A 47432-nucleotide genomic window follows, 5' to 3' on the forward strand; every position below is an offset into this window, starting at 1 on the left:
GCAAGACGCTGCTGGTGCGCGCTCTGGCGAGTTGCCTGGGTTGTGAATTCGCCCGCATTCAGTTCACGCCTGACCTGATGCCCAGCGACGTGACCGGTCATGCGGTCTACGACCTGCCGACCGAACAGTTCAAACTGCGCAAAGGCCCGATTTTCACCAACCTGCTGCTGGCCGATGAGATCAACCGCGCCCCGGCCAAGACCCAGGCGGCGCTGCTTGAAGCCATGCAGGAGCGGCAGGTCACGCTGGAGGGCCGCGCCTTGCCCATTGCGCAACCGTTCATGGTGCTGGCGACGCAGAACCCCATCGAACAGGAAGGCACGTATCCGTTGCCCGAGGCCGAGCTGGACCGCTTCATGCTCAAGCTGCGCATGGATTATCCGCAGGCGCAGGAAGAACTGGACATGGTCCGTCAGGTCACGCGCTCGACCCGGGCCGACATGCTCGATGTACGGCCGCTCAAGGTGATCATGCAGGCCCGCGAAGTGCAGGCACTGCAACGCATTGCCAGCGATCTGCCACTGGACGAACAGGTGCTGGATTACGCCGTGAGACTGGCCCGCAGTACCCGTACCTGGCCGGGGCTAAGCCTGGGCGCAGGTCCACGGGCCTCCATCGCGCTGGTGCGTGGCGGTCGGGCCAGGGCGTTGCTGCGCGGCGGCGAGTTCGTCATCCCGGATGACATCAAGGGCTGCGCACTGGCGGTGCTGCGTCACCGTGTGAGGCTGTCGCCAGAGCTGGACATTGAAGGGCTATCGGTGGATCAGGTGCTCAGGCAGATCCTCGATCAGGTTCCGGCGCCCCGCCTTTGAAACAGGTATTGAGGCCGTCGCCCCTGCTACTGAAGTGGCTGGGTGCGCTTGCAGGCGCCGCCGTACTGCTGGGGGTACTCAGTGCGCTGGGCATCGACTATCCAAAGCAGCTCGACACCCTTTATTGGGGCGCATTGCTGGCGCTCGCGAGCGTGAGTGTCTTCGACGGATTTCGCCTGACACGCCAGCCCTCCCCTCGCTTGCATCGTCATCTGCCGGGTAGTTTGGCCCTGAGTCGCTGGAACGAGATACGACTGGACATCGAACACGACGGCGGTGCGGCGCTGGCAGTGCGCGTCATGGATCACCTGCCCTCAGGGCTGGAGTCCGAGAATCTGCCGCAATCCATCGAAGTGCCTCGACGGACAAAGGCCACACTTGGCTATCGGATACGGCCCATCAAGCGAGGCCATTTCACCTTTGAACGTTGCGAACTGGCGCTGCGCAGCGGATTGCGTCTGTGGTCCACCCGACGTCGCCTCGACCTGCCGGGCAGCACCCGCGTTTACCCGGACTTTGCCCGGCTGTACGACGGTCAGTTGCTGGCGGTGGACAACTGGCTGAGCCAGATCGGTGTGCGGCAGTCGCAGCGCCGTGGCCTGGGACTGGAATTCAACCAGCTGCGCGAATTTCGCGAAGGCGACAGCCTGCGGCAGATTGATTGGAAAGCCACTGCCCGCCAGCGCTCACCCATTGCGCGGGAATACCAGGACGAGCGAGACCAGCAGATCGTGTTCATGCTGGACTGCGGACGACGCATGCGCAGCCAGGACGGCGACCTGTCCCATTTCGATCACGCACTCAATGCCTGCCTGCTGCTCGGTTACGTTGCGCTGCGTCAGGGCGATGCCATCGGCCTGATGACCTTTGCCGGTGACAAAGACCGCTATCTGTCGCCGGTCAAGGGGCACGGTCAGTTGAACCTGTTGCTCAATACCGTCTACGACCTGCAGACCACCCAGCGCCCCGCCGACTACAGCGCCGCCGCCCGCCATCTGCTGGCCCGACAGAAGCGGCGCTCGCTGGTGGTTCTGATCACCAACCTGCGCGATGAAGACGACGATGAGCTGCTGTCGGCGGTCAATCAGCTGGGGCGCAGGCATCGTGTGCTGGTTGCAAGCCTGCGCGAGGAAGTGCTCGACAGTCTGCGTCAGGCCCCCGTCGAGACCTATGACGAAGCGCTGAGCTACTGCGGAACGGTGAGTTTTCTGAACGCGCGCACAACGCTGCACGACCGGATGGTCGCGCATGGCATCAACGTGGTGGACGTGCGCCCAGGAGAACTGGGCGCACAATTGGTGACTCGTTATCTTGGCTGGAAGAAAGCGGGAACGCTCTGACCCGCTCTTCCGACTGCTGACCTGTCAGGCCGAAGCCTCGAGGGTCGGGTAGAAACAGAAATACTGCCGCAGAATACGAACCAACTCGAGATAGTCCGTGGACATCTCGGAAAGCTCGAAGCCAGAGTCATAGCAGCCGGGTGTCTCGTCTTCATGACACCACATGCACGTCGCGCTGACGTCGATGGGCTTGAGCCCCTCACTACGGGGCATCTTCACACGCAAATCAAACCTGGCACCGACCAGCAGAGGAATGCTGCTGATCAGCATCAGCCCCTCTTCTGAAACGTTACCCAGACAGCCGAGTGGTCGGTCGGTGTGTCTATTGAAAACCTGAAGATATTCCTGCAATTGGTGTCGTTCGATTTTTCGCTCTTTTAGCATGGCAGGCCGCCTTCAGAGACCAGTGAGCATGGTCACGTAGAACTTTGATCCTGCGGCGTTCAACAATGGCAGTGCCGCAGGAACTCCTTAGACCAGAGCCTTATGGCTCTTTCATTCCCTTGACAGTCAGCCTAGCGCAAATCTTTGTAACATCCACCCGTATACGACACCAATCACCCGATCGGGTGTAATTATTTTGAGGCAGGAATCGCTCTGGCGGGTTGCGCCGCCGGGTAGTGGCCCAATTGCGCCAGTGTGTCGAGCCGGGCCTTCGCGCGGTACGCATATTCACTGGCTGGATACTGGTTCATCAGAAACTGATAGGTCGATGCCGCATCGACGTAAAGCTTCTGACGCTCCAGGCACTGCCCGCGCAACATCGAGACCTCCGGCTGGACGTAACGCCGCTCGCGACTCTGACGTTCAACCTTGGACAGGTCGAGCATCACGCGATCACAGTCGCCTTCCTGATAAGCACGGTAGGCATGATCCAGATTGGAGTTCATTGCCCAACGGGTGCAACCGCTGACCGCAGCCAGTAATACAACAATCGTTACAATACGCATGGGACTCTCCTGTTCTCTGCCATTTATCGGCTCGACATCCAATTTCTTCAGGCCGATCGAGCACCGGCCGTCAGCCGATTGCCCTGCCTGCCAGCAGCAAGGTAGTGCAAAGGAACAATGACTAAAGAGACAGACAGGAGTAGCCTCTCGCTGCGCTTCAATTAAGGAGTTTGTGCATGACCGTTCGCCGCACCAAAATCGTCGCCACACTTGGCCCTGCCAGCAACTCGCCGGAAGTCATCGAACAACTGATCCTCTCGGGTCTTGACGTTGCTCGTCTGAACTTCTCCCACGGCACCCCGGATGAGCACAAGGCTCGCGCCAAGCTGATCCGTGAAATCGCCGCCAGACACGGGCGCTTCGTCGCTCTGCTGGGCGACCTGCAAGGTCCCAAGATCCGTATCGCCAAATTCACCGACAAGCGGATAGAGCTGAAAGTGGGTGACAAGTTCACCTTCTCCACCGCTCACCCGTTGACCAGTGGCAACCAGCAGATCGTGGGTATCGACTACCCGGATCTGGTCAAGGATTGCGGCGTGGGCGACGAGCTGTTGCTCGACGACGGTCGCGTGGTCATGCGCGTCGACACTCAAACCGCTGATGAACTGCACTGCACCGTCCTGATCGGTGGCCCGCTGTCGGACCACAAAGGCATCAACCGTCGCGGCGGTGGCCTGACAGCGCCTGCGCTGACAGAAAAAGACAAGCAGGACATCAAACTCGCTGCGGAAATGGACCTGGACTATCTGGCCGTTTCTTTCCCGCGCGACGCTGCCGACATGGAATACGCTCGCAAGCTGCGTGACGAATCCGGCGGTACTGCCTGGCTGGTCGCCAAGATCGAACGCGCCGAAGCCGTTGCCAACGACGAAGTGCTCGACGAACTGATCCGCGCCAGTGACGCCGTCATGGTTGCCCGTGGCGACCTGGGTGTGGAAATCGGCGACGCCGAACTGGTTGGTGTTCAGAAACGCATCATTCTGCACGCCCGTCGCCACAACAAGGCGGTGATCGTTGCAACGCAGATGATGGAGTCGATGATCTCCAGCCCCATGCCGACCCGCGCTGAAGTGTCCGACGTGGCCAACGCCGTGCTCGACTACACCGACGCCGTCATGCTGTCGGCCGAAAGTGCGGCAGGTTCCTACCCGATCGAAGCGGTCCAGGCCATGGCGCGCATCTGCGTCGGCGCTGAAAAGCACCCGACCGGCAAAACCTCCAGCCACCGCATCGGCCATTCGTTCACCCGTTGTGACGAAAGCATCGCGCTGGCGGCCATGTACACCGCCAACCACTTCCCGGGCGTGAAAGCGATCATCGCACTGACTGAAAGCGGCTACACCCCTCTGATCATGTCGCGCATTCGCTCTTCGGTACCGATCTACGCGTTCTCCCCGCACCGCGGCACTCAGGCTCGCGCAGCGATGTTCCGCGGCGTCTACACCGTACCGTTCGACCCGGCAGCCCTGCCGCCAGGTCAGGTCAGCCAGGCAGCCGTTGACGAGCTGCTCAAGCGCGGTCTGGTCGAGCAAGGCGACTGGGTCATCCTGACCAAGGGCGACAGCTACCACACCATCGGTGGCACCAACGGCATGAAGATCCTGCACGTCGGCGACCCATTGGTCTGACGTCCAGCGCAACACGCAAAAGCCCCGACTCGCGAGAGCCGGGGCTTTTTTGTGAACCTTGAAAGCGGACGCGGAGCGTCCCGAGAGGCGTCTCTGGTCCTGATCGTGCCGACGCTCTGCGTCGGCATGCAGCCCGTGACGCTCCGCGTCACATCACTCCCGCCGAACGAAAACATCCGCCAGCAACTGATTACGTGGCAAACCGGCCAGGTAAAGCCGCTTGGCAAACACCTCGACACTCTCGGGACTGCCGCACACCAGCGCCATGGCATGCCGCGACAGCAAGCGAAGCTCGGCCAGCGCGTCCTGAAGCGTTTCCTGAGTGATCAGCTGAACCTGCAGGTTCGGGCAACTGATAGCGAGCGCCTGCAACTCGGCTTTCAGATAATGCTCCTGCTCGTCATGCGCCAGATGAATCAACCGAATCGCGCCCTGATGGTCCTGACGCAGCGCCTCGCGCAGGATTCCCCACAACGGCCCAAGCCCGGTACCCGCCGCCAACAGCAGCAAAGGCTTGTCCTGCCAGTCCGGGTCGTAACGCAACGCCCCGCCGCGCAATTCGCCGAGCCTCAAACCATCGCCCACCTGCAATTGCCGCGCATGGTCGCAAAAAGCACCGGGGTGTCGGCAATCCAGATGGAATTCCAAAAACCCGTCATCACCCGGCAGGCTCGCCAGCGAGTATGGCCGTGCCACGCCCTGCTCCGTCCACAGCACCTGATGCTGCCCCGCGCGATAACGCAACGGCTTGCCCGGCTCCAGACGCAGCCGCATCACCGTCGGGCTCAGCCAGTCGCAACTCTGTACCGTCGCAGGCAACCCGTCCTGCATCGGGTCGTACACTTCGACGGTCAGGTCCTGAACCACCTTACACTGACACGCCAGCCGCCAACCCTGCTGGCGTTTGTCAGCAGGCAGGGCCAGGGGCAACGCATCCAGCGGATCGCCCTTCACGCAGCGCACCAGACACGCATGACAGCTGCCCGCCCGGCAACTGTAAGGCACAGTCACACCGGCCTGATTCAAGGCGTCGAGCAGATTACTGGCTTCGCTGACCGCCCAACTGCGGTCACCGACGTGCAAATGCGGCATCAAGGCGCCCCGTGCAGAAAATAACAGCGATTGTACAGACTGGCCTGTCGGGCGGGTTATACTGCCGCGCCTTTTTGCGCCCGCTACGGCTACCCTGACAGCTCTGGTTCAAGCCGCAGTCCCCGACTGTCGCCGATAGCGTAATTGAATGTTCCCGTCCTTACAGAGGAGCGCGCCGCATGACCGTGATCAAGCAAGACGACCTGATTCAGAGCGTTGCAGACGCCCTGCAATTCATTTCCTACTACCACCCCGTGGATTTCATCCAGGCCATGCACGAGGCGTATCTGCGTGAAGAGTCGCCTGCCGCCCGCGACTCCATCGCCCAAATCCTGATCAACTCGCGCATGTGCGCGACCGGTCATCGCCCGATCTGCCAGGACACCGGCATCGTCACCGTTTTCGTACGCGTCGGCATGGACGTACGCTGGGACGACGCCACCATGGGCCTGGACGACATGATCAACGAAGGCGTGCGTCGCGCCTACAACCTGCCTGAAAACGTGCTGCGCGCTTCGATCCTGGCCGACCCGGCCGGTGCTCGCAAGAACACCAAGGACAACACCCCTGCGGTCATTCACTACTCCATCGTCCCGGGCAACACCGTGGAAGTGGACGTGGCGGCCAAGGGCGGCGGTTCGGAAAACAAGTCGAAGATGGCGATGCTCAACCCGTCCGACTCGATCGTCGACTGGGTCCTGAAAACCGTACCGACCATGGGCGCGGGCTGGTGCCCACCGGGCATGCTCGGCATCGGCATCGGCGGCACCGCCGAAAAGGCTGCGGTCATGGCCAAGGAAGTGTTGATGGAATCCATCGACATCCACGAGCTCAAGGCCCGCGGCCCGCAGAACCGTCTTGAAGAGATGCGTCTGGAGTTGTTCGAGAAGGTCAACCAACTGGGCATCGGCGCTCAGGGCCTGGGCGGTCTGACCACCGTGCTCGACGTCAAGATCATGGACTACCCGACCCACGCTGCCTCGCTGCCGGTGTGCATGATCCCCAACTGCGCTGCCACCCGCCACGCACACTTCGTACTCGACGGCACCGGCCCGGCCTCGCTGGAAGCGCCATCGCTGGACGCCTACCCGGAAATCGTCTGGGAAGCCGGTCCATCGGCCCGCCGCGTCAACCTCGACACCCTGACCCCGGAAGACGTGCAGAGCTGGAAGCCGGGCGAAACCGTCCTGCTCAACGGCAAAATGCTCACCGGCCGCGACGCCGCGCACAAGCGCATGGTCGAAATGCTCAACAAGGGCGAAACCCTGCCGGTCGACCTCAAGGGTCGCTTCATTTACTACGTCGGCCCGGTTGATCCGGTGCGCGAAGAAGTCGTTGGCCCGGCTGGCCCGACCACTGCCACGCGCATGGACAAGTTTACCCGTCAGATCCTCGACCAGACCGGCCTCTTGGGCATGATCGGCAAATCCGAGCGCGGCCCGACCGCCATCGAAGCCATTCGTGACCACAAAGCCGTCTACCTGATGGCCGTCGGCGGCGCCGCCTACCTCGTCGCCCAGGCGATCAAGAAATCCAAGGTCGTTGCCTTTGCCGAACTGGGCATGGAAGCGATCTACGAGTTCGAGGTCAAGGACATGCCGGTGACCGTTGCCGTAGACAGTAATGGCGAGTCCGTCCACATCACCGGCCCCGCGATCTGGCAGAAGAAGATCAGCGACAGTCTGGCGGTGGAAGTGCAGTAAATAATAGTGCATGTGCCAGGCCCGCTTCGGTACAGCGGGCCTGACACCACACATCACTTGTCTCAGCGCCAGGTTTGAGCTGCACCACTTTTTATATAGAGATGCAGGGGCATTTTCTTCGCCATCAACTCGATATGCGTGAACGGTTTCCCTTCAAAGATTGCAGCTCTGAAGTTACTGAACAATTGACCATGTTCTGGATCGGCTTCAGTCAGTGTGTCAGTGAACAGTTTGGGCCCAACGATTCTTGAAAGCGTTTTGACTCGCGCAACAGACCCAGCGTTCCAGAGAAGACTGAGGCCAATACCAGGCTCGCCAGGAATATTCAGAGGGTCTGGATAGGCTCCACTTTCCAACGCCTCTTTGTAGCGCTCAGCCCCCTTGGTCATCATGCCTTTAAGTGAACCGGCCCCCCGGTGAGCGGCGAAGGAACTGTTGTTTATCAGAAGGCTGTCAGTTCCTGCCTTGTCCTCCCAAGGAACATGAACAGGCCCTAGCGTAAGGACCTCGTGTGGGTCGGCGAACAGATCATGATCGCCCAAACGATTCTGATAATCGGTGTCTGAATTTTCGTACACATCATCGACATCCGAATAAACACCCCCAAACTCATGGACTATTCCAGGGCGCAAGACATCGGCAGAGAATGCATAGTTTTCTTTGTTGCGTCGAAAGTCCTTGTACGCGGCGTAAAGGGTCGGGTTACCGAGCGTCTCAAAAAACTCAGAAGCTGAAAGCACATTGACGCGTTCCACTTTAAGATCCTTGATAATCTCGTTATACGCATCCAACTGCGTAGTTTCCAAATGCAGTGTCGCCTTGTAGCCATCGGCCATTTCGACCGTTCTATTTATGTTTCCCACCTGCTTTTCCAACGCCTTGGGGTTTTCACCCAACCAGATCATATGAATGCTCTTGGGGACAGGATCGGGCTTCTGGCCCGACGCGTCAAAGTACGCAACAGGGTTGTTTTTCACCATTCTGTACAGATTCAGCCCGTCCACATCTCCCGCCGGATCCGGATTGATCCACCTTTGCAACCATGGCGCGTAATAGCGATATCCGTAGTAATACAGTCCGCTGGCATCCCGTTCCTTGCCTGAATAGCGCACGGTCTTGTACTTGGCCTCTACCACACTGCGCGCGGCCCACCATGCCGTACCGCCAAACGGGTAGTAGTTTTCCTGACTGATCAGGCCGCCTTGTTGGTCCAGCTCCAGCGTGCTCGAACCCAGATGGTCGTTCAGGCTGTAGCGCACCTGATCGTTGGCGATGCCGTCCGGCTTGCCAGCTTCCCAGTGCAACACCCGTACGCCATTACGACCCGCCTGCGCTGTGATGACATGGAGTATTTCGCCGTCGGCCGTGGTGCGGATCTCCAGACCCGGCAGGTAGCGCACTTCGTTGATCAGCGTACGACCGGAGGCCTGTGCGCTGTTGATCTTGCGCACGCGCTGGCCCTGGCCGTCGTAGATATAGCGCTCTTGATCACTGAGGCCGGATTCGCGTTGCACGGTGGTGATCTGTTGCAACTGATTGCGCACATCCCAGATCAAGGATTGGCCTCGCACTAACTGCAGCAGATTGCCGTTGGCGTCGAAGCTGTCGGCAAAATCGGTGTCCACTTCGCCTTCCGGCAAACTGCGATTGCTGTCTGGTGCCACGCGCATCGTGCGGGTAAAGCTTTGCTCGCCGACATGACGCATTGTCAGCAGATTGCCGGCCGCATCGTAGTCGTAAGTCTGTGTGTAGTTGCTGACCTGATTGGGGTCGGGCGGCAGGTTCTGTATGCCGGGCAAGCCGGGGCCGTGGCTGGTATCGGTCTTGACTTCGAACCCTGTCGCTTCGATCAGTTGATACAGCGTGTCGTACCGGTAGTGCCGGACCGACTCAACGAGACGACGGACAAAAGGCCCCATCCGCTGCGCCGGGTCTGCAACTTCGAGAACATTGCCAACCGGGTCGTAAACGTACTTAAGGTGTTGCAGCGTACCGCCATCGGCCGAGGTGGCCAGCAACTCGTTCAAACGGCCCGTCTGCGGGTCATAGACATAGCGACTGGTCACGCCGTTGCCCGCTGTTTCCTGCTCGACTTGATTGAACGCGTTGTACTGGATGGCACTGACGAGCGTTTGCAAGGCATCCGCTTGTTGTAACTCAACGGATTTCAACTGCCCGGCAACGGTCTGATGGAACCGCTGCGTATTGCCTCGCGCATCGGTCTGTTCCAGCACCTCGCCCAGTGCATTCACAGTCCGGCGAGTGTGCAGCCGGTCACTTTCCAGCAGGGCATCACGTCCGGATTCGGCAAGCGGCCAGTCGGGTGAAACCGGCTCGAGCAGGAAAGATCGGGCATCGTCCAGTACAGCGCCAGACACGCCATAGTCCGTCACAAACAAACTGCCTGCCGGGTCGTCATGGCGGATTACCTGGTTGCACTGGTTGTGCTCAAACGCATCGGCTGCGCCATAACCGAATCGCTCGACAGTCCGGCCCTGCTCCAGAATCCTGGCCGGGCGCAGTAAATCGTCGTATTCCGTCACCCGACAACTATCACGCCCGTCACGACGCTCAAGCGCTTGACCTGCCTCACCAGCAAGCGTGAGACACCACCCCGAGTCGACACTTTCAACCAGCAGAACCCCTCCGGACAAGCTGAAGGTCCGGTGCAGATTTGCAGGCGTATCGAGGTGCAAAAGAGCCTGCTCAAAAAGACGCGGATCATGACCGGCAACCGATCGCCCAGCCGGGTCGAAGCGCTGGTGGGTTACACGGATCTCGGCAGGTCGTTCCTCTGTCGTGCGAGACATCTGTACGGAGCGTATCGACAACCCGCGGGGATCAATGATCGCCAGCGACGGCGTGTTGCGATGCAAGGTAAAACTCATCATCTTCATCCATGAATCCATGAGCATATCTGTGTATCTCTTGACGATAGGAGCATGAGCACCGAAAGGCTTGCCCTGAGTCAGCACCAATTCTGCTAAAAACTTCTCGGCATTGATCGTTCAGCTCACTATCAGACGCCGGACACCCGTGCACTGGCATTTTTGTCAGCTAGACGCAGGTCCCGGAATGAGCAACCGTGGTGACACAGCCACAGGAGCGCGGACATGGACGACCAGCCCTTTTCTCTGCTGAAGAACCTTGCAAAAGCAGAAACAAATGATTCAAAGCGAACAGACGGAAAGCTGTCGTTTGTCAGCGCCATGGATACCCTGAACATTCACTCCGTGTTTGATATCGTGCGCCGCTCCAAAGCGGGTTTTGTGCGCGACCTCTCAAGCATCAGCGATGCTGACGGTGCGCTGGCTTACGAGAATGCCCGCTGCTACGCCACGCAGATCGTGCGGCTGTATCGCAACCAACTGGTGTCATCCGGCCGCAATCAGCAGCTGACCAAGCGTACTGGAGTGCGCTCTCTGGTCGACATCGGCCCCAGCTTTCCCAATCTGTTCAAGGAAAACTGGGACCTGTTCTGCAAGGTGGGCGCCATTGAAGCCAAGGATTCTCCAGTGGCGTATCTGACGTCCCTGTACCGCTTTGCGCGAGAGGAACTGGAAGGCAGCTCAGCAGAAACCAATCGCATCACACTTGACGACCGACGCCCCGACCTGAAAAACCTGATCATTGATCAGCAAAGCACTTTTACCCCGATACCCACGTTGCAAATCGTCAATCAGGTGCTCAGTGAAGCCATACATGCGTATACGGACACTGTCTCGGCGAGCAGAGGAAAAAGCATCTATCAGTTGGTCGCAGAGAAACATCACCCGTTTCTGTTCCCTTACAACTTTCACTATCAACAAATCCGCTTGGGACTTGCTGGCAAGAAACCGGTATTGGGCGAGCTGAGCTATCGCATGAGCCTTGAAACGCCAGCGACATCACCCGCAACGCGTGCCTACGGAAAAGTGCAGAACAGCAGCATCGTCTCGCAAGTGATGATGAGCGGACCAGGGCCTGAACAACAGAAAATCCTGCTTGAGCCGGCCTTGCCAGCAGAGTCCGAAAGTCACCAGGCGCACATGAATGCTGAAGAGTCAGACCCCATCAGTCAGTTCTTCAAATTGAAGTACGACGTTGATTACGCAACCGGGATGAATAACCCGCTGAACTCACTCAAGGTTTTCATGGAACAGACCGGTCTGGACAGTGATGAGGTCGAAACGCTATTGGCCGTGGGCAGCCACACGCCTTATGCATCACCCAATATTTTGCCCGACGCAATGACTGGCGGCTCGTCCCGCTACGGGGCGAGTTACGTGAACGGGCTTGATGTTCAGGAATCGATGAGACTGGGTAGCGATGCGCAGGGCGCCAGGCAACTGCTCAATACCAGCGTGGACCGCTTCGACCGGCTTCAACGCATGATTCGTCTGCAACGCTGGATGGGTATTCCGTTCAGCGATCTGGACACATTGATCATGGCCGTCATTCACTCGGAAGGTGTCGCCAATTCTAAAGCAGTGCTGACCACTAATACGCTGCGGGCACTGGGCGTCTGGCGGTATCTGAACGCGCGTTATGGTCTGGCAGCCGATGAATTTTCAACCTTCATTCATCATATGGCGGGAGAAGCCAACGATGGTCGCCTGCCCTTGTTTGATCGGGTATTTAACAGTCCCTTGCTGTACGACGCACCGGTGGTGATGGATGGCGTGACGCTCATTTACCCCTCGGAAGGGACCTATGTCTTGAAAATACGAGCTCAACTGAGCGCGGCATTGAAACTGCCTGATGCAGACGAGGGATTACTTTTACTGCTTGAAGACATCATCCTGCTGAACAACGAGTCTTGGGACAGCTTTATTTTAATGCCGAGCATGATGTCTTCGTTGTATCGTCAGGCCCGCATCGCTTCGCTGTTTGGTCTGACAGTCAAGGACAGCCGTGCGTTGATCGACCTTCTGGGCGGCGAGGTTTATCGCAACCAGGTGGTTAACGGTGAGCTGACAAAGACTCCCGATGCAGCCGACGGCGAGCCCGATGTCCTCGACATCCTCATGCAACTGGATTGGGCGAGTACCTGGCTCAAGGAAACCGGGCAGGACATCGCAACCTTGCATCATCAACTGGGCGTAGAGGCCGTTGAAAATGCAGTTACGCAAGAAGTTGCCGATCTGCTCGACCAACTGGCGCTGGATGCACAAGCTTCTGCACTCACCCAGGAGCAACTGGTCTCACTGAACATGCCCACCCAGGACGACGGCAACAACCCCATCGACTGGTGGAGCGTGGTGCTAGCCCCTCTGATTGGGGCTCACGGCCTTGTCACTGCCCAACCGCTTGATCAGGATGCTGACGCAAGCATAGGCGAGACGATCCGCGCACAGCTCATCCCCATCGAGCTCAGCGAGGAAATCAAAGTCTCGCTGGCGGCTTCACTGGAGGCGTTCGTACTCAAGGGCTACCTGACTCAACACAGGCTGATGGAGGGACTGTTGCAAAGCGTTGCCAGCTTGCCGATGGACCGTTGCGAGCCGGTAATGCGCTGGGCTGGCAGCAGTGTCGACCAGTTTCTCGGGGCTGTGCTTGATGACGTCGACGCCAGGCAATCAGGCTCATCGACGTCCGACAACGTGACCGAGAAACTGATGAAGCTGACAAGGTACGCCGGGGTCAATCAGCAATTGGGCCTGACTGCTCAGGCTCTGCGCATTTTTCTGGCTCATCCACACTGGCTGCATGCTGGCCTCGCCGAAACGCTGCCTCTTTCTCTGAACAGCCTTTACCTGCTGGATCGCTACCGCCACTGGCGCGACCGCTGCGGTCATCCGGAAGCCTTATTGCTTGATTACCTCAGGCGGGCCAACAACGCCGCCGCAGTAGAACAATGCGCTGCGCTGCTCGCCCTACTGATCGGCTGGTCCTCATCAGAAGTGCAGTCTGCAAGCACACTGTTGACTACCCGCTCCGGCGTCGCCGTGTCCACGCATGAGGTCGACTGGCTGAGCCGAATGCACAGCGTAAGCGAAACGACCGGCCTGACGGCGAGGCAGTTGCTCGATGCAACCGGGCTGACGCCAGTCAGCGCCGCCGACAAGTGGAAAACCGTTGGCGAGGCGATCATGTCCAGCAGTCGCTGATCCATCAGTTTCCTGTTCATCGCCATGGAGGCTCGAACATGTCACGCACCATTGAAAGCCAGCTCAACGAATCCCTTCGTGATGCATTGGTCGCCTACTACCTCGAAGAAGTGGTTCCCCATTCGCCTTTGCTGGCCCCCCTTGGTCTGGATCAGCGTCTAAAAACAGCAAACGATCTCTACGAGTTCTTCCTGATTGACAACCAGGTAGGCCATGAAGTCCAGACCAGTCGCGTCGCCTCAGCGATCAGCAGCCTGCAGCAATTCATTAACGGCACCCTGCTGGGCATGGAGCCTGGGTACAACACATTGCAACCTACGGAAGCACGATTCGTGGAATGGCGTGATCGCAGCAGTCAATACCCGATATGGGCTGCCAACATGCAACTGGCGTTGTACCCGGAAATGTATATCTCACCTGCACTGCGGCTGAAAAAGTCCGCCTATTTTGCGCAACTTGAAAACGACATCAACCAGAACAGGATCACCATCGACACCACGCAAGATGCCGTCAAGGCCTACCTGGCAAGTTTCGAGGAAGTGGCCAATCTGACGATTATCAATGGCTACATCGACAGTGATCGATTTGCCGAAGGCACGTATTACTTTATTGGCAAATCCCGCGCAGAGAACATCTACTACTGGCGCACCGTGGACATGAATGAGCGTGCCTATCGGGAAGGCACTGAAGGTCCTAAATTCGATAACCCTACACCGGGTGCCTGGTCGGACTGGCAGCGGGCAGACATCGGCGTGAATGCCAACACATTGGAAAGAACCATTCGGCCCGTGTTTTTCAACAATCGCCTCTTCGTGACCTGGGTGGATCTGATTCATATCACTGAAGAGGTGGAAATTACCTTACCGAGTGGCACGATCAAGCCAGGTTCGGACGGCAGCATTCCGGTCACCCCGCCGGATGATATTTCGCCTGTGACCGTCACGACCCCTAATGTTCGCCTGCTGTTCAATGTTTCGTATAAAAAATACGACAACTCATGGAGTGCACCGCAGATTTATATGGACGTAAAACGTCCCAATACATTCGAGCTGGGCGATATCGATGTCAACCTTGAAGAGCATTTGAATACTCTCGCCGTTTTTGACACATCTGCCTCCCCCGAATCACTGTTTCTTGCCATGTATGCGGGAGAGAAACTAGAGACTGAGGACACGGATGGTACCACATCAAAATACCTCGTATTGCACACAGCGTTTGTAGATAAGAATTTTAATAAAAAACGATCTTTCCCACTCATGGGTTCAGTGTTAGTGGATTACGACGTTGAGTCTGCGCGGCCCGATGAACTACGCATTCGAAAAACCTGCTGGGCGCTGGCACTGAAAAACAAGCGAAATTTTCAGTTTGCATGTAACCTACAAGTAGGTTTTTTAACGCTTGAAACAAGCACACCGCGCCCTGAAACGCAAGAATGGAACCTGCTTAATTTCCAGAACAAACTAGTTGACATACACGAAAATAACGCACCTAAAATCGATCACGTCAATTCAGCCATAAAACTGAATAACGCAGTCAACTCGACGCTGGAGACAAAAAACCTTGTTGACTTATACATAATAATGACCAGCGAAAGCACACAATGGAAAATAAGGCTAATAGCGGCACCTTACAGCAGCGAACTATGGACACTTGGGCCGGGTTCATCATTAGAGATTACGGCAACCCAGGCGGAAAAGTTTCGCTTCACGCTTGATTTGGACATCAGCAACTCTGGCAGCGCCCCCCCACATGCGCTGGCCAACTTTTTACTTGATAAAAACGCTGAACCTTATGAAGTCAATACGCTAGCGGGCGTCACCACGTTACCACTAAACTCAGGAACGGTAAAACATTCGACATTAATAGCCTTGCTGGGAGATCAACCATCATTTAATCCAGATACCGTAACAAAGGGACATATTAGGAAAATAGAATCAGACACACAACTTGATACAGAGGTCGAGTTCAACATAATAAAAAACAACATCCCCATCAGTATTGTTCAAGAATTCCATTACCCCCTGGATATGAATCAGCCCTACGATGAGGACGTTTGTTTGATGGCAAGCGGAACCGAGCAGGACGTCGTGGTGCCCCCCAGCCTTTTTATTCATCCGATCGCGTTTAACAAGGTAACACTGCTGCCTATTCTGCCCTCAGCCCATTTCATTCCGAACTCCAGAAAGTTTTATATTATTCATGGGGCTAAAATAATCGAAAAGCAGTCAGGGCGATTGCTGGGCAACGTCAGGAAATCCACGGAAATAGAATTGGAGTGGGTGACCGGAAGTGGTGCCAACCCCATTGCCCCCAGGATCAATACGCGCACTGACCCCATCCTGGGCATCGCCGAGTACATCGACTTCACAGACTCGACCATCCACTACAGCGACGACTCGACCTCCGAAGAACGCGCTCCGATCCGCATGAACACCCTGTTCGCCCGAGAACTGATCAACAAGGCCAATATCGCTCTGGAAGCCCTGCTCTCCTGGGACACTCAGCAGTTAAAAGAGCCGCCCATAGACGACGACAACGTGCCAGACCTCATGGACTTCAAAGGTGCCAACGGCCTGTATTTCTGGGAGCTGTTTCTGCACCTGCCGTTCATGATTTCCCACCGTCTCAATCTGGAACAACGCTTCTCGGATGCTGAACGCTGGCTGGCTTTCATCTTTGATCCGGGGCGTAAGGCGAATGGCGCTGTGCCCGCCTACTGGAACGTGCGCCCGTTGGTCGAACTGCCGGACCCGGACTATTTTCTGCGCTCGCCCATCGACCCGGACGGCATCGCCGCAAGCGACCCGGTCCGCTACCAGAAGGCTGTATATTTCCATTACATCAAGAACCTCATCGACCGTGGCGACATGGCCTACCGACAGCTGACGCCCGACAGCCTTGGCGAGGCCAGGCTCTGGTATGTGCGCATTCTCGACATGCTCGGGCCGCGTCCAGATATGAAGCTGGTCAGCCAGTGGACACCCATAACCTTGAGTGAGCTTGCAGGCTCTACGGGTCAAGGGCTCAGGGCTTTCGAAAACGAATTGATCCAGCAGGAACAGCACGTACGCGCCAGCACTTCCAAAAATCACCACAAGGCAGCGATCAGCTTCAGCCAGCCAGCCTTGCGCTTGAGCACCTTCGGCAGCGACCCGACCCTGACCGAAGAAGACAGCGACCACTTCATCGTTCCCATGAACTCGGAACTGGTCAAATACTGGGACATGCTCGACTCACGCCTGTACAACCTGCGCCACAACCTGACTCTGGACGGCAAACCATTATCGTTGCCGCTCTTCGCGGCCCCGCTGGATCCACGCGCGCTGCTGGCGGCCTACGCCAATGGTGCCACCGAGGGCGGCTCAGGCAGTCTGTTGGCACAGGAAACGCCTCACTATCGCTACCCCGTTTTGTTCGGCAGAGCCAGTGCGGCGGTGGAAACGCTGATCCAGTTCGGCTTCACGCTGCTGTCGGTCATCGAGCGCAAGGAGCAAGGGCAGTTGGCGGAGTTGCAACAGCAGCAGGTGTGGGAATTTGCCCAGTACGCCATCGACCTGCAACTTGAGGCGCAGAAAGTCGAGATACAGGCACGCAAGGCCTTGCAAGCCAGCAAGGCCGTGGTTGACGCCAGGGCCAGTTTCTACACCCGGCTGGCGGAAGAGAATATCAGTCCGAATGAGTCCGCCGCCGCCGCCGCGCATCTCAACGCAAGAATATATGAAGGTATTGCCTACACCTCGACCGCTGCCGCTTCGGCGTTGAAGGTAATGCCCAACCACGTAGGCTTTCATGCCGGTGCAACTGGAGGTATGGCTGTCGGAGCAGCGGCAGGCGGCGCAGCAGGCGGTTTCCGTTTGGAAGGTGTGCCTGAAATGGTCGCAGTTTCAGCACATGCAAATGCTGCGCTGAATGCCTCAGTCGGCGATGCACTGGAGCGTTCGGAAGGCTTCCGTCGTCGTCTGCAAGAATGGGAAAACGCCCGCGATCAGGCAAGGCTGGAGTCCGTGCAGATCACCGCCCAGCTGGCGGTTCACGACGCACAGGTCCGCGTGACCGCGCTGCAATTGCGTCAGGCACAGGAAGCCAAAAAGCAAGCCGAGGTCATTTATGCCTTTCTCAACAAGCGCTTTACCAACAGCCAGCTTTACCAATGGCTGAACGGGCAGTTCTCGACGCTCTACTACCAGACCTACGATGCGACCTTCTCTCTGTGTCTGGCCGCACAAGCCTGCTGGCAGTACGAAATCGCCGACTACAGCACCAGCTTCATACAGCCCGCAGCATGGAAAGATGCCTGGCGTGGCCTGACGGCAGGCGAAGCGCTGAAGCTGAATCTGATGAAAATGGACGCCGCCTACCTGGCTCGCAACGACCGCAAGCTGGAGATCGTCAAGACGATTTCAGTCAGGCAGTTGCCTCTTGGCACTGAAGAGGATCCCAGCCTCAATCAGCGCTGGGATGCAGTGGTCGAGCGTCTTACATCAGACGGCGTGGCTGAATTCGAGATCACACGCGCGATGCTCGACGCCGACTATCCCGACCATTACTTGCGGCGCATCAAACGCGTCAGTGTATCGCTGCCGGTGACCGTCGGCCCTTATCAGGATATACGCGCCACGCTGACGCAGTCTTACAGCGCGGTACAGATGAATGGACAACCCGACGCGCCGCTCAAAGAGAACATGCGCGCCAGTCAGGAGATCGCAGTGTCCACAGGTGTGGATGACGACGGCCTGTTCACGTTCAACTTCGATGACGAACGTTACCTGCCGTTCGAAGGCACCGGTGCCATTTCCCGCTGGACGCTGACGTTCTCGAATCCAGCGTCCCAAAAAGACGTGATCGACTCCATCACCGACATCATCGTACACATGCGTTACACCGCGAAGCGTCGCTGATCGCAGGGAGGCAGAACCATGGAAGCTCACGAACAAGAGCAGCAACAGTCGGCACGAACACTGGACCCGGCCATTGCCACCCCCTCACTGCCCAAAGGGGGCGGCGCGATTCAGAGCATCGGCAAGGGCTGGGGCGCCGTTGGAAACAATGGCGCAGCATCGCTGGAAATTGCCCTGCCCATCAGCCCCGGACGAGGCTATGCCCCGCCACTGTCACTCAGTTACCAAAGCACCACAGGCAACGGGCTGTTCGGGATCGGCTGGAACCTCAACCTGGGTTGTGTCGCAAGGCGCGCCAGCAAAGGCGTCCCGACTTACACCGATGCCGACGTGATACTCGGCCCTGCGGGCGATATCTGGACGCCGGAACGGGATCAGAACGGGGCGGTTTTATCGACCCAGGTCAGCCGTTATCTGGGCAACGATCTTGACGCGACTTATCAAGTGATTCGCTACTTCGCCAGTATCGAGGGTGCGTTCGACCGCATCGAACATTGGCGCGTCGATCCGGTCGATCCGGGTTTCTGGTTGATTCATGGTGCCGACGGCAGTCTGCATTTCTACGGTAAGAAATCTTCTTCACGCAGTACCGACCCGGCTGACGCCAACCGGGTCGCAGAATGGCTGCTCGAAGAAAGCATGAATGCCTTGGGCGAACACATTTTGTATGAGTACAAACCCGAGGACGAGGTGGGTCTTACGGATGACTATCCACGGGACTTCATCGCGCAGTGTTATCTGTGGCGAGTACGTTACGGCAACGCCAAGGCCCACCCGTTGCTCTATCTTTGGGACGAAGACGCCGTGGATAGCCTGCAATGGCACTTCGATCTTATCTTCGACTACGGCGAACGCAGCGCTGATGCGGCTTCCATGCCCACTTACAACGAGCAGAAACCCTGGCCGGTGCGCAGCGATCCCCACTCCAGCTTCGCCTACGGATTCGAGCTGGGTAATTTGCGGCTATGTCAGCAGGTATTGATGTTCCATCACTTCCCGGAGGAACTGGGGAATGCCCCCCTGCTGACACGGCGCCTGTTGCTGGAATATGCCGTAACGGCGCTGAGTTACAACATGCTGGCGACCGCCCTCCCTCAGGCCTGGGATGGCACAGAGCTGCGACAACTCGACCAATGTCCCGCGCTGCGATTCGAATACAGCGAATTCATTGAAAGTCAGGCCACTTTTGTACCTTTGGAGTCACTGCCGGGCCTTGATGATGGTCAGGCGTATCAGATGGTCGACCTCTACGGCGATGGTCTGCCAGGCGTGCTGTATCGCAATGACAAGATCTGGCTTTACCGTGAGCCCCTACGCTCACAGACTGAACACGCAGGTCCGGATGCCGTCGCCTACGGCCCCTGGCAAGCGTTGCCACATGTGCCGACCACCGACGCCAGCAAACCGGTGCGCCAGACCATCACCGATCTGACCGGCGATGGCCGCCTGGACTGGATCGTTGCGCAACCTGGCATGGCGGGCTTTTTCACGCTCAACCCGGACAGGAGCTGGTCTGGCTTCGTGCCGTTTTCGTCGTTCCCGGCCGAGTTCTTCCACCCTTGCGGACAACTGGCCGATCTCATCGGCGGTGGGCTCTCGGACCTGACGCTGATCGGTCCACGCAGCGTTCGCCTTTACGCCAATCGCCGCAACGATGGCTTCGCCGCGCCTGTTGACATCGCGCATGACGACGATCAACTGCCTCTGCTCAGCGACAGCCCGAACGAACTGGTGGCTTTCAGTGACATGCTGGGCACAGGCCAGCAACACCTGATCCGCATTCGCCACAATGAAATCCGGTGCTGGCCGAACCTGGGCCGTGGTCACTTCGGCAAAGGCCAGCTGTTCGCCACCCTGCCTTATAGCTATGGCGAATTCGACGCCAGCCGGATTCGGCTGGCCGATATGGATGGCTCGGGCGCAAGCGATGTGCTTTATCTGCAGCCGGATTGCATCCAGATCCATATGAATCAGGGCGGCAACAGTCTGGCACCTGTTCTCAAGAAGAACTGGCCATCCGGAGTGCGTTATGACCGCTTGTGTCAGGTCAGCGTCGCCGATCTGCACGGTCTGGGATTTTCAAGCGTGATCCTGACCGTCCCGCACATGACGCCTCGCCATTGGAGTCTGTATTTCTCAGCAGACTCCACGGGCACTCAGCACAAGCCCTATCTGCTGCACAGCACGGACAATGGCATGGGTCTGAAGGGCACAGTGACTTACCGCAGCTCGGCACAAGAGTGGCTGGATGAAAAGCAGGCACTGTGTGACGCCGGCCAGCACGCGGTATCAGAGCTGCCATTTCCCGTGCACGTGGTTGTCAGGCAGACCCAGGAGGACGCCATCACCGCGAGCATCCTGACGCAACTGTTCAAGTATCGACGCGGCTTCTACGACGCTCACGCGCGTGAGTTCCGGGGCTTTGGCCTGGTGCTTGCGACAGACACCGAAACGCCGCCACCCCAGCAGGAAGGCTTCACCGCACCAGTGCTCACCAAAACCTGGTTTCATACCGGGCGCTATCCGGCGCGACCTTGCGATGACTACAGCCAACATGATCCACAGGCCGTACCACTGGGGCAGGATCTGTCGTCATGCTTCGATACACAAAGCCAGACAGACACCCTGATCACCGACGCCAGCGAGGCTGACCTGCGGGAGATGGCGAGGGCCTTGAGCGGCTCGACCTTGCGCACTGAAGTCTACGGCCTGACCGATGACCATCAGCCCGGCGTCCTGTATTCAGTCAGCGCGCAACGTTATCGGGTCCGCCTGATCCAGCCTGTTGGCACGCACCAGCCTTACGCGCGCATGCTGCCTTTGACGCTGGAGACAATCAGTTATCGCTACGAGGCTGACGAATCAGAGGACCCCCTTTGCGAACACAGCCTGAATCTGGCCTGGGATCGGTACGGTGCCCTGACCCATGGGGCGACCGTCCACTACGCGAGGCGCAAGACGGCGAACGATGATCCGCCTTTCGAAGATCCCTGGCAGCAGCAATGGTGGCAGGCGTCCCATGACGAGGCGCAGCAGCAGTTCTACCTGAAAGAAGCCCGCGCCGAGATGATCCACCTGGACAGCCCGCAAAGCTGGCGACTCGGACTGCCGTATCGGGCGCGCAGTGACGCCATGGTGGTTGAACGCAGCGCCCTGAAGCCTGAGCAGATCAGCTTCGAACACTTCAGCGATGCCCAGGGTCCGCTTGCTGGCATGCTCCGTGTGCTGACCGGGTTATCCGTGCAACGTTACATCGGCTGCACAGATGGCGAGGCCACCTTCCAGGCCCTGACCGATGCTGTTGAAATGGCAGAACTGGATGACCATGCGCTGACCGCTTACGAACGGGTGATGGATGCCGAAACGTTGACGGCCCGGCTCAAGGTGGTTGGCTATCAACAGATGCCCAGCTTCCTGCCAGCCGATAACCTGAATCTCTGGTCGGTCAAGCGTGGCTTTGCCATCTACGCCGGGCCAGAAGACTTCTATCGCGTGACCACCTTCAGACCAACCCGCAGCCATGGCTGGAGCCAGGTCGAGTACGACCCTTACAGCCTGTTCGTGATCCAAATGACCGACCCGGCCGGCTGCTTGACCTCTGTCACACACGATTACCGTGTTCTGCAGCCACAGCGCGTCATCGATCCCAACCAGAACACTCAGGAAGCCGACTACGACGCGTTCGGCAGGGTGTGGGCGACCAGTTTCTACGGCACCGAGCGAGGTCAGGAAGTCGGCTTCGACCCACTGGATCGCAGCACTCATGAAAGCGGCGATGCCGCCTATGCCATCCAGAATGCACAAGCGGTCCTGAAAAGACAGGCCAGCGTTTGTTACTACGACAGCAACATCGTCGCCCCTGGCGTGCCACTGGCCTGCGCAAACCTTGTCGCTGACCGCTATCCAGACGATCCAGAGCAGCAGACAAGGATCAGCGTCGTGTCCTTTGACGGCTTCGGACGAACCCTGCAGACGCGGCAGAAAGTCGAAGACGGTGACGCCTATGTCGTGGATGCCGCCGGCTTTCTGGAGCTTGAGCAAGGCAAGCCGAAGGTCATGCATGCCTCGCCACGCTGGCGAGTCAGCGAACGCGTGGAATACAACAACAAGGGACTCGCAGTCAGGGTTTATCGCCCTTACTTCACCAATAGCCCGCTGTACGTCAACGACAGTTCGCTACGCGAGCACGGCTATTTCGACAGGCAGCTCTATGACCCTCTGGGCCGTCCGACCATCACCCTGACCGCCAAGGGCTGGATGCGACGCCAGACGTACCGCGTCTGGTACACCATCAGTGAGGATGAGAACGACACAGCTGAAGAAGTGCAGGAAAACAAAAAAGTGGCGAACACGACGGCTCGAAAAACATGAACGGCACCTTGTATCAACACACGCCCGCCCTTGACGCTTTCGACTGTCGAGGACTCAGGGTCCGGCATGTTTCGCTACATCGTGCACAAGCAACTGACGAGGCTGTTGCGCGCATCACCGCTCAGCGTTTCAACCTGGCAGGACAGATGATCGCAACAGTCGACCCACGACTTGGCGGTGCGGCTCAAGCGGCCAACAGCACGCATGTGTTCAGCCTTACCGGCCAGACGCTGTTCACCGACAGTGTCGATGCGGGCTGGCGGCTCGTGCTGTTCGGGGAGGCAGGCCAGTTGCTCAATAGCTGGGATGGGCGGTGTCTTGAGCGACGGGCCGACTACGACGATCTGCTCCGGCCGATTGCAATCATTGAGCAGGATCGAGTTGTAGAGCGATTTGGTTATGGCGCGGCCGATGCGTTCGAGTATAACCAGTGCAACCAGGTCATCCGCCATGATGACCCGGCAGGCAGTTCGTTTGTGACGGACTATGGCATGTCTGGCGCTGTACTGGACGAAGCTCGATCTTTCCTGCTCGAACCGGTTTCACCCGACTGGCCGCTGGCCGAACCCGGACGTGATGCCCTGCTTGAAAGCGACCGGCTGCACACTCGCCGGGCTGTGAATGCGCTGGGCGAGGTGCTGGAGCAAACGGACGTTTGCGGCAATGTGCAGCGGTTCCATCAGACCGTCGCCGGGCAGTTGAAGTCTGTGGAGCTGACGCATTCGGACATTACGCAAATGCTGGTCAGTGACCTTCGGTACAACGCGTTCAATCAGGTCGAGCAGGAAACTGCAGGCAATGGCGTGATCAGTCGTTATGCCTATGACCCACACACCGGCCGTTTGAACGAGCTGCTGGCAACCTCGGCTGATGGCGTTACTGTGCAAAAGCTGACATACGCTTATGACCCGGTTGGCAACGTTCTTGAGATTGAAGGTGCTGCGCATCTGAACAACACCCCGTGCGTCGACCCCGTCAGCCATTACACCTATGACACGCTCTATCAACTGATCGAGGCCAAAGGGTTCGAAGTCAAGACCGATACCAGCCACGGCCCCGGCTTGCCCGGCATGCAGAACCTGCCGCCCGACCCCAATCAGGTCAGCAACTACACACAGACCTACGACTACGATGCGGCCGGCAACCTGCTGACGATGCATCACGTCGGCGCGCAAAGCTTCACCCGCACGATGCGCGTCGCACCGGACAGCAATCGCAGTCTGCCTGAGGGCGAGGTGGACACCGATTTTGCCGACAGCTTCGACGCCAACGGCAACCTGCTGCAGCTAGTGCGAGGCCAATCCCTGAGCTGGGATGTGCGCAACCAGTTGCAACAGATCACCACTGTGCAACGCGAAACAGGCCTCGATGACGAAGAGCGCTATGTCTACGACGGCCAGGGCCAGCGCGTGCGCAAGATCAACAGCGCACAGGCCTCCGGTCGTACGCTGATCAACGAAGTGCGCTACCTGCCAGGTCTGGAAATACGCACCACCGCCGACGGCGAAATACTCCATGTCATCACGGCGCAGGCGGGTCGTAATGGCGTACGGGTGTTGCACTGGGAAGCTGGCAAACCCGAAGGCATTGCCAACGATCAGTTGCGCTACAGCCTGACTGATCATCTGGGTTCGAGCACGCTGGAGTTTGACCAACAAGGCGGCCTGATCAGTCAGGAAAGCTACTACCCGTTTGGCGGCACGGCATGGTGGGCCGGGCGCAGTGCGGTAGAGGCGAAGTACAAAACGGTGCGCTATTCAGGCAAGGAACGGGACGCCAGCGGGTTGTACTACTACGGTTTGAGGTATTACGCGCCATGGTTGCAAAGGTGGATCAATCCGGACCCTGCGGGGGATGTGGATGGATTGAACCTGTTCAGCTTTGTCAAAAACAGTCCTGTCGGGCATATCGATCCGGCAGGTAGCGTTTCAACGCCCTATCAGCATGCATACGATGCTTACGATCTAATGTTCAAGCAAGGGCGGGTGTGGGAAGGATTGTCTCAAGGCGCAGAAAGCGGCATTGAAACAATGGCGCGGCTTTCAAAAAGAAATTTATCCACGCTGAGCAGCGAAATTGACAGCGAGCAACACAGGCAAGTGGCGGATCGGATTGCCGGGATTGCGCCGAAAGATTACTGGCTTGTCCATTTCGGCAGGCAGGATTTTTCAACTCAGGAAGGCATACATTTCAAAACGCTTGTTACCTTGCAAAAAGAACGAGGTGACCTGCTCTACGAAGGTAACTCCATGGGCGGAAACATACCTAATTATGGCAATCACGACTTTTCATTTTTTTCACTGGAAACCGGCGGATCGGAGCCCGCAAAGACCCGTTCCAGATTCGGCGATATCCGTTTTCATACAACGCTTTCAGCGCTTGGCGACAAGCTTTCTTACACGCACATGGAGGCAACGGATCTGCTGAGGCATAACACAAGGGAAATCAGCCCAGAGCGTGCTAAAAGCCTTAAATATCTCGAGACGATTGATACCGGCGAAGGGTTTCATGATTTCAAACACCGAGTAGGACTCAGGGAAGATAAGGAATCCGACTTGCTGTTCTACGGAGAAGACATGCTTCCCGGGCTCGGGCATAAAATCGCAGCTGACCTGAGCGGTCTCCCCACCCCCTTGCAGGAAACGGTCGTTGAATGGACCCATGGAGATCGCCCGCTGGAGAACGTGAGTCAGGTCATCAATTCGTTTTACCGACCTCAGATAGCGGTGCCGGGAGGTCTGATGCTTAAAAAGGGTCAGTACAGTTCAAGAAAACCCGACCACTAACTAGGCAGCATCTGATCAGGCGCTGCGCGAATGCATCACCAGATTGACCCAGTGAAACAGGTCATCGTCGCAAGATGGGATTCAATAACGAACCGAAAGCAGGGACGCTGCCGGATGAACATGACACTCCATACTCATACCCCGACGATCACTACGCTGGATTCTCGCCATCTCCCTTTAAGTCATATCGCGTTTCGCCGAAACGGTCATGAGCAGCCTGTCGACAGACTCATAAGCCATCGCGCTTATGACAGTGCGGGGCGTCTGGTCGGCGAATCTGATGCAAGACTGGGCGCAGATACACCACTTTCGAACAGGCGTTCTGTCTATGGCCTGCGTAGTGAGCCCGTCGCCACTGACAGCGTAGACAGTGGTTGGCGGCTTGTGCTGCATGGTGAGGCGGGCCAGGCGCTGTATAGCTGGGACGGTAGAGGTGGCCAGCGCACGATCGAATACGACGCACTGGTACGGCCGGTAGTGATCATTGAGCTGGACCGCGTCACAGAACGTTTCTCCTACGGCGGGCCTGATGCGTTTGCGCATAATCAGTGCAGCCGGATTATTCGCCACGATGATCCGGCCGGCAGCCTGTTAGTCATGGACTACAGTCTGCCCGGCTCGGTACTGAACGAGACTCGATCCTTTCTGCAGGAGCCGGTAACGCCAGACTGGCCGCTGGCCAACTCCGCACGCGATGCCCTGCTGGAGAATGAACGCTTTGACACGCAATGGACCGTGAACGCATTGGCAGAGGTGATCGAGCAGACCGATGCTCGAGGCAATGCGCAGCACTTCGGTCACACCGTGGCGGGGCAACTGAACACTGTCGAGCTGAAACAGCCTGGGGCTGTAAAACCTCAGGTGTTAGTCAGCCAGATCCGCTACAGCGCACTCGCTCAGATCGAGCAGGAAACCGCTGGCAATGGCGTGATCAGTCGTTATGCCTATGACCCACACACCGGCCGTCTGAACGAGCTGCTGGCAACCTCGGCTAATGGCGTTGCTGTACAAAAGCTGACATACGTTTATGACCCGGTTGGCAACGTTCTTGAGATTAAAGATGCTGCGCATCTGAACCGTTACGGCAACAACCCGTACGTCGAACCCGTCAGCCATTACGCCTATGACACGCTATACCAACTGATCGAGGCCAAAGGGTTCGAAGTCAAGACTGGCTTCAGCCACGGCCCCAGCTTGCCCCGCATGCAGAACATGCCGCCTGACCCGAATCAGGTCAGCAACTACACACAGACCTATGACTACGACGCGGGCGGCAATCTGCTGACGATGCGTCATGTCGGCGAGCAAAGCTTTACCCGCACGATGCGCGTCGCACCGGACAGCAATCGCAGTCTGCCTGAGGGCGAGGTGGACACCGATTTCGCCGACAGCTTCGACGCCAACGGCAATCTGCTGCAGTTAGTGCGAGGCCAATCCTTGATCTGGGATGTGCGCAATCAGTTGCAACAGATCACCACCGTGCAACGCGAATCCGGCCTCAGTGACGAAGAGCGCTATATCTACAACGGCCAGGGCCAACGCATGCGCAAGATCCACAGTGCACAGGCCTCCGGTCGTACGCTGATCAACGAAGTGCGCTATCTGCCGGGTCTGGAGATCCGCACCACGGCCGACGGCGAAATACTCCATGTCATCACGGCTCAGGCAGGCCGCAATGGCGTACGGGTGTTGCACTGGGAAGCTGGCAAGCCGAACGGCATCGCCAACGATCAGGTGCGCTACAGCCTGACTGATCATCTGGGCTCGAGCACGCTGGAGCTGGACCAACAAGGCGGCCTGATCAGTCAGGAAAGCTACTACCCGTTTGGCGGTACGGCATGGTGGGCCGGGCGCAGTGCGTTAGAGGCCAAGTACAAGACCGTGCGCTATTCAGGCAAGGAACGGGACGCCAGCGGGTTGTACTACTACGGTTTGAGGTATTACGCGCCCTGGCTGCAAAGGTGGATCAGTCCAGATCCGATGGGCACTGAGGCGGGGCTGAATCTTTACGCATTCACGTTCAATAATCCGCTTAGGCATATCGATTATCAGGGCGCTATTGCGATACCGCTCGATATTTTTGTGTCTGACATCGTCAATGTCATGAACAGATCGATTGGTACGGGAGAGTTCGAAGAGTTGACATGGGACGTTCAGGCGCAGGGCTTTTCAGCGGGAAACGTCGTGTACGGGCGCAACCTGTCGCCGATGGCAGGCAGCAGTCCGGTATGGGAACCCTCTGAATCCGGAAGCGCCTTCGCCCTGTTTCGAGACACTCATCAAACTCTCAGGCTGTTCGTGAACAACGATTATCAACACATGGGGATTCAACCGGGCATGGGACTTCCAGTCGCTGCGGGCGTGCTTAAAAAAAACCCACAAGTGCCTGGAATGCTCACCTTCGACAACAGCTCCGGGCACTACAAACCGGACCATTCCATAGACGTCGGCTCACTGTTGAAAGAGTTGACACCCGAAAGCGCTTCAGTGAACTACACCCCAAGCGACAGGGCTGACAATGTGCCCAGAATCACTACGATCACATCCCCGGAAGACTATGCGGACAAGGTCGAACATTACAAAAACAACATCGATAAGCTGACTCCTTTTCTAAAAGAGCAGGGGCTGTGGGAGCACGTCCAGACAAACGCGTCTGGCAGCTATAGCTACGAAGTGCTTAATACCATGGATGAACGGGGGATGAATCGGGCAGAAGCAAGTAACTTTCTGAACAGAAGAGACTTTGAAAGCGCCCTTCCACGCAGTAACCCGGCAGCTACCAGACCACCGCGTCGCATCCCGCCGCCTGCGTCACCGCCCACGCCGTCACCACGAAGATCACCTCAAAAGCCTTGGTACAGAAGACTCTCGAACGTGTTCGGTCGCCACTAAAAGTGCTTTTGAAAGCCAGAGAACGCCAGGTTTGCACAGATGCCGAACTGGCGTTCCGGTCTACAGCATCAATCGCATAACGTCATTGCAACGTCCACACATCACACCTCAACCCAGTATGGATATGTCCAGAGGCTTCGCCGGATTGACCCCGATGATATGAATGGGCGACTCATCCAGGTACAACCCGTCAAACAGGAAAGGGATGTTCTGATGATTGCCACTGAGTGCCACCTGGAACTGCTGGCCCTTGGCGTTGCTTTCAAAGGAACGCAGGTAAGTGCGGTCCTGTTCCTCGTTGTATTCAACCTTCAACGTACCGTTGTAACCGTTGCCGTCACGCTCCAGGCCTATATCGAGGATATAAAAGGCGTCGCCGTCTTCGAAGTCGGTAATCAGGTCTGAATAACTGCCATCTGCCGTCCGGTAACTGTCCTCGACGTTGTAGTAGAGGAAAATATCCCGACCCGCCCCGCCACTGATCGTGTCCTTGCCATAACCGCCCACTATCACGTCGTCGCCGGAACCGGCATTGATCCGGTCGTTGCCTTGAAACCCGACCATTTGATCATCGTAGTCACCGCCATTGAGCGTGTCGTTCCCGGCGGTTCCGACGACATCCAGATTATCTTGCGTCAGGCTGTTGACCACTTTCGGCCCGGTGGGATTGCCGAAGTCGAAGGCGCTGCGGTTCAGGTCGGAGGTGAGGTCGCCGTTGAACAATACTTCGAATCGATTGCCAGCAGCATCGGTTTCCATTGATTTCAGAATCGTCTGAGTGCCAGCTGCATTGAGCTCGACCCTCAAGGTGCCGTTGTAACCATTGCCCAGCCCCGTGAAGTTCAGACCGGCCAGGTCGATGATGTCGCCCTGATCCGCATTGAAATCAGTGATCAGGTCCCGCGTCTGGATGCCTGATGTGGCGTGAACGCTGTCCGTGATCGCGCTGAAAACGAAATCGTCAGCCCCCTCCCCTCCCGTCAGCGTGTCACCACCCGCTCCGCCCGCCAGACGGTCGTCTCCAGCCAGACCTGACAGCGTGTCACGGCCTGCATAACCCATCAGCGTTTCGGCGCCTGCCGATGTCCCGAGGATCGCGTCAGCCGTATCGGTGCCGCTAATCAGGCGCTGGAAGTTCGCAGCGTTGAAGTCCACATAGTCGAAAAACTCCAGCACGAACGTATTGCCGTCTGCATCGGCCTCGTAGCTTCTCAGGAAGGTGTGATCATAATCACCCTCGGTGCTGACCTTGAGCGTGCCGTTTGTGCCGTCACCCAACCCCGTGAAACCCAGCGCAGTGAGATCAAGCCGGTCCCTGTTCGAATTGAAGCCCGAGATCCAGTCGACACTTTCATCGCTTCCAGTGGCACTCAGGTAACTGTCTTCCAGCGACAGATACCGGAAGACGGTCGTGCCGTTGGCGACCAAATCATCGCGCCCAGCCCCACCGATGATCACATTGTTGCCACCCCTATCCGGGGCAATGTAGTCATAGCCCGCCCCACCGTAGATGACGTCATTGCCTCCGGAAAAGCTCTCGATAACGTTATCGCCCGCCGTGCCGTACCAGAAAATCTTTCGCTTATCAGCCATCGGAATTGCTCCAGAAAGTTATCGCCCGTCAGTACCTGACAGGTGTGTGATGAGCGGAGGACGGGATGGTTCGAAGGCCATCGGGAATGACTGGTGACAAATTTGTGAGCGCGGTACGACTCCAAAAGCGTTTGCAAACACCAGACGGCCTTCGTGAAAGCTTGTAAGTATCAATACTGGCGAACCTACCAAGTGTTTGTGGCTATGGTGCGAGCTCAAGTTTGAGATCCTTGCTAGGTGCCATTGCAGATAATGCTCGCATGGTGTTCGCCAGAAGGGCCTCGCTACGGTTTATCGAGGCAACCACGCTGTTACTCGCAGCAGCCAGTGTCTGCTGTACATAATGTTCAGCCAGGTTCAGGTCTCCATTCAAAAACGCTCGCAAGGCCGAACAGCGTGGACGCAGCCAAGGGCAATACCAGTCAAGATCGCTATTCGCCCAGTCGTCCCACAAGTGCTTGGCGTCCCGATTCAGATACGCCCGGACGAAAGCGAACTCAATGCGCAATAGCGTGATCTGCGTGCCCATACCCTCGAGTGACTGCGCATACTCCTGCAACAACGCCTCAAGATCCTGTTCCAGTTGTATTGCCGCCTCGAAGTTACTTTGGTTTAGCAAGGCGCTAAGCCGATAGCTGATGGCAATCAACGGTTGAGGCATCGCTCCTTGGGACAACTGTGCGAGGTCGGCACCCGGCAGTTGCTCACAGGGCACTCCTGCAACTGACATCGCCAACAAGCGCATCGGAGCCAGTTCAGCCCGCTGGTCATCGCGATGAAGCCACCAGGCAATGAGATGTGAACCGTCGCTAGGCAGAATGCGGGAAGTTGGCACCAGATTGGCAAATGCCATGCTCAGGTTAAGCACGGCAAACGCCAGGAAGAATGCTGACATCAGCCCTTGGGTGAGCCAGCCAAATCCTCCTGATATCAGGCCTGTGAACAAATTGGCCAACGGCCCCATCAGCACCAGCCATAGCATCTGCTTGCGCAGGGGAAGCTGCCGGTTGGCCGCCGCCATTACGTAACCGCCCAGGCGACGACCCTTTAGCTGTGGCGACCAGCGAATCTTCCAATCCCGGCGCCGCAACTGAACTTCCACAGCGGCAAAGCGCATCATCAACACCGGCATGCGGTGCAGCCTGGCGCCTATGTAATGACCGCTTTCATGCACCACTATGGCTATGACACCTAACCCCGACGCCAATATCATTGACAAAAACGGTTGTAAACCGGAGCGAAGGTGCAGTCCCAAAATCAATCCCGCGCCCATCCAGCCCGCCAGCCCCAAAAACACCTGTAGAAGGCGCATGAGGCTATTGAGAACAAACTGCGTCTTGCTAACTTCCATTACATCCTTCCTTGGGGTTGCGAGGCATTTCAAGGTGACGGGCTGGGATTCGAGGTTTGCCAGCCAAAGAGCGTATTGACACAAATCTGTGGCCTCAGTGGCGTTTCAACTGTCGCATTGGCTTGAGCGGAGAGCTCGCGAACAGCAAGCACACATCCGGCCTTGAACGTGCTGAATTTTATGATCTGAAACTCCATCTCATAGTTTTTGCCGGGTTCAGGGATGAGCGTGACAGGCGCGGGGATGCATGACATTTGCGATCCTCCCATATATATCTGTGCGATAAGGGGCTTGCCAGCCAGAACGACATGCTCGTCAAACACCCTGGACGAACTGTTGATCGCTTTGCTCGCCTCGCTGGCAGGCATGCCGATCACGCTGTTCTGAGTGTCTGTTGCACGAAAAGGATAAAGACCCGGTGAGTCAACGTGCGCAGCTTGCCAGCCAGCTTCCTCATGCGTTTTGGTACGCAAGGAGTTGAAGAATGTCGCGCAGGTCTGGCCACTCACGTAGCCTCCAGTAATAGTGTTCTCCGTAATCAGGCGGACGCGAGCCATGGTGGCCGGATCGTATTGGCTGATTTTTGCTTCATTGCGAATATCGGTTTTAGTCGTAGCGCAGCCGATAAGGGTCAGGCTTATGGCCAGTGGGAAAAACAGACGCATGGAAAACCTTCATATCCTGTGAGGGTTGGTGGGCTCAAACATGCTACGACGAATCTGGAATCGTTTACTCACTCTGTACTACGAAAAAATCATCTGACACAGGATTAACGTTATTAAGGTTTCGCACCTGAATTAGTGCCAGGCGTTTATTGGTGTTCAATTTTACTTCGGTCGTCGATCCAACTCCGCTAGGCTAAGCCGCCTCAAAGGCCGACTAGCGGCATTCAGGTTATCAGGGAGCTTCAACGTACATGATCGGCCTCGACCTCGACACCACTCACCGTCTGATCGCCGCATGGCGCGACGGCGAAGCGCGATTGGTTTCGAACGCATTGGGCGACACGCCCACTTCAAGTGTGTGCAATACCCAGGAGCTGCACGACATTCGCGCGTTGCGCCTGCAGATTACGGCTCAGCTTGACGCCTTTGAAGAAGGCGTATGGCAATGAACTGCTGGTCGATCATGGGCCTGCCCGCTGACGCTGATAAACGCAGCATCAAGCGCCAGTACGCGATACTGCTCAAGCGCCACCGCCCCGATGAGGATCCCGAGGGTTTCCAGCGTCTGCGCGAAGCCTACGATCAGGCGCTGGAATGGGCGGACCGGAAGCAGCAAGAACAAGAGCAAGAGCCGGAACTATTACTGGAGCCGCTGGCGCCGCAACGACCCGTTGAGCCGGTGCTGTCTGCAGAGCTCGACTTCCCGCAGGACCCGCTGCACAGCGAGTCACCGCAGGCTGCGAGTCCGTCCGCCGCCCGACGCCTGGCAAAACAGTGTCTTGCTGAACTGACTCCAGCCAACTTCGAGGATCGGCTGGCCCATGCCCGCCTATATGACTGCGAAGCGGAGTTTGAACAAGGTCTACTGTCGTACTGTCTGGCCGATGGTGACCTGGAACTGGCCGACCTGGCGATCAAACATTTCCAATGGTTGAGCCCATGGCAGCGCATAGACTTACCCGGAGCTGCACTCGAACGATTGCGAGAAAGACTCACGGAGCGTGCCTGGTTACAACTGGCGGTATCCACCGGTGACAGCGCACGCTTTCTTGAACTCGCGAACACACTTGAGGCGGCACCTTGGCTGCAGTCGCTGGACGGTCGGCGATGGCTGAGCGAGCGGCTGGCCATAGCGCTTGCCCAGGCTCCGGTCTGGTCGCAGAGCCTGTTCGACGAAATCTGTGCTCAGCAGGGCTGGAAAGACAACGATCACCTTTGTCCGCAGCCTTGGTGGAGTCAGTTGCAACAACGCAGCGACAGACACACCTTCCTTGAACGGCAATTGCGCCTCGCTGAACGAGTTGATACCAGCGAGTCTCGCGCAGCACGAATGCTGTTCAAAGATCTCAGCGAAAACAGCCGGGTTCGTCTGAGCTTCAAGTTCTCGTATGCGGACTGGAACGTTTGCGAAGCTCTATATCAAACCGTGCAAAGTCGCTATCCACAGTTGCTTGATGAGGTGCCTTCACTCAACCCTGACATCTGGCGCCCCCTACGCCGTGATCCGCCGATTATGGCGGTGCCAGTGGCTCTGATCGGCGCGTCGGCCTGTTTCAGTTGGTTCCAAGAGTATCAGCTCGGCGAGACCTTTTATGGCAGCCTTCTGAGCATGCTGCTTCGGGTGCTTATATTCGGGGTGATCGCCTGCTTCCTCGCCTGGTTCGGAGACGCTGTGGGCCGTAGCCTGTGGCCTGTTGATAATTGGATTAACAAGCACTTCGGCCGCTGGCTGAGCCTGCGCCGCCCTACTCCGCTGCCGATCCGCGAGAGTCTGTGGATCTGGCTGCTGGGCGCCTTTCTGTTTCTGTTCGGTGAAAGGGTGATGCTGACTTACGTCGGCATCATCACACTCATGGCGGTGTGGAACAGACTGGACCTCTCCAGACGCTGTGCTTCGGCCCTGTCACGCCTGTGCAGCAGCGCAACTTACGAAGTGCTGCTCGGTGCCTTTATAGGCATGCTGGTGCCCTCGGTGCTGCTGGCTGCAGCGCTGGCCAGACATGCGCCGCTCCCCGTGAACCAAGGCTTGCAGGCATGGCCGCAACGCATATGCGCCGCCCGACAAGTGACGCTCGAGCCCTGCCCGAGCGAGTTGAACCGCAGTCAGTGGTATGGGACCCAAGACTGGCAGGAGGATCGCCCATGATCACCACTCGCACATTTGGCGCCGCCGTTGTCGTACTGGTATTGATGATGACGCTGGTCAAACGGGTATCGGAGCCGCCCAAACTGTTTGGCAACTACGCCAGCTTGCAATGGGCAACGGTGCAAGTCTTGAACGGCTGTCTGGTGAACGGCGCCGATCTTCTGGAACAGCGTTATGCCGAGTACCGCGCGCTCATCGCAAAACGCGAAACTGATCCGCTTGCCTTCAAGTTTCTCGAGTTCGGCATGGGCTCGGGCGAACCCATCCCGCCCAAGGGTGCTGCGGCTTCGCCTTGCAATACCGGAGGCGTTTATCATGACGAACTCGCTGAAGCCCAGACCACGGCTAACGATTACGCAAAAACTTACGCGGCGCTACGCCCTGTCGCCGAGCAAGCGGAAAGGTTCTTCAGACCTGGACTCGATAACGAGTTTAGCCCCGAGGTCAACGAACAATTGCGTCGCCTCATTGACCAGACACGCATTCAGTCCATCCCGTTTCGCCAGGCATTGGAACAGCCGCAGTTGGTAGTGCGGGCTCAGCAGCTTCAGACCATCGAAGCCAGCACAGGTCATGACCAGCATTGGCACACGCTGCGTTTCATGCTGCTTGCCCGCCAGACCATCAACGCCCTCGACGCCATGGCCAGCGGCGCGAGCCTGACACCCCTACAGTTGCTCGCGATGCAGCAGTCGCTGGATAAAACCAGACTTGAGGCCGATGCATTCGTAAAAGCTTTGCCGCGCTTGCGTGCGAAGGGCGACAAGCCCCCGATCTGGAGCGTCACCACCGCGTCGGCCAAAGACTGGCTCGATCAATTGGCTCGCCTTCAGCAGCACTGGGCCGCAGGTGCAGACGCCCCGGAATTGAACAAGGACTTGGCTGACGCCCGTGCAGGTTACGACCTGTTGCTGACCACCTACAACGCAGCAGTAGGAAGCGATTACTGACATCGGCTCTGTACGACCCAGCCTGTTGGCAATCGGCTTCGCAGCCGTGGTAGTCGTCACGTGCAAATGCACAGACTTTGCTGCGGCTGTGCATAAGATTGCGACAAGGTGCTCCATACACGTGACGGCGAGTTGAGCGTCCTAGAAAATCGATAACATCCGGGTGACCCGCTTTCGCCCCCGGGTGTGCTTCTGGAAAGCTGGTGAATTCGAGCGTATTTAACTTTGTCGAAAGGCGGTGTGGAGCATCAATCCGGCTACTGTTGATGCTAGCGTTTTCGGCCGATTTCAGTCGAATGCTAACCGGCGGCATCGGGTATTCTGACGGCGGTTGATGGCCGGTTGTTGCCCGTCACGAACGGCAGCAATAGGCCAGAAGCAGCAACCAGTCGCGACTGACCGCTACCGGCCAGAGTGTGTAAAAACGCTTCGCTAAAATTGAAGTGTCCGCGTCTACGTTAAATCTGAAATTTTTCAGCACGTCTGCAGATTTGGATTTCGCGTAGAAACGCGATTTCCAGTCCGGTTTTGAGCACCTGACGTGCTCAAAAACGTTTTACATAGCCTCGGCCAAAAGCGGACGGTTGCCAAGATTGATCCATGGGCACATTTGGCTGCGATAGAAGTTTCTGGCGGTGGTTCTATACCGTGCTGCCCAGCACCTCTGTGGGTATATCATAGTGCTCCGGTTGACCCCTAGGCCAGGTCACCTGAGAAACTCATCTATTGACTGGGAGCATTTATGGGCAGTGATCTTGATTTGCAGAACAAACAAGAAGAGTTTGAAGAGCAACAGAAGCAGCAGATGGCTATGGAGGCGGCAGCTTTGGTCGTAGATGGTGAAACTAGGGCTGCTGCGGTTCAAGCGGTGAAAAATATCCGCATGGAGCAAGCGGGAGCAACTGAAAACGAATTGATCCGGGACGAGGAGGGTTTCCCTGACTACCTTCTGGACGAAGCTCAACAAGTGCCTCTTCCCACAGAACCCAAGAAACTTGCTCAGATCAGGGAGATCGCAAAAGAGCTGATTGAAGACTTCTAGTGAAGGATGCGCCCATCGCAGTTGGCCCATGGCATGTCAAACGCGTACGACATCCTAGATGCCAGATCGTATCTGAAGATGATTCAGCAGTGCCTATTTTCTGAATAGCATTTGCCTTGCACTGGCGCCGGGTCAAGTTTATTACTCTTGCGACAGATGGATATAACCCCCTACATTCAGGAGATGAGGGGGATTTAGCATTGCTTGCTTGGTGCTGAGTCGTGAGACGACTACAGTACAACTCAGCAAAAAGTCGAGGCGTATGGGAATGATGGTCGCCATGGCGCATACTTTTTAAAAGATTTAATCCATGTGTTTCGCAAGTAACGGGGCTAGAACCGCATCTTCAAGTATACACCATCGCATAAAAGCCGAGTAAGGCATACTTTTTTGAATGAGTATTCTCATTCGGTCAACAGATCTTGCTTTGTCTTCTGGGGTAGAAACTGGATCAAAGTAGAACTCAATTTGATCTAGCAGTAGATTATACTGTTTGAAAACCTTGTTTCGCAAAAATTCGCTAGAAATTCTTTTATTTACGGTATGACTACTGTTGTACACTTTTGCAAGCAATTCTGTAGTTTTTATTGTTCGAGGGTCATCGTTCGTGGCTTTGATCATTACTGTTTTGCCACGTGGAGACATTGGTGGCAGCAGTTTAATCGAGCGAAAAGCGTCGTGCTCAGGATCGCAGCAGTCGATGATTTCGTTGAATGCAGTTCCTTTAATATTATTGCATCTACTACAAGCAAAATAAAGATTATTCCAATCATACTTGGAGTCGTGATTACCCTCATGTGCAAAAAAATGCTCGACGTTTATGTCGTGGGGGTCGTTCGTTTCACAGATGTAGCATTTGTCATAAAATACTTTTCTAAGCTCAGCGTAGACGTCATCTCCGTCATAGGCTCTTGCTTCCGCGAGTGATGCTGGAGCGGGATGTGTGCGTATAGCATTAAACATCTGTACCACCTCCCAAGTTCTTATTCAAGAATATCCTCGCACGTTTAATATGCATTGCGGATTCAGGATCTAGTTCTGATTCATGTTGACTAACGATTTTAAGAGTTTGTTGGAGCTCTTCAAGATTTGGGCAGGACTCCTCTAAAATTTCGTAAAGTCGTTCCACCTTATCTGTAACTATCTGAGATACAGGTGGCGTATCGAATAACCCGCGCAGAATTGACTCATATGAGTACATGGATAAATCATCAACCTGCTGTAGTGTGGACATATCGTAAATGACGGCATTATTGACAGAGGAAACGACGAAAGGTGAATGTGTGGTGATTATAAATTGTATATTGGGGAAGGCTTCTGTCAAAAATAAAAGCACTTTGCGCTGAAGGGATACATGAAGATGAGCATCAATCTCGTCAATAAAAACTAGCCCGTACATTTCTGCTGGAGAAATATCACGAAGCTCGACTTTCATAATTAAATTAGCATATATCGCCAAGAGGGATGAGAATCCAGATGATAAATTTTGAAAGCGATACGGAGCTTTGTTATCCTGATGGATGAAAAAGCATTGTTTAGTCGAATCGAATTTTATGCGAAGAGTTGGATCTTCGAATAGGTTCTTAAAGTCAGCTTCAAGTTTTTCGAACCACTTGGCAATTGTTTTAGCTGAGGATGGATCATTTCCGATGTTTGGGGATTCAGCATAAGCCTGCAAAGTTATCTGGCTTACGAGGTAGTCTTCAAAATAGCTGGATGTGTCTGGCGTATGTGCTGCCTGCTGAATTATCTTCTCTTTACTCGTAGCTGAAGATGCCTCTCTAAAGTTAGCTTGACGGGTTGCCTCAAAAAGTAAAAGTACGGACTTTCCCATTCTATAGTCTTGAATGTATGTTTCTAGGTTTTTAATGGTTATCGGAGGGTTTTTTAAATGGTCAAGTTTGATTGTTGAGAATTTGAGTGCATCCACATGGCTTTCGTAGCTCTGATGGACTTTCGAATTGCTACTCAGGAATTCATTCAAATGATGAATATGTGCTTGTAAGGAGTCAATGGTATCAGTGCTCTGCATCGAAAGTTCGCAGAAGTTATAGAGTGTTTTAAGAAGTTGAGTTTTTCCAGAACCGTTTATGCCCGTGATGATTATGCTGCTACCTTTTGCATCAATTGTGCATCTTCTGTCAGTTCCGGGAATAGTTATATTTATTGCTGTTGCATGTGGGTAAGTATGGTTCAAGTGATAATCCTCGAGGTTTGCTCGGGTCACGCTGACCAGCCGATCGCTCGCTGATCAAAAGTGTTGTGAGGTGTTATTAGCATAGATTACAGATGCCGTCTCTTGCGCGGATGTCGCCAGACTTTTTTGCCGAGGGCTATGGATCGCTTACGAACCAGCGATACGCCAGGTTCAAATGAGCCTCTTCGCACAACCGACGTTCGGAGCGAATGCCGTAGCAGTAGCCCACCACCAACAGGCGACTCATCATTTCGGGATCAATGGATGGGCGCCCGATTGAGCTATAAAAATCGGCGAGATAATGGCGCAGATCGCTGAGATCAAGGCATCGATCAATGCTGCGCAGGAGGTGATTGGCTGGGATGTGATATTCAATGTTGAACGAGTAAAACAGTCTCTCGTCCGCTCGACAATTGTCCCATCATGCTGCGAATTCTCCCGCTGGCCGATGATCTGATTTTGCCGCAGGCCAAGCAGGATATCTACTTTTTCAACAGAATCGGCCAAGAGCAGACGTTCGAACCTAAGGTAATGCGATGAAGAGGAAAACAAGAATGACTGCACCACTGACCAGTAACGCAGCAACCCAGCCTGGACCTGGGTGGACGTTTGACCCTGATCGCCTGATCCGAATAGCCAATTGTCATTCGATCATCGAAGTTCTTCGCCACGTCAAACACAGTGGGCCGGAATGGGCGCATCGTAACGTCCACATTTGCTTTCCCGGCCCATCAAATGCTTGGGTCCTAGTTTACCCGCTTCAGAATGCCAGTGCCCCGTACTTTGACTTCATGTATACCCACAAAGAGCCGCCTCAGGAAACACTGTCCGCACTGCTGGGGAAGTATCCACAGTGTTCCGTCATTGACTGGTCGCCCGGACGCTTGGCCTGCATCGAAGCTCAGGGGGTGGATGTTGAGACGCTCGCTGAAATTATTCGGGATCTAGCTGAAGCTGCTTGGGAGGAGCACATCACGTTCGTCGATGCTTCGTACGAGGAAAAGGGTAAAGCGTGACCCAAGAGCGGACAGTCGACCTTAGCTGCCCAAGCGCGTGCGCAAAGACCAGGTCTTGGGCAACAATCGTCCAGACGGGAACGGAACGAAGGTCACCATAATCGAAGGAATTTTTGTTATGAGCCACCTTAACAACGACTTGAGGGCAGATTTCGTTGAAGCACTTGAGGAAATCTCGACGCTGATGTCCATTGCATACGAACAGCTCGGCCCTGTACCGGAATACCATGCATTAGCTCAGACAGGTTTAGAGAATGGTGGTGAAATCGTTCTTGATTATCTCGATCACAACGAGGCTGGTGTAGCGTTCGAACACCTGCTTTACATGATTAACGAACCACCGCTCATTGTTTCTGAAAAATGCATAAAAATTTTAGCTCGGATCGCAAAGTCCTTGATGATGCCATTCACGAGATGACAAAAATTAACCCACCTGAAGGTCAGCTTTGGGTCGATAGTGGCCAATGGTGATGGGCAGCTATCAGCCAGAAGTAGTCACGCGGGCTATGCCAGCATGTGAAGCATGTCCATGAACATCGGACCCGAGAGATCACTTATCTCTCCGTCGTCAGCAACCAGGCAACCTAAAGCGCCAGCGAATGACTCTTGATCATGCTCTGGTATGTCCACGCTGCAAATGATTCTGTAGCGGAACAGCCAGCCGCAGGCGACGCGACCACACATTTCTACCGTTTGATGATAGCCATCAACGGACAGGGGCCGGGCACCGTGGGCCTGCGCAAGGTTATAGGCTGTACTGCCAGTAGATTCATGTTGGGAAGATTCGTTTTTCATACGCACTGGAAATAGCTGGAATAGTAGTCGATTATCTACTCGTCTGATTTAAATGTCTGGGAGGCGCCACCACGTCTTCGACGTAGCGCTGTCGCACAGCAAACAACGGACTGTGGGAGCCGGCTTGCCGACGATGAACGATGACGTGATTTTCCTGACATACCGCGTCGACTGCATCGCCGGCAAGCCGCCTCCCACAAAAACGTATTCATTCAGCAGATTACGTGCTTGATAAGAGTCGGCGATGGGTAGATTGCACTCATTCAGCCCGCAGTATACTTTCATCGCTCCAATGCATCATAAATATAAAACGAGGCCATCGATGCTTATCGATCTTGGGGATCTGATAGATTTATTGAGGATATTTGAGTTATGGGATTTTTGGAAAGCAGCCAGGGACGCTCCTGAAGGTAGTCGGCTTTACCGTTGGAGATACGTCGTCCGTGGCGTAATCCTTATAATTGTAGTTCCTCTCGCACTCTTGCTACCGCTGTGGATCATAGCCCTGCTTCTCAAAGCTTGATCGTGGACGCTACGGGCGGAGCCCGAAGCATGGGGTAGATTTTAGCTCTTCAAGGACGATCCGAAGATGATAGCGGACATTACCGACGCTCCAAAACGAGTCATTCGAACACGTCAAAAACGCAGTCACGTTTACGTGCTCATCTGTATGGTGATTGGAAGTACTGCGGCGATAGGTGCATTCCACTTCGGTAGCAGAATCTCGACAGTCGACTCTGTGTTCAATCAGGCGATCAGTTACCCCCGAAGTGATGCGGAATCGACTCGGGCAAGCGGCACCGTGCAAAGGCAATCACTCGACTCATCGTGGCCTCGAGCATCGGACACACACCTGTCAACCAACTCAGCTCGACAAACCGTATTCAACGATCAGAACTATATTCCAAGAGGCGCTGACAATGTCGTTGCCCTTCGCGCTGCCTACGATCTCTCTCCTGACAGGACGGCTCCGGAAAAAGTGAAGCTGACAATCGTCCGACAGTCGCCCCGCATGAAGGAACGTGCGTGCTGGCCTTATCGGCAGGGAAGTATCGAATCTCGGAACTGTAGCGCCTCGGTCGGCCTCAATCACCGAGATTGATGTGTTAACTGACCACAAGCAGCGGTACCCTTATGACCGACCTCATCGGCCAGAAGCTATCGTTTTGCTCCCTCGCTTGCTACCCAAAGCGGCCACTTCTGCGATTCGGTAAGCCTCCATCGGTGCATAATTATTGAGGATAGAACATGCAATTTCATGATTTCGTGTTTGGGCACATCGAGATCGAGGTTAACGACCGGGCTTACGACCTACATAATTTCTACCAAGCCCGCACCATAACTTACGACATCGTGGATCGCACAGCACTGCTTATTTTTACCCGATGGCCCGAAGCTTGGGTACCGGATGAAGAAGCCAGCAAGATCATTATCAGCTTCCATGAGGTCAGCTATTTTTCTGCGACTGGGCAAGATCACGAATCTGTTGAGGGCGACAGCCATGTGATCCATTCGATTGGTGTTGTAGAACCCGATGCCGATACCCAAACTTTTTATCTAACGGATAAAATCAAGCCGGATCATCACTTGGTCATCTGCTTCGAGTCAGGTCTGACACTGCGAGTACAGGCGAGTGAGGCGCGGAGCGAGATAATTTTTTAACGGCACAATCGCAGGCTTTCGGTTTACGCTTAAGTTGTCAGCTATCCTTCGAATTCGACCCAAAGCAGCCCCTTAAAGCCTGTCATAAGAAATGGCCAGACCTCCGACACTCACAGGTTCAAGGAGCGAGGCTATTCTGGTTTTTTTCGAATTGCAGCTAACTGATCGATAGCGTTAGAGACGACCAATCTAGCTCATCATCTAAACTTTTTTGTACTCATGCGTGCCGTTGCTCATATTAAAATCCTTGGCGAAAATGTAATTTTCCTTGCAGCCCAGATTTCGCCAAGTTCGAGCCTGGTTCAGGAGATAAGGTGATCAGCGGACCACTACAAAGCGCCTAGCGCTCCCGATAACTTCTGTCCAAGCCCCAAGATACAGTCAGCAAAATGTTGAGCAGCCTCCTGCGGAACGTTATGCCCGGCTCCGTTTGCGAAATCCCGGCGGTAAGGGCCTATAAAATGGCTGATAAACGGGTCGTCTTGCTTTGGCGGGTCAACTGCATCATCCAGGCCTTCAAGCACTATCGTTGGCACCGAGATTTCAGGTTGTGCCGCAAGTCTCGATTCGATCTGCTCGTAGGCTGGATCGCCATCCGCCAGTCCGAAACGATGCCGGTATGAGTGGGTGACGACATCCACAAAGTCTGGATTGCTGAAAGACAGTGCTGTTGAGGCAAAATCTTCTTTCGAAAAACGCCATGTAGGGGACCACGTTTCCCATAGGAGCTTGCAGAATTCCTGTCTGTTCGCAGACAAGCCTTTATAGCCCCGCTCGCCATGCAAATAGTATTGATACCAAAGAAGTTGTTCGGCTTCAGGAGAAAGCGGCTCGCGCGCTTTGGCAATATTCTGGATGCTGTAGCCACCACAACTGACGAGCCCATCGACCCGTTCCGGCCATAGCGCAGCGACGATACAGGCTGCCCGCCCACCCCAGTCGTATCCAGCCAGGACAGCGCTTTCGATTTTCAGCGCGTCGAGAAAAGCCAGTAAGTCAGCTCCAACTGCGGCCTGCTCACCCGAACGCATCGTGCTTGAACTCAAAAACCTTGTAGGGCCATAGCCTCGTAGATACGGGATGAGGCAGCGCTTCCCCTCAGAGGCCAGAATCCTTGCGACCTCATCGTACGAGTGCACGTCGTAGGGAAATCCGTGAAGCAGCACAACGGGGGCACCGTTGGACGGGCCAGTTTCCAGATAAGCGATTTCCAGAACGCCAGCGATGACTTTCTTGATCATTTTCTACTCCACGTCTCAGCCGCTTGTACTGAGGACTTTGACAATAGGGAGCCGCCAGGCGATCAACAAATATCACGCTATCTGGAGGAGATGCAGGTGAGGCTGAGCAACGCGCCGGCCCCCTCCTCTCCGAAGGCAGCCAGCGAAAGAACATAAGGCCCATCGTTCAAAACCCGCCAAACATGGCCTCAACACCACCATCCAGCCCCCAATAGCAGGATGCCTCTCTATCCGTTGAGTGAAATTTCCGAGAGAATCCCAACCCCTTGCGCCTGCTTACTCCGGTCTCTAGGCTTGCCCGGTGGCTGCAAAATCAGCGGCCGGGTTTGGTAGACCTGTGTGACCTGTGCGCAATGCGCCACCTCTTGAGGGGGCGCCTTTTTACGGCCCGCGTTTATGGCGGCCGTGCGCTTGGCGTCTTCGGACGCACCGGCTTGCCTGGTCACCGGTCTACCAACCTGCGTGCGGCCGCCACCCAATCGTTTGGTAGCGAAAAGGGGCGGCTCCTTCTAACGATCAGGAGTTGCAAACATGCTTCAAAGAACTATCCCCGATCCGCCCGCCACCCTCTACACCATCAACCAATCCGTCACCCAGGAAGAAGCGCTCAACTACGCCTCGGACCTGTTGCGCTGCATCATCACCACCGCTTACGAGTCGGGCGATAACGCCGAGGGCACGAGCCGGGATCTGGTGTTTGCGGTGTTGCACATGGCGGAGCTGGCCAAGGCCATGGTGGATCGCTCGCTCGACAGTATTGTCCAGCCGGCTTGATACGCACTCGGGGCCGTTGCCGGCCCCTTCCCTTCAGTTGCGCTGGTCCAGCAGGTTGACCACCAGCCGGTCGATCCAGCCCCAGAGACGCTGTTTGACGCGTCGCCACAGTGGCCGGGCTTTCCAGTCGGCCAGGGTGGTTTCGGCGCTCAGGGCGAAGTCTTTTTCGAAGCTGGCGACCACGTCTTTCGTCAGCGTCGGGTCGAGGGCTTCGACGTTGGCTTCCAGATTGAAACGCAGGTTCCAGTGGTCGAAGTTGCACGAGCCGATGCTGACCCAGTCATCGATCAGGACCATTTTCAGGTGCAGGAAGCACGGCTGGTATTCGAAGATTTTCACGCCCGCGCGTAACAGGCGCGGGTAATAACGATGGCCTGCGTAGCGCACGGACGGGTGATCGGTGCGTGGTCCGGTGAGCAACAAACGCACATCGACGCCACGCGCTGCGGCTCTTCGCAGGGAGCGGCGGACTTTCCAGGTGGGCAGGAAGTACGGCGTCGCCAACCAGATGCGTTTCTGGCCGGTGTTCAAGGCGCGCACCAGTGATTGCAGGATGTCGCGATGCTGACGTGAGTCGGCGTAGGCCACGCGGCCCAACCCTTCTCCGGAGACCGGGGCGTTGGGCAGGTGCGTCAGGCCAAAGTTTTCTTTCGGTCGCCAGGCGGTGCGGCGTGGGTTGACGTGAAACTGTCGGTTGAACAGCGCTTGCCAGTCCATTACCAGCGGGCCGGTGATTTCCACCATCACCTCGTGCCACTGGCTCACGTCCTTGTCCGGTTCCCAGAATTCGTCGGTCACGCCGGTGCCGCCGACCACGGCCAGGGCCTTGTCCACCACCAGTATCTTGCGATGATCGCGATAAAAGTTGCGCAGGCCGCGGCGCCAGTGGATCGCGTTGTAGAAGCGCAGGATCACACCGGCATCGGTCAGTTGTTTACGCAGGCCGGCATTGAAAGCTTTGGAACCAAAGTCGTCGAACAGGCAGCGCACGATGACGCCACGGCGGGCGGCGTCTACCAGTGCTCGCACCATCGCGTCGGCACAGGCGCCCGCCTCGACCAGATACAGTTCCAGATCGACCTGCTGCTCGGCACGGTCGATGGCGGTAATCATGCGCGGGAAGAACGCAGGGCCGTCGATGAGCAGTTTGAACTGGTTGTTTTCACGCCACGGAAAGATCGCACTGCTCATGTCAGCGCGCCGTGAAGATCAGGACGGCGCCAACGGGCACCGACAGGCTGATCGCCGACAGACTTGCGTGAGTGCGCAATGCGTTGAAATCCGGCACCAGATCGAAGTCCTGAGCGTGAACCACCAAAGGCTCGAGCGTCACCACCTGAAACCGTCGATCATCCAGACGCGTGGCCAGCAATTCGGCGTTGTAGGTGTGGGTCTTGCCACGCAGGCTGACCGACAGCGGCAGGCGCAACTCCAGTTGTGCGCCGGGCGCCAGGGCGTTGATGGGTCGCATGTCGAGTCGGGCGTTGATTCTGGCAGCGGGAAACTGGCCTATCTGAAACACTTGATCACGCAGTCGCTCGTCACGCTGGGCGATGCCGGTACTGACCGATTCCAGCTCGACTTCCACCTCGGCCAGCCCCTTGTCATCAACCTTGCCGTGCAGCACCAGAAAGCGATGCACTTCAGCGATGTCGGCGTTTTTGGTGGAGGTGAACGACAGGCGTGATGACTCGTTATCCAGATACCAACTGGCATGGGCAGGAAGCGCCGCTGTGGCCAGAAGGACCAACAGCAGGCGAGGCAGGTTGAGCATGCAGACTCCGGGCGGGCAATTGAGAAGCACCTTATCCGCCTGTCAGACCGCTGGCAAACCGCTCCGTTCGTCCAGCGTCTGTTATGGCGATTCCGGCAACAGGCGACAACCTTCCAGCGGCCCTTGCCAGGCGGCGATGCTGACACGTCCAAGACCGCTGGCGATCACACGTTTCTGCTGGGGTTCATCGATCAGCGTGCTGGGCACGTACTGTTTGACGTAGGCCCGGCAGTACTCTTCGGGATTGTTGACCACGTAACGGCACGAGCAGTATTCCTTGGCGGTGTACGCGCTGATGATGGTCGGAAACGCCTGCAGGGCGACGCGGTACTGGAAGATCAGCACAGCCAGCGCCGCGAGCAGCAATAGCAGCAGACTGGTGAAGGGACGACGCAGGATGAACGCTCGACGATTACTCATTGCCCGTTCTCCTTGCCGAAGGCTGCCTGGATGCGTTTGAGCATCTGGTCGTGGTCGTAGCTGCCGTCGCGGTCATCGGCGTAGCGCACGATCACCAGTTTCTGGCTGGGGATCACGTAGAGCGCCTGGCCCCAATGGCCGAGCGCGGCGAAGGTGTCAGCGGGTGCGTCGGGCCAAGGGCCGCTGCCTCCGTCGGCCGTGCGGTTGAGCCACCACTGGCCGCCGGGCACTTCGACCTTGGCCTGAATCTGCTCGCCTTTGAACGGCGTCAGCACGAAGTCCATCCATGCCTTGTTGAGCAAAGGTTTGTCCTGCCACTGCCCGCCACGCTGCATCAGCAGGCCGACGCGTGCCAGATCCCGGGCGGTCATGTAGGCGTAGGACGAGCCTACGAAGGTACCGCTGGCATCGGTTTCCCAGACAGCGCTGCGAATGCCGATTGGCTCGAACAGTGCGGTCCAGGGATAGCTTGGGTAGGCCTCTGCTCCGACCATGCCTTTCAAGGCGGCTGCCAGCACCGTGCTGTCGCCGCTGGAATACAGGTAGCGCGTGCCGGGTGACGTGGCGGCCTTGTGGCTGGCGGTGAAGAGAGCCATGTCGTTGCGACCGCGGGTGTACAGCATCGCGACGACGGAAGAGTTGAGCGGCGCGTATTCGTAATCTTCCTGCCAGTCCAGACCGGACGCCCAGTGCATCAGGTCTTGAACGGTGATGTCGGGATGAGCGCTGAAGGGCTTGTAGAACTTCGCCACCGGGTCTGCCAGTTGAAAGCGCCCGTCTCCGAACGCCACGCCCAGAACGGTCGCGAGAATGCTTTTGCTGACCGACCAGGTCAGGTGCGGGGTTTCTGCGTTGGTCACACCGACATAGCGCTCATAGACAATCTCGCCGTCGCGGATCACCAGCAGCGCATCGGTGCGCACGCCTGTGCGGTTGGCTTCGTCGCGAGTCGGGAAGGCGTAGGTTTCCAGTGCATCGAGTGCGGCGCTGCGGGGGGCCGGTCGGGAAGACCATTGCTCGCCGGGCCAGGTTTCGGCCTGTGCATTCAATGCGTTTGCACCCAGAACTACCAACAGAAACAAGCGAGCCAACCGAGACAGCATGACGAGTCCTCGCAAAATCATCCGGGCACAGTAGCAGGGGTTTATGACAGGCGTGCGGCTGAATGCCTGATCGTGCCCACGCTCCGCGCTCATCGTTATACACAAGTCTGCCTCAACACTGATCGTGCCCATCGCTCCGCGT

31 protein-coding genes and 1 pseudogene (1 of these 32 only partly in view) are annotated in these 47432 nt (G+C 56.4%); 17 read left to right on the forward strand and 15 right to left on the reverse strand.

The window, feature by feature from the left end:
• Together QRN20_RS05800 and QRN20_RS05805 are read left to right on the forward strand one after the other, a co-directional pair.
• Window positions 1-812: the 3' portion of an AAA family ATPase gene (locus tag QRN20_RS05800; RefSeq protein WP_122490836.1), read on the forward strand. 244 nt of this gene lie to the left of the window's left edge; the window shows 812 of its 1056 coding nt (coding positions 245-1056); its start codon lies beyond the left edge, outside the window; it ends in the stop codon at window positions 810-812.
• A complete protein-coding gene (locus QRN20_RS05805; protein ID WP_088234643.1) occupies window positions 809-2152 on the forward strand; it encodes a DUF58 domain-containing protein in 1344 nt (447 codons plus the stop codon). Before QRN20_RS05800 ends, QRN20_RS05805 begins: the two co-directional genes overlap by 4 nt.
• A gap of 24 nt (window positions 2153-2176) precedes the next feature.
• Here QRN20_RS05805 and QRN20_RS05810 read toward each other — a convergent pair whose 3' ends face one another.
• Together QRN20_RS05810 and QRN20_RS05815 are read right to left on the reverse strand one after the other, a co-directional pair.
• Entirely contained in the window at window positions 2177-2536 is a 360-nt protein-coding gene (locus QRN20_RS05810; protein WP_058432493.1) for a PilZ domain-containing protein, read from the reverse strand.
• A gap of 191 nt (window positions 2537-2727) precedes the next feature.
• Window positions 2728-3102 carry a tetratricopeptide repeat protein gene (locus QRN20_RS05815; protein ID WP_025994849.1) on the reverse strand — a complete coding sequence of 125 codons (375 nt, stop codon included), beginning with the start codon at window positions 3100-3102 and terminating at the stop codon, window positions 2728-2730.
• A gap of 176 nt (window positions 3103-3278) precedes the next feature.
• On the opposite strand from QRN20_RS05815, the gene pyk reads away from it, so the two are divergent.
• On the forward strand, window positions 3279-4730 hold the full coding sequence (gene pyk / locus QRN20_RS05820) for a pyruvate kinase (RefSeq protein WP_004881379.1): 1452 nt from the start codon (window positions 3279-3281) through the stop codon (window positions 4728-4730).
• Window positions 4731-4883: 153 nt separating this feature from the next.
• Here the strand turns inward: pyk and QRN20_RS05825 are convergent, their stop codons facing one another.
• Window positions 4884-5822: an iron-sulfur-binding ferredoxin reductase gene (locus QRN20_RS05825; protein ID WP_122435388.1), complete on the reverse strand. Its 939-nt coding sequence runs from the start codon at window positions 5820-5822 to the stop codon at window positions 4884-4886.
• Between the two features lie 179 nt (window positions 5823-6001).
• Between QRN20_RS05825 and QRN20_RS05830 the strand changes: the two genes are divergently transcribed.
• On the forward strand, window positions 6002-7525 hold the full coding sequence (locus QRN20_RS05830; protein ID WP_122433485.1) for a fumarate hydratase: 1524 nt from the start codon (window positions 6002-6004) through the stop codon (window positions 7523-7525).
• Between the two features lie 62 nt (window positions 7526-7587).
• Here the strand turns inward: QRN20_RS05830 and QRN20_RS05835 are convergent, their stop codons facing one another.
• Window positions 7588-10413, reverse strand: coding sequence for an RHS repeat-associated core domain-containing protein (locus tag QRN20_RS05835; RefSeq protein ID WP_122501686.1), 2826 nt, complete (start codon window positions 10411-10413; stop codon window positions 7588-7590).
• Between the two features lie 225 nt (window positions 10414-10638).
• Here QRN20_RS05835 and QRN20_RS05840 point away from each other — a divergent pair, with 225 nt between their 5' ends.
• From QRN20_RS05840 to QRN20_RS05860, 5 genes are all read left to right on the forward strand, one after another.
• On the forward strand, window positions 10639-13614 hold the full coding sequence (locus QRN20_RS05840) for a Tc toxin subunit A (RefSeq protein WP_285360029.1): 2976 nt from the start codon (window positions 10639-10641) through the stop codon (window positions 13612-13614).
• A 38-nt stretch (window positions 13615-13652) separates the two neighbouring features.
• Window positions 13653-18512 (forward strand): Tc toxin subunit A-related protein, encoded by a 4860-nt coding sequence (locus QRN20_RS05845; RefSeq protein ID WP_122605996.1) that lies wholly within the window; start codon window positions 13653-13655, stop codon window positions 18510-18512.
• An 18-nt stretch (window positions 18513-18530) separates the two neighbouring features.
• Window positions 18531-22883, forward strand: coding sequence for a SpvB/TcaC N-terminal domain-containing protein (locus tag QRN20_RS05850; RefSeq protein ID WP_122605994.1), 4353 nt, complete (start codon window positions 18531-18533; stop codon window positions 22881-22883).
• On the forward strand, window positions 22880-25669 hold the full coding sequence (locus QRN20_RS05855) for an RHS repeat domain-containing protein (RefSeq protein ID WP_285360030.1): 2790 nt from the start codon (window positions 22880-22882) through the stop codon (window positions 25667-25669). Before QRN20_RS05850 ends, QRN20_RS05855 begins: the two co-directional genes overlap by 4 nt.
• A gap of 114 nt (window positions 25670-25783) precedes the next feature.
• On the forward strand, window positions 25784-28561 hold the full coding sequence (locus tag QRN20_RS05860) for an RHS repeat domain-containing protein (RefSeq protein ID WP_285360032.1): 2778 nt from the start codon (window positions 25784-25786) through the stop codon (window positions 28559-28561).
• Between the two features lie 108 nt (window positions 28562-28669).
• On the opposite strand, the gene QRN20_RS05865 is transcribed toward QRN20_RS05860, so the two are convergent.
• The 3 genes from QRN20_RS05865 to QRN20_RS05875 all read right to left on the reverse strand — a co-directional run bounded on the left by QRN20_RS05865 (window position 28670) and on the right by QRN20_RS05875 (window position 32170).
• Window positions 28670-30154, reverse strand: coding sequence for a calcium-binding protein (locus QRN20_RS05865; RefSeq protein ID WP_122544926.1), 1485 nt, complete (start codon window positions 30152-30154; stop codon window positions 28670-28672).
• A 202-nt stretch (window positions 30155-30356) separates the two neighbouring features.
• Complete coding sequence (locus QRN20_RS05870; RefSeq protein ID WP_122544927.1) at window positions 30357-31505, reverse strand: M50 family metallopeptidase; 1149 nt, start codon at window positions 31503-31505, stop codon at window positions 30357-30359.
• Window positions 31506-31534: 29 nt separating this feature from the next.
• On the reverse strand, window positions 31535-32170 hold the full coding sequence (locus QRN20_RS05875; protein WP_122418946.1) for a hypothetical protein: 636 nt from the start codon (window positions 32168-32170) through the stop codon (window positions 31535-31537).
• 251 nt (window positions 32171-32421) lie between these two features.
• On the opposite strand from QRN20_RS05875, the gene QRN20_RS05880 reads away from it, so the two are divergent.
• From QRN20_RS05880 to QRN20_RS05895, 4 genes are all read left to right on the forward strand, one after another.
• Window positions 32422-32619, forward strand: coding sequence for a hypothetical protein (locus QRN20_RS05880; RefSeq protein WP_029243249.1), 198 nt, complete (start codon window positions 32422-32424; stop codon window positions 32617-32619).
• Window positions 32616-34316: a J domain-containing protein gene (locus QRN20_RS05885; RefSeq protein WP_122544928.1), complete on the forward strand. Its 1701-nt coding sequence runs from the start codon at window positions 32616-32618 to the stop codon at window positions 34314-34316. Before QRN20_RS05880 ends, QRN20_RS05885 begins: the two co-directional genes overlap by 4 nt.
• Window positions 34313-35266, forward strand: coding sequence for a DUF3829 domain-containing protein (locus QRN20_RS05890; RefSeq protein WP_163003844.1), 954 nt, complete (start codon window positions 34313-34315; stop codon window positions 35264-35266). Before QRN20_RS05885 ends, QRN20_RS05890 begins: the two co-directional genes overlap by 4 nt.
• A gap of 742 nt (window positions 35267-36008) precedes the next feature.
• Entirely contained in the window at window positions 36009-36308 is a 300-nt protein-coding gene (locus QRN20_RS05895; RefSeq protein WP_029243251.1) for a hypothetical protein, read from the forward strand.
• 303 nt (window positions 36309-36611) lie between these two features.
• Here QRN20_RS05895 and QRN20_RS05900 read toward each other — a convergent pair whose 3' ends face one another.
• From QRN20_RS05900 to QRN20_RS05910, 3 genes and pseudogenes are all read right to left on the reverse strand, one after another.
• Window positions 36612-37271 (reverse strand): hypothetical protein, encoded by a 660-nt coding sequence (locus QRN20_RS05900; RefSeq protein ID WP_080665257.1) that lies wholly within the window; start codon window positions 37269-37271, stop codon window positions 36612-36614.
• Window positions 37264-38505, reverse strand: a complete 1242-nt coding sequence (locus QRN20_RS05905) for an AAA family ATPase (RefSeq protein ID WP_285360031.1) — start codon at window positions 38503-38505, stop codon at window positions 37264-37266. Before QRN20_RS05905 ends, QRN20_RS05900 begins: the two co-directional genes overlap by 8 nt.
• 151 nt (window positions 38506-38656) lie before the next feature.
• Window positions 38657-38930 (reverse strand): annotated as a pseudogene (locus QRN20_RS05910) (transposase); the annotation flags it as partial.
• A gap of 129 nt (window positions 38931-39059) precedes the next feature.
• On the opposite strand from QRN20_RS05910, the gene QRN20_RS05915 reads away from it, so the two are divergent.
• The 3 genes from QRN20_RS05915 (at window position 39060) to QRN20_RS05925 (ending at window position 41978) form a co-directional block, all read left to right on the forward strand.
• Window positions 39060-39521, forward strand: a complete 462-nt coding sequence (locus QRN20_RS05915; RefSeq protein WP_235160791.1) for a hypothetical protein — start codon at window positions 39060-39062, stop codon at window positions 39519-39521.
• 118 nt (window positions 39522-39639) lie between these two features.
• Window positions 39640-39939, forward strand: coding sequence for a hypothetical protein (locus QRN20_RS05920; protein WP_029243255.1), 300 nt, complete (start codon window positions 39640-39642; stop codon window positions 39937-39939).
• Between the two features lie 1625 nt (window positions 39940-41564).
• Window positions 41565-41978 carry a hypothetical protein gene (locus QRN20_RS05925; protein WP_029243258.1) on the forward strand — a complete coding sequence of 138 codons (414 nt, stop codon included), beginning with the start codon at window positions 41565-41567 and terminating at the stop codon, window positions 41976-41978.
• Between the two features lie 329 nt (window positions 41979-42307).
• On the opposite strand, the gene QRN20_RS05930 is transcribed toward QRN20_RS05925, so the two are convergent.
• Window positions 42308-43219, reverse strand: coding sequence for an alpha/beta fold hydrolase (locus tag QRN20_RS05930; protein ID WP_200865349.1), 912 nt, complete (start codon window positions 43217-43219; stop codon window positions 42308-42310).
• Window positions 43220-43750: 531 nt separating this feature from the next.
• Between QRN20_RS05930 and QRN20_RS05935 the strand changes: the two genes are divergently transcribed.
• Complete coding sequence (locus QRN20_RS05935; protein ID WP_025996353.1) at window positions 43751-43993, forward strand: DUF6124 family protein; 243 nt, start codon at window positions 43751-43753, stop codon at window positions 43991-43993.
• A gap of 33 nt (window positions 43994-44026) precedes the next feature.
• Here the strand turns inward: QRN20_RS05935 and QRN20_RS05940 are convergent, their stop codons facing one another.
• The 4 genes from QRN20_RS05940 to QRN20_RS05955 form a co-directional block, all read right to left on the reverse strand.
• Window positions 44027-45184 (reverse strand): phospholipase D-like domain-containing protein, encoded by a 1158-nt coding sequence (locus QRN20_RS05940; RefSeq protein WP_058432482.1) that lies wholly within the window; start codon window positions 45182-45184, stop codon window positions 44027-44029.
• 1 nt (window position 45185) lies between these two features.
• A complete protein-coding gene (locus QRN20_RS05945) occupies window positions 45186-45767 on the reverse strand; it encodes a YceI family protein (RefSeq protein ID WP_029243261.1) in 582 nt (193 codons plus the stop codon).
• Between the two features lie 81 nt (window positions 45768-45848).
• On the reverse strand, window positions 45849-46187 hold the full coding sequence (locus QRN20_RS05950; RefSeq protein WP_004881429.1) for a hypothetical protein: 339 nt from the start codon (window positions 46185-46187) through the stop codon (window positions 45849-45851).
• The gene (locus QRN20_RS05955) at window positions 46184-47290 is read right to left on the reverse strand and encodes a serine hydrolase domain-containing protein (RefSeq protein WP_029243262.1); all 1107 of its coding nucleotides are present in this window, start codon (window positions 47288-47290) and stop codon (window positions 46184-46186) included. Before QRN20_RS05955 ends, QRN20_RS05950 begins: the two co-directional genes overlap by 4 nt.
• Window positions 47291-47432: the final 142 nt, after the last annotated feature.

Origin of the sequence: Pseudomonas sp. fls2-241-TYG-175 (genome assembly GCF_030209155.1) — a bacterium.
Lineage (GTDB): Bacteria > Pseudomonadota > Gammaproteobacteria > Pseudomonadales > Pseudomonadaceae > Aquipseudomonas > Aquipseudomonas viridiflava.

Excerpts from the sequence above, each read along its gene's own strand:
- QRN20_RS05810 (WP_058432493.1), bottom strand. The coding sequence starts at position 2,536 with ATGCTAAAAGAGCGAAAAATCGAACGACACCAATTGCAGGAATATCTT.
- QRN20_RS05815 (WP_025994849.1), bottom strand. The coding sequence starts at position 3,102 with ATGCGTATTGTAACGATTGTTGTATTACTGGCTGCGGTCAGCGGTTGC.
- pyk (WP_004881379.1), top strand. The coding sequence starts at position 3,279 with ATGACCGTTCGCCGCACCAAAATCGTCGCCACACTTGGCCCTGCCAGC.
- QRN20_RS05825 (WP_122435388.1), bottom strand. The coding sequence starts at position 5,822 with ATGCCGCATTTGCACGTCGGTGACCGCAGTTGGGCGGTCAGCGAAGCC.
- QRN20_RS05830 (WP_122433485.1), top strand. The coding sequence starts at position 6,002 with ATGACCGTGATCAAGCAAGACGACCTGATTCAGAGCGTTGCAGACGCC.
- QRN20_RS05835 (WP_122501686.1), bottom strand. The coding sequence starts at position 10,413 with ATGAGTTTTACCTTGCATCGCAACACGCCGTCGCTGGCGATCATTGAT.
- QRN20_RS05840 (WP_285360029.1), top strand. The coding sequence starts at position 10,639 with ATGGACGACCAGCCCTTTTCTCTGCTGAAGAACCTTGCAAAAGCAGAA.
- QRN20_RS05845 (WP_122605996.1), top strand. The coding sequence starts at position 13,653 with ATGTCACGCACCATTGAAAGCCAGCTCAACGAATCCCTTCGTGATGCA.
- QRN20_RS05850 (WP_122605994.1), top strand. The coding sequence starts at position 18,531 with ATGGAAGCTCACGAACAAGAGCAGCAACAGTCGGCACGAACACTGGAC.
- QRN20_RS05855 (WP_285360030.1), top strand. The coding sequence starts at position 22,880 with ATGAACGGCACCTTGTATCAACACACGCCCGCCCTTGACGCTTTCGAC.
- QRN20_RS05860 (WP_285360032.1), top strand. The coding sequence starts at position 25,784 with ATGAACATGACACTCCATACTCATACCCCGACGATCACTACGCTGGAT.
- QRN20_RS05865 (WP_122544926.1), bottom strand. The coding sequence starts at position 30,154 with ATGGCTGATAAGCGAAAGATTTTCTGGTACGGCACGGCGGGCGATAAC.
- QRN20_RS05870 (WP_122544927.1), bottom strand. The coding sequence starts at position 31,505 with ATGGAAGTTAGCAAGACGCAGTTTGTTCTCAATAGCCTCATGCGCCTT.
- QRN20_RS05875 (WP_122418946.1), bottom strand. The coding sequence starts at position 32,170 with ATGCGTCTGTTTTTCCCACTGGCCATAAGCCTGACCCTTATCGGCTGC.
- QRN20_RS05880 (WP_029243249.1), top strand. The coding sequence starts at position 32,422 with ATGATCGGCCTCGACCTCGACACCACTCACCGTCTGATCGCCGCATGG.
- QRN20_RS05885 (WP_122544928.1), top strand. The coding sequence starts at position 32,616 with ATGAACTGCTGGTCGATCATGGGCCTGCCCGCTGACGCTGATAAACGC.
- QRN20_RS05890 (WP_163003844.1), top strand. The coding sequence starts at position 34,313 with ATGATCACCACTCGCACATTTGGCGCCGCCGTTGTCGTACTGGTATTG.
- QRN20_RS05895 (WP_029243251.1), top strand. The coding sequence starts at position 36,009 with ATGGGCAGTGATCTTGATTTGCAGAACAAACAAGAAGAGTTTGAAGAG.
- QRN20_RS05900 (WP_080665257.1), bottom strand. The coding sequence starts at position 37,271 with ATGTTTAATGCTATACGCACACATCCCGCTCCAGCATCACTCGCGGAA.
- QRN20_RS05915 (WP_235160791.1), top strand. The coding sequence starts at position 39,060 with ATGACTGCACCACTGACCAGTAACGCAGCAACCCAGCCTGGACCTGGG.
- QRN20_RS05920 (WP_029243255.1), top strand. The coding sequence starts at position 39,640 with ATGAGCCACCTTAACAACGACTTGAGGGCAGATTTCGTTGAAGCACTT.
- QRN20_RS05925 (WP_029243258.1), top strand. The coding sequence starts at position 41,565 with ATGCAATTTCATGATTTCGTGTTTGGGCACATCGAGATCGAGGTTAAC.
- QRN20_RS05930 (WP_200865349.1), bottom strand. The coding sequence starts at position 43,219 with ATGATCAAGAAAGTCATCGCTGGCGTTCTGGAAATCGCTTATCTGGAA.
- QRN20_RS05935 (WP_025996353.1), top strand. The coding sequence starts at position 43,751 with ATGCTTCAAAGAACTATCCCCGATCCGCCCGCCACCCTCTACACCATC.
- QRN20_RS05940 (WP_058432482.1), bottom strand. The coding sequence starts at position 45,184 with ATGAGCAGTGCGATCTTTCCGTGGCGTGAAAACAACCAGTTCAAACTG.
- QRN20_RS05945 (WP_029243261.1), bottom strand. The coding sequence starts at position 45,767 with ATGCTCAACCTGCCTCGCCTGCTGTTGGTCCTTCTGGCCACAGCGGCG.
- QRN20_RS05950 (WP_004881429.1), bottom strand. The coding sequence starts at position 46,187 with ATGAGTAATCGTCGAGCGTTCATCCTGCGTCGTCCCTTCACCAGTCTG.
- QRN20_RS05955 (WP_029243262.1), bottom strand. The coding sequence starts at position 47,290 with ATGCTGTCTCGGTTGGCTCGCTTGTTTCTGTTGGTAGTTCTGGGTGCA.